This window comes from Dyella ginsengisoli LA-4 (assembly GCF_000334915.1).
In the GTDB taxonomy this organism is placed as follows: Bacteria; Pseudomonadota; Gammaproteobacteria; order Xanthomonadales; family Rhodanobacteraceae; genus Dyella_A; species Dyella_A ginsengisoli_A.
The window spans coordinates 169,118-226,788 of sequence record NZ_AMSF01000025.1; the positions used below are offsets into that span (position 1 = coordinate 169,118).

The window sequence follows — 57,671 nt, forward strand, 5'->3', positions numbered from 1 at the left end:
CAGCTTGGCGATACCCGACTGGATCAGATAGATGCTGGTGGACTCCAGTGGTTCCATGAAGCCGCTGGACAGGCCAAGCGCGACCACGTTGCGATTCCAGAACTTTCGCCGCATGCCGGTGGTGAAGCGCAGCGGCCGGGGATCGCCCAACGCCTTGCCGTCGAGGTTCGCCAGCAGCGTGGCGGCGGCTTCATCGTCGCTGACGTGGGCGCTGGAGTACACGTAACCGTTGCCGGTGCGATGCTGCAGCGGAATCCGCCACTGCCAGCCGGCCGGGCGTGCGGTGGAGCGGGTATACGGCGTGGGCGGACCGACCTTCTCGCAGCCCACCGCCAGCGCGCGGTCGCAGGGCAGCCAGTGCGTCCAGTCCTCATAACCGGCGTGCAGGGCCTGCTCGATCAGCAGGCCGCGAAAGCCGGAGCAGTCGACGAACAGGTCACCGGCGATCGCCTCGCCGCTCTCCATCACCACCGCCTCGACGAACCCGTTGTCCGGTCGCAAGCGGGTCTGTGCGACCTTGCCTTCCGTCCGCCGCACGCCACGCGCCTCGGCGTATCGGCGCAGGAAGCGCGCGTACAGACCGGAATCGAAATGGTAGGCGTAGGCGATGTTCGCCAATGGCGAGTTGCGCGGCACGTCGCTGGCAGATGCCATGAAGCGGCCGCGAGGCGCTGCCAGCGTGTTGATCGAGTAGTCGCCCAGGTCGCCGCCGAAGCCGAGTTGCCGCGCGCGGACCCAGCACTGGTGGAACGGCACCAGGCCGAGATCGTGGCCCAGCTCGCCGAAGCCGTGGATGTAGGAGTCGCCGACCTGCCCCCAGTCGTTGAACTGGATACCCAGCTTGAAGGTGCCCTGGGTCTGCCGGACGAACTCGGTCTCGTCGATCTCCAGCAGGTTGTTGAACAGCTTCAGGTGGGGAACGGTGGCCTCGCCCACGCCGACGGTGCCGATTTCCTCCGACTCCACCAGCCGGATCGTGCAGGCAGGGCCAAGCACCCGGGCAAAGGCCGCGGCGGCCATCCAGCCGGCGGTGCCGCCGCCGACGATCACGATGTTGCGGATGGCCTGCTCGTTCATGCCAAGTCTCGAAAAAACGACGCGGCTTGCGCCGCGTCCGGGGAAATCGTGCGACGCCGGACCGTCCGGCCCGGCGTCGCGGATGGATCAGAACCGCATGCCGACCGACAGCTTGAACGTCCGCGGGACGAACGTGATGTTGCCGGTGGTGTTGTACCTCACGACCAGGTCGCTGGGTGTTGCGCCGAAGTAGTACAGCTGGTCCGAGAAGTTCCGGAAGTTGAACGCGTTCAGCAGGTCGAAGCGGCCGTAGATCGAGATGCCGTGGCCCAGGTCGAAGTCCTTGGTGGCCTGGAAGTCCACGTCACGATAGCCGAACACCTTGCCGCCGATCAGGAACCGTCCGTTGCCGCCCGGGATGCCCGCCTGCGGCGTGCAGCTGCTGCCGGTTGGGAAGGTGAAGTTGTAGCAGCCGATGGTGTTGCCCGGGATCGGCGTGGCCAGGGTCAACTTGGCCGACAACGTGATGCCCCACGGCACGTCGATCACGCCGGTGGCGACGAAGCGGTGCTTCGAAGCCGCGTTGGACGTGATGAACGGGTACTGCCCGATCGTCGCCTCGTCGAACGAGTAGTGCTCGTTGATGTCGCGGTTCTGGGTCGCCTTGGTATAGGTGTAGGCGAAGGTGGCACCCCAGCCCGACTCCTTGTCGTACGGCTTGTCCACCGACAGCAGCAGCTGGGTGGTGCGGGTCTCGATGCCGTTGTTGCCGACGATGAGCGCACCGAAGCCCGGCACGCCGTTGCCCCAGGGCTGGCTGTTGCTCTGGAAGAAAGCGCCGTCCGGATAACGGTTGCCCAGGGTGAACGCGAAACCGTCGTGGCTCAGGATGCGCGCGATGGTGGCGCTGGTATTCCAGTCGCCGAGCTTGTTGCGCATGCCGATGCTGAACTGGTCCGAATACGGCGCCTTCAGCTTGTTGTTGATCATGTCCACTTCGTTGCCGGCGTTGGTGGTCGACACCAGCGACTGCAGCGTGCCGACGCCGCCGAGGTAGGCCGGGTCCCAGGCGAAGCAGGGCGTGCCGCCGTTCTTGCACAGGCCGGTCGCCGGATCGGTGAAGTAGACGGTGGACTCCGGCAGCGCCGACTTGGTCAGCTCCAGCTGCAGGTAGTCGTACAGGTCGCGGTCGTAGGCGCGGCCGGCACCACCGAAGATCACGTGCTCCTCGTCGCCGTTGATGTCGTAGGAGAAGCCCAGGCGCGGCTGGAACTCGTTCTTCTGCGCCTTACGGTTGTGACCGTTGCTGATGTAGTCGTTGATGTTGATGCCGCCCAGCGCCAGCGCCTGCGCGTAGGTCTGGCCGGCCGGCGCCGCCGGATCCGGATTCGGGCCGTTCAGCGCGGCGATCACGTTCGCCGGCGTCACGTAGTTCAGATACGACGGGTTGCGCTCGTAATCCCAGCGGACGCCCAGGTTCAGGGTCAGCTTCTCGTTCACCGCCCAGTCGTCCTGGATGTACATGCCCAGCTGCTTGTCCTTGGACTTGGCTACCGGGTTGAGGCCGGCCACCGGATTCGGGAAGAACGCCTTGTACGGCGTGCTGCTGGTCCCGCTGCCGGTGACGTTGTAGAAGAACTGCGGATTGGAGAGGCCCGCGTCCTGCGCGTTGAGGGTGACCTCCTTGTACTTCACGCCCATCTTCACGACGTGGTCGCCGTGCCACTCCAGGTCGTTGAAGGTCAGGTCGTCCTGGATCGCCGGACCCTTCTGGCCCTTCTTCTGGGTCGCCAGCGCGTTGGCCGAGCCGGTGATCAGGATGGTGGCGTCCTGCAGCGGCTCGAAGGTGTAGACCGAGCCGTTGCCGCTCCCGAGCGAAGTCGGGTTGTTGTAAGCCTTCTCGTGGGTCAGCAGCACCTCGTTGAAGTAGTTTTCGCCACTGTGCTGCCAGCGCAGCGCGAGGCGGGTGTCGTCGTTCTTGGTGTCGATGCCCGCGCTGGCCGCGGTCGCGCCGCCGATGTTGTCGTACTGGTCTTCCTTGCGGACCTGGCCGCTGAACTCGAAGCGGTCGCGGTCGGTCGGCTCCCAGTCGATCTTGCCGAAGTACAGGTCTTCCTTGAACGGGAGGTTCGATGGTCCTTCCTGCGCCGCGACGCTCGCCGGCAGCAGGTTGCTCACCCCGGTCACACCCGGCACCACCGTGGTCGGCGTGTCGAACCGTTTCGGCTCGTAGGCGAAGAAGAAGTGCATCTTGTCCTTGATGATCGGACCGCCGATCGCGAAGCCGTACTGCTTCTCGTGCGACTTGGTCTTGGTGCCGTCCGCTGCCTCGGCAGGCGTGCGCGCGCGCAGGCCATCGTTGGTGTAGGTGTAGTAGGCCTCACCGTGGAATTCGTTGGTGCCCGACTTGGTTTCGGCGGTCACCGCGGCGGACGAGATCTGGTCGTACTCGGCCTTGTAGTTCGAGGTGATGACCTTGTACTCGCCGATCGCCAGCTGCGGGAACGGGTTGCCCTGGCTGGAGAACTGGCCGCTGACGCCGCCCTCCTTCACGTAGCTCTTCTGGCCGACGCCGTCGATATAGACGTTGACCGAGCTGTTGTTCTGCGCACCGCCGCGCAGCGAGGTATGGCCGCTGGAGTCCACGCTGAACACCATGCCAGGCACGGTGTCGGCGAACTCGAGGAAGTTGCGCGAGATCTGCGGGATGGTGTCGATCTGGTGCTGCGAGATCGTGGTGGCGATCTCGGAGGTCTTCACTTCCTGCAGCGTGGTGGCCGATACCGTGACGCCGCCGAGGTTGGTGGCGTTGGCCGTCGAGGGAGCCGGACCGCTGGCTGCGCCGAAGTTCAGCGTGGCGGTGGAGGCCACGGTGAGCTTGATGTTCTGCTGCGTGCCGGGGCCGGCGTCGACCTGGTAGGTGCCCGGTGGCAGGCCGGTCAGCGTGTAGCTGCCGTCCCCACTGGCGGTGGTACGACGGGTGGTGCCGGTGGCCGGGTTGAACGCGGTGACCGTCGCGCCGGGCGAGGCCTTGCCGCGCAGCGTCGCATAGGCCGACTGGCTCCAGGCGGTGGTGGGTGCCGCGCCGATCGCCACCACGGTGGTGGCGATGGCGCTCGCAAGCAGCTTTCTCTTCAGATGCAGTGGCGCCTTCATGACTTCCCTCCCAAAGGGATGTTTTCTGTTGTGCCCTCAGCGGGCTTTCTTGGTCGATGTCTTGCCGGGCGAACGGGCGCCGCAGCTGTCACGCACCACGACGTGACAACCGAGCGTGTCGGCTTCCGGCGGGGTGGCCTGGTCGGGTGCATCCAGCAGCGCGGCCAGTCGCTCGAGGGCACTCCGTCCCAGATCCACGATGCGTACCTGCACCGTGGTCAATGCAGGTGTGACGTAACGCGCGATCGGGATGTCGTCGAAGCCGGTCACGGCGACTTCTTCGGGCACGCGCACGCCCGCCTCGCGCAGTGCCAGCAGGCAGCCGATCGCCATCATGTCGTTGGCGGCGAACACCGCTCGCGGGAGCTTCCCCGAGGCCATCATTTCGCAGCCCGCGCGGTACCCCGATTCCTCCGTGAACTCGCCGCGGACGATCCGCGACGCGGCGTCCGGTACGAATGCCGCCATCGCCGCGCGATAGCCCTCTTCGCGCTGCTGTGCGTCGTAGTTGTCGTGCGGACCGGCGACGAGGGCGATGTCGCGATAGCCGCATTCGACCGCCAGGTGTCGAACCATGGCGTAAGCGCCGCCGTGATTGTCGATGTTCAGCACCGGGTAGCGCGGGCCCCGCAACGGGCTGTTGAGCAGCACCGTGGGCAGCGACTCGGGCAGGTTTGTGTGCAGGAACGAAGCGTCGGCGCGCGGCGACAGGATGATCATGCCGTCGACCCGTCCGCGCATGGTGCGCAACGCGGCAGCGGCATCTTCCACGCCGTCGTGCGCGCTGGACACCAGCAGGTGCAGGCCGCGGGCGCGCGCAGCCAGGTCGATGCCGCGGATCAGCTCGGAGAAGAACTCGCCGTACATGTCCGGCAGTAGCGCCCCGATGGTGTGCGTGCGGCGGGTGATCAGGCTGCGTGCCGCGCCGTGGGGGATGTAGCGCAGTCGCGTGGCGACATCGCGGATCCGTTTCTCGGTCTCGGCCGTGACGCCGCCGGTGCCATTGAGCGCACGCGACACCGAGGCCACGGACACGCCGGCCTCCCGCGCCACGTCTTTGATGGTCACTGTCGTCACGATTCCGCCTTTTTGCCGCGCCGGTCCCCTGCGCCGGGGTGGAACGTAAACGTTTTCATCGAAGCTTGTAAAGCTTTTGCAAAACAAAGATTTGCTGCGCTGCGGTGAGGAAAAATCCCCGAAACGGCGAGCACGTCGCTGGAAACGCCCGCCGGGATTCGTTTTTGAACGGGGTCACATGTGCGAAGCGATATCCCGCGGCGCAGCAAGAAATCCTTCCGATCCGGGGGCGACGGTGGAGCGGGATGACTCAAGCACCCGCCCAGTCCGCCGATACATCTGGACAAGCGCCCCTCTGCCATCCGCAGCGTGCTGCCGGTCACAGTCCCGGCGCTGGACTTGTAGCGTCGTTAAATTTAAATTAATCAAAGCGCATACATGCACCTGTATGCTTGTCATGAAAGTTTTGAGTAAAAAAACCACATAACTCACTGACTCTTATGAACTTGACCTTGGCCATCGCCATCATCGCAGTCGCCGTCGGCGTGATCGCCGCCGCGATGCGTCGGGTGCCGATCGGCCAGGTCCACAGCCTTTACCGCCGGGGCCAGCCTTTGCGCCTGCTCGAGCCGGGTACGCACTGGGTGGTGCCGGGTCTGGATCGCATCGGCCACCGCATCGATCTGGGCGGCCAGGTGCTGCGCTTCGAGCAACCGCAGGCCGACAGCCACGAGTTGCGCGGCACCGTGTACTGGCAGGTGCTCGAGCCCGAGCGTGCCGAAGCCACCATCGACGAGGCACCCCAGCTGATCCGTTGCGGCGCGCTGGCCGCGCTCGGCGAGTCGCCGCTTGCCATTGCCGATCGTCGCGACCTCGGCAGCCGCATGAAGCAGGCCCTCAACGGTGCCCTGCGCGAGCGTGGTCTGATGATCACGCGGGTGGAACTGGAAATCGCCTGAATCCGAAGCGCGCCGAGCCGCCCCAGAGCGGCGACGCGAAGGGGACTTGCGTACTCGCGAACCCGCTGCGGCGGGTTTTCTTTTGCCTGGAGCGCGGCCGATACTCGTCGGCCAAATTGCCTGCCTGGACCCACCATGACCGATCGCGCCGCCTTGCAACACCGCCTGGAACAGGGCATCGCCACGCTCGGTCTGCAGCTCCCGGCCGGCGCCGTGCCGCGGCTGCTCGATTACCTCGACCTGCTGGTGCGCTGGAATGCGGCCTACAACCTCACCGCAGTGCGCGATCCGGCCGAGATGGTGACCCGCCACCTGCTCGACTCGCTGGCGATCCTGCCCTACGTGACCGGGTCGACGCTGGCCGACCTGGGAACCGGGCCCGGGTTACCCGGTATCGTGCTGGCGATTGCCGCGCCGGGCCGGGCGATGACCCTGGTCGATTCCAACGGCAAGAAGGTCCGCTTCCTGCGCGAGGCGATCCGCAGCCTGAAGCTGGAAGGCGTGCAGGCCGTGCAGTCGCGGGTGGAGGATGTGCAGGGCCAGTTCGACTGCATCACCGCCCGCGCCTTCGCCACGCTGGTCGACATGCTGGGCTGGGGCGGTCACCTGCTCGCCCCCGGTGGATGCTGGCTGGCGATGAAGGGGCGCCGGCCCGACGACGAGCTCGAGGCGCTGCCGTCGGGTTTCGCGCTGGCCTCGATGCACTCGCTGGCCGTGCCCGGGCTGGAGGGCGAACGCCACCTCGCGGTGATCCGCCATGCCGGAGCCGCTGCGGCCCCGGCAGCCTGTTAATCTACCTGCCCTTTTCGTCCGCGCACGGTAACGACGACCCATGGCACGCATCATCGCTGTCGCCAACCAGAAGGGCGGCGTCGGCAAGACCACCACCGCCGTCAATCTCGCCGCGTCGCTGGCTGCCGCCAAGCGCAAGGTGCTGCTGGTCGACCTTGATCCGCAGGGCAACGCGACGATGGCCTCGGGCGTGGACAAGAACCAGGCCAAGCCGAATGGCTGCGAGGTGCTGCTGGACGAGGCGCCGATCGAGCGCGCCATCGTCACCACCGAGGCGCACTACGACCTGCTGCCGGGCAACGGCGACCTCACCGCCGCCGAGCTCAAGCTGATGGACGCGCTGGCGCGCGAGAGCCGGCTCAAGGAACAGCTGGCCAAGATCGCGTCCCGGTACGACACCATCCTGATCGACTGCCCGCCGTCGCTGCACCTGCTCACGCTCAACGCGCTGACCGCGGCCGACGGGCTGCTGATCCCCGTGCAGTGCGAGTACTTCGCGCTGGAGGGACTGTCCAGCCTGCTCGACACGGTCAAGGCCGTCCGGGCAAGGCTGAACCCGGGGCTGGAGATCGAGGGCTTGCTGCGCACCATGTACGACGTGCGCAACAACCTCGGCAACGAGGTCTCGGCGCAGCTCACCCAGCACTTCGGCGACAAGGTGCTGCGCTCGATCATCCCGCGCAACGTGCGCCTGGCCGAGGCGCCCAGCCACGGCCAGCCGATCCACCTGTACGACCGCAGCTCGCGCGGCGCGATCGCCTATATCGGCCTCGCCGGCGAGATCATCCGCCGCGAGCGCGGTGCCCAGGCGGCCTTGGCCGCGCTGGGTGAAATGCATGACGACCCGGACGCCGCGCACGACGCGACGATCGATCTTCACCAGGAGTAAGCATGGCCGCGAAGAAGCGTGGACTGGGACGCGGGCTCGACGCCCTGCTGGGCGGCGACGGAGCCGGCACCCCGTCGGTGATCGAGCAGGAGGGCGAACTGCGCACCCTGCCGATCCAGCAGATCCAGCCCGGCAAGTACCAGCCGCGGCGCCACTGGAACGAGGATGCGCTGGACGAGCTGGCCGCCTCGATCAAGGCGCAGGGCCTGATCCAGCCGGTGGTGGTCCGCGCGCTCGGCAAGAACAGCTACGAGCTGATTGCCGGCGAGCGCCGCTGGCGCGCCGCGCAGCGCGCGCAGATGAGCGAGATCCCGGCGCTGGTGAAGGATGTGCCCGAGGTCGCCGTGCCGGCGATGGCGCTGATCGAGAACATCCAGCGCCAGGACCTCACCCCGCTGGAGGAAGCCGACGCGCTCAAGCGGCTGATCGAGGATTTCGAGCTCACCCACCAGCAGGCGGCCGACGCGGTCGGCCGCTCGCGCGCCGCGGTGTCCAACCTGTTGCGCCTGACCGACCTGCCGGCAGCCATCAAGAAGCTGCTCGACGAGGGCAAGCTGGAGATGGGGCACGCCCGTTGCCTGCTGACCCTCGACGAGGCGGTGGCGCTGCCGCTGGCTCGCCAGGCCTCGACCCTGGGCTGGAGCGTGCGCGAGCTGGAAGACGCCGCGCGCAAGGCGCAGAGTGCGCCGAAGGGCAAGGCCAAGACCGGTGGTGCACGCGACCCGAACATCGACGCGCTGGAGCGCGAGCTGGGCGAGCGCTTCGCCACCCGCGTGGAGCTGGCGCAGAGCCGCGGCGGCCGCGGCAAACTGGTGATCCACTACCACAGCAACGACGAGCTCGAAGGCATCCTCGGCAAGATCCGCTGACCGTCCCGCGGACGCCGCCCCTTCTTGCCGCGCCGGGCACTTGAAACCGGCAGGCGTTAGACTTCTGCGCCGCTGCGTACCGCGGCGTGTTTCCCAAGGCCCGACCCATGCCCCAGCTTTCCGTCGTCGTCCCCGTCTTCAACGAGCGCGACAACATCCCGCCCCTGCTCGCCGAGATCGCTGCCGCCCTGCGTGGCCAGGTCGACTACGAAGTGATCTACGTCGACGACGATTCCACCGACGACAGCCGCCAGGTGCTCGCCGCGCAGAAGGCGCAGCACCCGGAGTTGCGTGTGCTGCACCACGTCACCCGCTCCGGCCAGAGCACGGCGGTGTGGAACGGCGTGCGCGCGGCGCAGTCGCCGTGGATCGCCACGCTGGACGGCGACGGCCAGAACGACCCGGCCGACATTCCCAAGCTGCTCGCCGCGCGCGCCGGCGCCGAGCCGGCGGTCCGCCTGTTCGCTGGCTGGCGCACCACCCGCCGCGACAGCTTCAACAAGCGGATCTCCTCGAAGATCGCCAACGCGGTGCGCTCGCGCATGCTCAAGGACGCCACGCCGGACACCGGCTGCGGCCTGAAGCTGTTCGAGCGGGAGGTGTTCCTGCGGCTGCCCTATTTCGACCACATGCACCGCTACCTGCCGGCGCTGGTCAAGCGCGCCGGTTTCCAGAGCACCAGCGTGCCGGTCGGCCACCGACCGCGCACCGCGGGCACGTCGAAGTACGGCATGCTCGATCGCCTGTGGGTGGGCCTGGCCGACCTGCGCGGCGTGGCCTGGCTGATGCGCCGGGGCAAGGTCACCGCGGTCGAGGAGCTGTAACCGGCTTCACGCCGGCTTAGCCCGCCATCGTCCGCTTCAGGCGTAAGCTCGGGCTTTCCCTGGGACGCGGGGCGGCGCATGCGCATCCGGGTCAAACGCATCTATCTTCCGCCCGACCCGGCTGACGGTCGGCGGGTGCTGGTCGACCGGCTGTGGCCCCGTGGCGTGCGCAAGGATGCCGCCGGGCTCGATGGCTGGATCCGCGAGGTGGCGCCGTCGGCGGCGTTGCGACGCTGGTTCGGTCATGAGCCTTCGCGCTGGGAGGCCTTCCGCCATCGTTATGCCGCGGAGCTGGATGATCTGGCCGAGTACTGGCGACCGCTGGCCGATCAGGCCGCGCACCGGCCCCTGACCCTGCTCTACGCCGCGCGTGACGAGGAGCACAACCATGCGCTGGTGCTCAAGGACTACCTGGAATGCTGGCTGCACGGCCATGGGCCGCGCTGAGATGACCTAGCGCGGCATACCCGCGGGGACCGCTCCCTCGCGCTCGTGCCAGCCGTTCAGCGCCTCCCGCGCTCGGTCGCGTCCGAGCTCGATCAGCTCCTTCGCGCGGTAGAACTCGAAGGCGGTGGATACGTCGCGCGGCATCTGGATCAGCAGGTCCGGCGCATAGGCCGCCAGCCGCAGCCGCGACAGATTGGCCTGCATCAGGTCCATCGACTGGTTGAGCAGCTCCAGTGCCCCGGGCATCGCCTCGCGGGGCGTGCCGTTGCCGGCCGGCAGCAGCTTGCCGAGCCACTCACCGAGCCGGCCGCGGTGGTTCTCGTCGTCGACGGCCACCGCGGGGTCCGGCCGGGCGCCTTCGGCCGGACCGTCCACGCTGACCGCGAACAGATAGTCCGCGCGCTCGCGGATCAGCGGGGTCACCGGCACCGGGTTCAGCAGCGCGCCGTCGAGCAGCAGCCGGCCGGCCACGCGATGCGGCCGGAAGATGGTGGGAATGGCGATCGACGCCCGGATCGCCTCGAACAGCGAGCCGCGGGTAAGCCACACTTCGCGCTCGCGCTCCAGGTCGGTAGCTACCGCCGTGTAGGCCAGCGGCAGGTCCTCGATGTGCACGTCACCGATCAGCTCGCGCAGTGTGCCGATGATCTTCTCGCCCTTGATCAGGCCGCCGCCGGTGAAGGTCCAGTCCAGCAGGCGCAGCACGTCGAGCTTGGCCAGGGTGGACACCCAGTCGCGGTAGACGTCCAGCTTGCCCATCGCGTAGATGCCCCCGATCAGCGCGCCCATCGAGCTGCCGGCGATCGCCGAGATCTCGTAGCCGGCCGCCTCGATCTCCTCGATCACGCCGATGTGCGCGAGTCCCTTGGCCCCGCCGGCGCCGAGCGCGAGCGCCACCGTGGGCCGGCTCGACGCGCCGCCGGCGCGCGCGGTGGTCTGGATGTCGTGCCCGGGAGGATCGTTGTCGGCCATGGCGTCGCAGCGGGAGGGCGTTCCATAACGTTGTGCAAACGCCCGGTTTCCGTACGATGCCAGAAAGGCGCCGCAGCGGCGACCGCGCGGAAGGCCGATCGAGGGCCCGCCGCGGTCGGTTCGCACCAGGCGCCGGCCTGTCTCCCTGGGAAGTTCTGTCTTGATGCGATACCTCTTGCGACGACCGCTCCGCGCGGCTGCCCGGCGATCCGCTGTCTCCGGGGGCGACGCATGAGCTGGCAGGCCTGGGCCACGGTGGCGGTGATCGTCGCCGCGATGGGGCTGTTCGCCAGCGAGAAGGTGCGCATCGACCTGGTGGCGCTGATGGCGCTGGCGGCCCTGGTGATCCTGGGCGTGGTCAGCCCGGCGGAGGCGCTGAGCGGTTTCAGCAACGAGGCCACGGTGACCGTGGCGGCGATGTTCGCGCTCAGCATGGGCATCGAGCGCTCCGGTGCGCTGGAGCCGCTGAGCCGGCTGCTGATGAAGATCCGCCGGCCCTGGCTGCTCACCCTGGCGCTGATGCTGGCGATCGCTCCGCTGGGCGCCTTCATCAAGAACATCGCCCTGGTCGCCACCTTCCTGCCGCTGGCGCTGAAAGTGTGTCAGCGCACCGGTACCTCGCCCGGCCGGGTGCTGATGCCGATGGCGTTCGCGGCGCAGATGGGCGGGGTATGCACGCTGATCGGCACCTCGTCCAACCTGCTGGCCGACACGCTGGCGCAGAAGCACGGCATGCCGCCGTTCGGGGTGTTCGAGTTCACCGAGCTCGGCGCCATCCTGGCGGTGGTCGGCATCGTCTACCTGATGCTGGTCGGCCGCTGGCTGCTGCCTCGCCACATCCACACCGACATGCCGGTGCAGGCGGAGATCGGCAAGTACGTCACCGAGCTGGAGGTCACCGAGAACTCCTCCCTGCTCGGCAAGAGCATCGCCGATGCCGGGCTGGGCGAGCGCTACGGCGTCTATCCGCTGGAACTGCTGCGCGGCGACCGCCGCACCTGGTCGCCGCGTTCGCAGAAGATCACCCGCGGCGACGTGCTGCTGGTCCGCGGCGATTGGGAAAAGATCGAGGATTTCCGGCGCCAGGCCGGCCTGCGCAACGCGCCGGAAGGCCATTACGCGCACACCGACGATCGCCAGCGCGTGCTCGCCGAGATCATGGTCGCGCCGGCCAGTCCGCTGGAAGGTCGCCGGTTCGGCGAGACCGGCATCGGCTGGCGCTACGACGCGGTGGCGCTGGCGATCCACCGCCGCGGCCAGGTGCTGCGCGAGAAGCTCAGCGACGTGGCGCTGGCGGTCGGCGACGTGCTGCTGGTGCTGGTGCCGGAAGAGGCGATGACCAACCTGCGCAACGACGAGTCGCTGATCGTGCTGAGCGAGCGCGAGAATGCGCACAGCACGCCGCGCAAGGCGCTCTATGCAGTGGCGATCATGGCCGGGGTGATCGTCGCCTCGGGGCTGCGCTGGCTGCCGATTCCGATCGCCGCGATCTGCGGCGCCACAGCGATGGCGCTGGCCGGCTGCTTCGGCCGCAAGGACGTCTACGAGGGCATGGACTGGAAGATCGTGATCCTGCTCGGCGCGATCCTGCCGCTGGGCGTGGCGATCGAGAAGAGCGGCCTGTCCACCGCGGTGGTGCATGCCGGCATGGCGGTGGTCGGCAGCCACGGGCCGCTGGCGGCGCTGTTCATGGTGTACCTGCTCACGGCGCTGCTCACCGAGCTGATGGGACACAACCCGTCGGTGGTCCTGATGGTCGGCATCGCCGCCTCGGTGGCGCACGCGATACACGTGGATCCGCGCCCGTTCGTGGTGGCGGTGGCGTTTGCCGCTGCGACCTCGTTCGCCACGCCGGTGGGCTACCCGACCAACACCATGGTGTATTACGCCGGCGGCTACCGCTTCACCGATTTCATGAAGGTCGGTATTCCGCTGATCCTGCTGTTCTGTGTGCTGTCGATGTGGCTGATCCCGCACTTCTGGCCGTTCCAGCCGCTCACCCGCTGAGCGGTCGGAATGACGGCAGGTGGGTTCAGCGCGTGTAGCCGGTCAGCGCCAGCTGCAGCATGATCTTCATCTCCTCGCGCAGCGGCAGCGGCGCCACGATCTCCGCATCCGGCCCGTACTTGAGCACGTCCATCAGCAGCTCGCGCGAGTTCGAGTAGGGCACCTGCAGCTCGTAGCGGCCGTCCGGCAGCCATTCGCCCTTCTGCTGCGAATGCCAGTGCTCGTCGGCGACCCAGCGCGCCGCATGCGCGGAGAAGCGGATCGTCGCCCAGGCCTTGGGCTTGCCGGCGAAGATGCCGTAGCTGGAGGAGAGCATCTCGTTGAGGTCGCTGTCGGCGACGTCGATCGCCGCCTCGTCCAGCGCGTGCGGCTCCAGGATGCGGTCCACCGCAAAGCTGCGCAGCGCCTCGCGGTCATGGTCCCAGGCGTCGAGATACCAGTTGTCGCGATAGTGCGTGAGTCGCTGCGGCGAAACGGTGCGGCGGCTGTCCGAATTGGTGGTGCGCGCGCGATAGCGGAAGCGCAGCTGGCGGCGTTCGAGCACGGCGCCGGCGGTGATGCGGAACGCCTGCTGGTCGAGCCTGCGCTCGCCCCAGGCGATCACCCGGATGCGCTCGATCGGCAGCGCCTTGCCGCTGCCCTGGTCGGACAGCAGTCCCTCGATGCGCGCCTTGAACGGTGCCAGCGCCCCGGCCAGCACGCCCGGTCCGCTGCGCCCGATCAGCTCGTTGAGCGCCAGCAGTGCGGCCAGTTCGTCGGAGGTCAGCCACAGGCCCGGCAATTCGAACCGCTCGCCCTCGCCCGCCTCGTAACGGAACGCCGCCTGCTCGCCGCCTCCGCTCTCGATCGGCGCGCCCAGTGCGTCGCGCAGGAAGGCGATGTCCCGATAGAGCGTGGCGCGCGAGCACTCCAGCTCGTCCATCAGGCGCGGCAGCGGCACCGGGTAATGTGCGGATTTGAGCAGTCGGTGCAGGGTGAGAATGCGCTCGTAGCGGTCCATGGCATATCGTCGAGAGGAGGCGTTGTGTAGCATGGGCACGCCCCGTGACGGCCGCAAGCCCGAGTTCCCCGGTGTGCCTTCGGCGCTCCCACTCCGCTTCCCCGCCCGAGAAACCCACGATGCCCGTACCTCCCGACGTTCCCGAAACCGGGTCGCCCGCCCGCCCGTCTCCCGCCCTTCGCGCGCCGGGTGCGCTCGCCGTCGCATTGCAGGTGGCTGCGGACACGGGCTACGGCATCTGGGCGCTGCAGGGCATCGGGCTTGCCCTCGGCATCTACCGCAGCGGGCGTGGCGAGTCGCTGGTGCCGTTGCTGATCGGCCTGGTGCTGGTCAGCGCTGGGCTGGTGGTGGCCGGTCTGGGCCGGGCGGGATCACCGGACTGGTACGGCTGGAGGCCGGGCCGCAACGCCCGGCCCACGCGTGAGGCATTGACCGCATTGGCCACCTACCTTCCGATGCTGGCCGTGGCGGGCCTGACCCGCGGCGACAACGATTTCTGGGCCACCCGGCTGGCCGGTGCCGTGCTGATGATGGCCTGCCTGGGGCACCTGCTCTACAGCACCCATCGCCTGCCGGGCCGCGTGCCGGGTCCGGCGCCGGTCGCAGCCCTGCCGGCGGGCCGGGTGATGGCCGCGCTGTTCGGTGGCGGCTTGTGGCTATGGCTGTGCGTGGCGGCCGACAGCAATGTGCCGGTCGGTCCGGCATTGCCCGAACACCAGTCATGGCTGCTGGTGCTGATGATCATGGCCTTGCTGCTGGGGCTGATCGAGGGCATGCGCTGGCATACGCTGCGCGCGGCGGCTGCAGACGATGCGCGAATACCGGCCCGCCTGCCGAAAGGGCGGTTCATCGCGGCAGTGCTCAGCCACGCCTTGCCGTGCGTGGCCCTGCTGCTTGCCGATCGCTGGCAGGCCAGCGGCCTGCTGGCGGTCATCGCGGCGGTCAGCAACCTCGTCGGGCGCGGCTGGGAACAGTGGCTCTATCGGCGCGAGTGCGCACGCAACGCCGAGGCCTGCTCGGGATGACGGGTACGCCGCCGGTTCACAACGGATTCAACGCGATCCGTTAAGGTAATCGATTACGTTTGTTTAACAATCGGATAGTCCCCTCGATGAACAAGACCCCGCTTGCTCTCCTGCTGGCCGCCACGCTGATGGCCGGCCATGTGCATGCCCAGACCACTGCCGGCGGCGCTGCCGCCGGGTCCGATGCCAGTGCCACCGACAATGGTGGCTGGAGCGGTTCGGGCGAATTCGGCTTCGCCTCCGCCCGCGGCAACTCGCGCTCGGAGAACCTCAACGCCAAGCTCGGCCTCAGCCAGGAAAACGAGTTGTGGCGCAACAACTTCTTCCTCAACGGCCTGCGTTCGAAGGGCGAGGTGAGTGTCAAGGACGCCGCCGGCAACACCGTGAACCGCTTCAGCACCACGGCCAACCGCTATGACAGCGGCGCTTCGGTCGGCTACAAGCTGGATCCGCGCAGCTACATCGTCGGCGCCCTCCGCTACGAGCACGACGATTTCGGCGCCAACCTGTGGCAGGGCACGGTGTCGCTCGGCTACGGGTACATCGCCCTGAAGAGCCAGCGCACCGAGCTCTCGTTCGAAATCGGTCCCGGTTACAAGCGGTACCGGCCGGCCGACGAGCAGCAGGATGTGAACGGCACGACCCTGAAGGTGCGCCAGCCGACCCAGGGCGAGGCGGTGGCGCGTGGCCTGGCGAACTTCAAGTACCGCCTGACCGACAACACCGCGTTCGAAGACACCCTGCTGACCGAAGCGGGCTCGAAGAACAAGTACTACCAGAACGACGCCGGGCTCTCGGTCAGCATGACCAAGAAGATGGCGCTCAAGCTCGGTTTCCAGGTGCGCTACAACAGCGACACCCAGCCAGGCTCCAAGAGCACCGATACGCTGACCACCACGAACCTCGTCTACAACTTCTGACGCGGTCGCCCTCTTGGCGAAGGAAAACCGGCGGCCTGCGGCCGCCGGTTTTCTGTTTGCAGGTACTCAGTGCCGACCCAGGAACGCCGCCGCGCCCTGTGCCAGCAGCGAATCGGCCACGGCGCGGCCGAGCGCTTCCGGCGACTGCTCGGGGCCGTCCGCCTGGGCATGCAGCAGGCTGCCACCCTGCGGATCGCCGACCAGTCCGCGCAGGTGCAGGCCGCGCTCGGTGCGCATGCACCACGCACCGACCGGGACCGAGCAGCTGCCGCCCAGCGCATGGTTCATCGCACGCTCGGCGGTCACCGTCAGCCGGGTATCGACATCGTCCAGCGCACGCAGCAGCTCGAGCACATCGGGACGGTCGTCGCGCGCCTCGATCGCGATGGCGGCCTGGCCGGGTGCGGGCAGCCAGTCCGGAGCGACCAGCAGGCTGCGGATGCGGCCCGACAGGCCGAGGCGGTCGAGCCCCGCGCAGGCCAGCAGGATCGCGTCGTAGCCGCCTGCATCGAGCTTGGCCAGGCGCGTGCCGACGTTGCCACGCAGGTCGAGCAGTTCGAGGTCCGGCCGTGCCGCGCGCAGCTGCGCCTGCCGGCGCAACGAGGAGGTGCCGACCCGCGCGCCTTGCGGCAGCGCCGCCAGATCCTGGTAATGGTTGCTGACGAAGGCGTCGGCGCAATCCGCACGCGCCAGGATCGCAGGCAGCGCGAAGCCGGGTTCCAGTTCGGCCGGGACGTCCTTGAGCGAATGCACGGCGAGGTCGGCGCGATCCTCGAGCATCGCCACTTCCAGTTCCTTGAGGAACAGCCCCTTGCCACCGATCGTCGCCAGCGGCCGGTCGAGGATCTCGTCGCCGCGCGTGCTCATCGGCACCAGCTCCACCTCCAGCCCGGGATGCGCTGCGCGCAGTTGCGCGGCGACGTGCTCGGCCTGCCACAGGGCGAGTGCGCTCTTGCGGGTGGCGATACGCAGCGTGGTCGGGGTCATTCGGGCCTCGGCGGTGGTGGGAACGGCGCGGTGGAAGCGTGCATTGTCCCGCATTCGAGCCGGCGGGGCAGTGCGGCGCAAGGTCTCCCCGCGCGGGCGGCTCAGCCCATGCGCAACAGCCGGCGGACCGCAGGCAGGTTGCGCCGGCTGACCTCCGGCTGCAGCTCGCTCCCCGCCAGCCGGGCCAGCGTGCGACCGTCGCCCAGCGTCTTCAGCCCGACCAGCCGTGACTGCGGCACCAGGCAGCTGCGGTGCAGGCGGATCAGCTGGTCGGGGTAGGCCTCCTCGAGCTGGCGCAGGGATTCCTCGATCAGCAGTTCGCCGCCGCCGTGCAGGACCGCCACGTACTTGTCCTCGGCCTGCAGTGCGATCACCTCGTCCAGCGCAATGCGCACTTCCTCGCCACGCTGGCGAGCATGCAGGTAGCCCGCAGCCTGCTTCGGCGCCGCCTCCCTCCGCCGCCCGGCGCGCGCCAGCGCCTCGCGCAGCCGATCCAGCCGCACCGGCTTGAGCAGGTAGTCGACCGCGCCCAGCTCGAAGGCGGTGACCGCGTGATTCTCGTAAGCGGTGCAGAACACCACCTGGGGCCGGGCCCGGTTGCCCAGACGGCGGGCCAGGGCCGTGCCGTCGAGCCCGGGCATGTTGATGTCCAGCAGCAGTACGTCCGGCGAAAGCTCGCCGATCGCCGTCAGCGCCGCTTCGCCGTCGCCGGCCTGTCCGACCACTTCGGCTCCTTCGCACTGCCCGACCAGCGCCGCCAGCCGCATCCGCGCCAGCGGTTCGTCGTCGACGATCAGCACCCGCATCGGGTCGCGCTCAGCCATCGCGTCCACCGGACACCGGCAGGCGCAGTTGCACCACGAAGCGGTCGCCGACCGGTCCGGCCTCGACCCGCGCGCGTGCGCCGTAGCGATAGGCGACCCGCTGGCGCACGTTGTCGAGGCCCTGCCCGTTGCCCCTTGGCGTGGGGGCCGGAGGCAGCGGGTTGCTGATCTCGATCACCAGCATGTCCTGGTCGACGCGCCCTTCCAGCCGGATCTCGCCTCCCTCGCGCAGCGGCTGGATGCCGTGCCGCACGGCGTTTTCCACCAGGGGCTGCAGCAGCAGGCGCGGCAGCGGGAAGTCCGGCGGAAGCGTGCCCAGTTCGCGATGCACGTGCAGGCGCTCGCCCAGCCGCAGCTGCTCGATCGCCAGGTAGCGATCCACCAGCGCCCATTCCTCGGCCAGCGTGTCGTCGCCGCCACCCTGCTCGCCCAGCGCCGCGCGGAACAGTTCGGACAGATCCTCGATGGTGCGTTCGGCCGCATCCGGGTCCACCCGCACCAGGGCGGCGACGGTGTTCATGCTGTTGAACAGGAAGTGCGGGCGGATGCGTGCCTGCAGCGCGGCGACCTGTGCCCGGGCGGCCGCCGCCAGCCGCAGCTGCCACTGCCCGAGTACATAGAAATAGCGGAGCATCGCCGCGGCCAGCAGGGCGGCCACCAGCACGTTGGCGCGGGCGAAGCTCACATAGCCACCGTCGACCAGGGCCAGGCCCAGCACCCGGTCCAGCCAGCGGCCGGCCAGGCTGGCCGCGATCACCACCAGCACGATCACCAGCCAGACGCCGGCATACGGCATCCAGCCCGAAAGGCGTGCCAGCCAGGGTCTGGCCTTGCACAGCGCCAGCGTCTCGAGCATCGCCAGCCAGGCGACGAACGCCATGGCGACGCTGTAGCCCCGCCAGCTGAAGCGCGTATCCGGTGCCAGCCACATCACGGTGACCGCCAGCGCGCCGACCAGCAGGATCGCGAACAGCGCCGGCAGGGCGCAGAAATCCGGCAGCGGGCTGGCGGGGCGGGGTGCGGTCGCGGGCGGCATCGGCAGCAGTATGCCGTACGGTCGGGGTGGCGATCAGCCGGCCAGTCGCGCGTCGAACCAGCGGCGCAGGTCGGCGATTTCCTCGGCGCAGACCGAGTGCGGCATCGGATAGGTGTGCCAGTCGACCGCGTAACCCAGCGCCTCCAGCGCTGCGCGCGAATCGAGGCCGCGCTGCAGGGCGACGACCGGATCCATCGTGCCGTGGCCCCAGAAGATCGGCGCCTGCGCATTCGCCGGGCTGCGCTCGGTGGCCAGCGTGTCGGCCAGCGGCAGATAGGTGGAAAGCGCGACGATGCCGGCCAGCCGCTGCGCGTGGCGCAGGCCCGCCGCCAGTGCGATCGCGCCGCCCTGCGAAAAGCCGGCCAGCACGATCCGTTCGCCGGGCACGCCACGCTCGTGCTCGCGGGCGATCAGCGCCTCCACCGCTTCGACCGACGCACGCATCCCGGTCGCATCCTGCCGGCTCAGCAGATCGAAGCCGAGGATGTCGTACCAGGCACGCATCGGCATGCCGCCGTTGATCGTCACCGGACGTACCGGCGCGTGGGGAAAGACGAAGCGCAGCGCTGGCCACTGCGGCGACACCAGCTCCGGCACGATCGGCGCGAAGTCGTTGCCGTCCGCGCCCAGGCCATGCAGCCAGATCACGCTGTGGGTGGGATCGGTACCGGTTTCGCGCTCGACGGTGGGCAGCAGGCTCATGCGGGGGACTCGACAGCGGAAAAGGGGGCCCAGTCTCCACGATGGCCGGGGACGCTGCCAGCCGCACCGGCGACAGGGCCGCCGCCGTGCGCCACCGGAACTGGCGCAATTCCTTGCGCGCCCCACCCATGACCTTGGGCGGTAGGCACGGCAGGCCGGGGCTGGTTACGCTCAGAAGATTGTCACCGTGGAGCCACCCATGCACCGAACCGTGCTCGCCGGCCTCGCCGCCCTGCTCGCGCTGCCCGCCCATGCCGCCACCCCCGCCGCTTCGCCTGCGCCGCTGGACATGGAAACCATCATGGCCAACCCGGACTGGATCGGGCATCCGGTCGAGTCGCCGTACTGGAGCGTGGACGGCCGCTCGCTGTACTACCAGGTGCAGCGCGACGGCAGCCCGGTGCGCGACCTGTACCGTGTCGATCCGGCCACCGGTCGCGGCGAGAAGCTGGATCCGGCCGCGGTGGCGCAGGCCGACGGCCCGGCGGTGTACGACCGCCGCCACGCGCACGCGGCCTTCATCCGCCACGGCGACGTGTTCGTGGTCGACCTGGCCAGCGGTCGGCGCACCCAGGTCACCCGCACGCCGGAAGACGAGTCCGCGCCGCAGTTCTCCGCCGATGGCCGCGCGCTGCAGTACCGCCAGGGCAACGACTGGTACAGCTACGACCTGGCCAGCGGCGTCAGCGGTCCGGCCGCGGTGCTGAAGTTCGCCGACGATCCGCACGCGGAGAAGCCCGACACGCTGCGCGAGCACCAGCTCGACCTGTTCAGCACGCTGCGCCAGATCAAGGCCGACAAGGACGCCGTGCGCGCGCGGCAGAAGACGCTCGACGCGGTCGATCCCAGCCGCGCGCCGCAGCCGTTCTGGCTGGGCGACAAGATCACCGCGGTGGACACCGAGCTGTCGCCCGACGGCCGCTGGATGCTGGTGGTGACCGAGCCGAAGGACGCGCCCAAGGGCGAGGCGCCGAAGGTGATCCACTACGTCACCGACTCCGGCTATACCGAGACCCAGGACGCGCGCACCTATGTCGGTCGCAACGATCCGATCGCGCAGTCGCTGCTGCTGCTCGACCTGGCCAAGCACGCCACCTACAACCTCGACACCGCGGTGCTGCCCGGCATCAAGGACGACCCGCTCAAGGCGCTGCGCGCCCAGGCGATCGCCGCCCGCGAAAAGGCCGGCGACAGCGCCGGCGCCGATGCGCTGAAGGCGCCGAAGGTGCGTCCGGTGCACATCGTGTCCGGCGACGACGACGGCTCCGGCGGCGGCATCGTGTGGAGCGACGACGGTTCGCAGCTCGCGATCCAGCTGCGCGCGGTCGACAACAAGGACCGCTGGATCGCCAGCGTGGACTTCACCAAACATGCACTGGTGAACCAGCAGCGCCTGCACGACGACGCCTGGATCAACTGGAACTTCAACGATTTCGGCTGGCTGAAGGACAACCGCACGCTGTGGTACCTGAGCGAGCAGACCGGCTGGTCGCAGCTCTACGTCAAGCCGCTGGACGGCAAGGCGAAGCCGCTCACCGCGGGCAGGTTCGAGATCAGCCATCCGCAGCTGAGCGAGGACGGCCGCTGGTTCTACGTGCGCTCCAACCGCGTGGCGCCCTACAGCTACGACGTCTACCGCGTGCCTTCGGACGGCGGTGAACTCACTCGCCTCACGCAATACCAGGGCATGGACCAGTTCGCGCTTTCGCCGGACGGCAGCCAGCTGGCGGTGCTGCATTCCGCGCCCTACGTGTTCGACCAGCTGGCGGTGCTGCCGGCCGCCGGTGGCACGCCGCGCGAGCTGACCGACACCATGAAGCCGGCCTACATGGCGCACGACTGGATCGCGCCGAAGATCGTCCAGGTGCCCTCCTCGCACGGTGCCGGGGTGATCTACGCCAAGTACTACGGCCCGGCGCACGAGACCGACGCGCCGGCCTCGCGCCCGGCGGTGATCTTCGTGCACGGCGCCGGCTACACCCAGGACGTGACGCTCGGCTCCACCTACTACTTCCGCGAGCAGATGTTCCACAACCTGCTGGTGCACGAGGGCTACGTGGTGCTGGACATGGACTACCGCGCCTCGGAGGGCTACGGCCGCGCCTGGCGCACAGCGATCTACCGGCACATGGGGCATCCGGAGCTGGAGGACATCCTCGACGGCAAGGCCTGGCTGGTGAAGCAGCACGGCGTCGATCCGAAGCGCGTGGGCATCTACGGCGGCAGCTACGGCGGCTTCATGACCGAGATGGCGCTGCTGCGCGCGCCGGGCGAGTTCGCCGCGGGCGCGGCGCTGCGTCCGCCGTCGGACTGGGTCACCTACAACGCCGAGTACACCTCGAACATCCTCAACGACCCGCAGATCGATCCCGAGGCGTACAAGGTCAGCTCGCCGATCGAGTACGCGGCGAACCTGAAGGATCCGCTGCTGATCGAGCACGGCCTGATCGACGACAACGTGATGACCGCCGACTCGATCCGCCTGTACCAGCGCCTGATCGAGCTGCACAAGAAGAACTTCTGGATCTCGCTCTACCCGCTGGAGCGGCACGGCTTCGTGCATCCGGACTCGTGGTACGACGAGTACCGCCGTATCCACGAGCTGTTCACCACCTACGTGAAGAACCGCCCGGCGACGCCGTGACGGCCCGGCGCGGCAGGCCAGGGACGGCCTAGCCGCGCAGCGAGCGCACTAGCATGTAGATGGCGACGGCGATGATCACCCCGGCGAACACGATGTTGAGCGCGCCGCGGGTCTTCGCCAGCTTCTTCGCACCGAGTGCACCGAGCCAGCCGCCGACCACGCCACCGCCGATGAAGGCGCCGGCGACCGGCCAGTCGATCAGGCCGGAGCGGGCGTAGTTCACCGCCGCGGTGAGGCCGAACGCGCCCACCGCGAACAGCGAGGTGCCGATGGCGTGGATGATCTCCATGCCGCTGGCCAGCATCAGCCCCGGCACGATCAGGAAGCCACCGCCGATGCCGAAGAAGCCGGACAGCGCGCCGGCACCCAGGCCGACTCCGGCCAGCCGCGGCCCGGCGTGCGGCAGCGGATAGCGATCCGGGCCGCCGCTGCGGCGGCCACGCAGCATCAGCGCGGCGACCACGATCATCAGCAGGGCGAACAACACCAGCAGGCGCTGGCCGTTCACCGCCTTGCCGATGGTCGAGCCGATGAAGGCGCCGACCACGCCGGTGGCGGCGAAGATGAAGGCGGCCCTCCAGCGCACGTGGCCCGCCCGCGCGTGGGGAACGAGGTTGGCGAACGCATTCACCGACACCGCCAGGGCGCTGGTGCCGATCGCCAGATGCGGATCGCGCACACCGACCACATAGAGCAGCAGTGGCACCGCGAGGATCGAGCCACCCCCGCCGATCAGCGCCAGCGAGAAGCCCACGGCCGAACCGCAGGCGATCGCCACGAGGGTCTGGATCAGGTCAGGCTGGAGCATCGGCGCGGCCTCGCTGTCGGTTCCCGGGGTGTCCTGCCGATCGGTGTCGCCTCACGCGCCACGCATGGCGGCCAGCCGCGGCGCCAGCGCGGACAGGTCGTAGCCGGCGCCGCGCGCGCGCGCCAGCACGGCGTCGGCCGGCTGCTGGCGGGCGGCCTGCAGCGCCCACAGGGTGGTCGAACGGGTGCCGGTGCGGCAGTACGCCAGGGTCGGTCCGGGCAGATCGGTCAGCGCGTCGGCGAAGCCATCGATCTGCGCGTCCGGCAACTGGCCCGGTACCACCGGGATGTACCGGTAGGCCAGGCCGGCGGCGGCCGCCGCCTCGGCCATCGCCGCCGATGGCGGCTGGCCGGGTTCCTCACCGTCGGGACGGTTGTTGATCACCGTGCGGAAGCCCTGGGCGGCCAGCGCCGCCAGGTCGGACGGAGTGATCTGCGGAGACACGCTCAGCGTGTCGGTCAGCGGGCGGATATCCATGGTGTCGTCACTCCGGCGCCTTACAGCGCATCGAGGGGAATCTTGAGGTAGCTCACGCCGTTGGCTTCCGGCGGCGGCTTGTGCCCGGCACGCATGTTGATCTGTACCGACGGCAGGATCAGCTTCGGCATGGCCAGCGTGGCGTCGCGCGCGGTACGCATGGCGACGAACTCCGCTTCGCTGATGCCTTCGTGCACGTGCAGGTTGTGCCGCTTTTCCGCACCCACGGTGGTTTCGTACGCATAGCTATCGCGGCCCGGGGCCTTGTAGTCGTGGCATAGGAAGATGCGCGTGGCATCCGGCAGCGCGAAGATCCTGCGGATCGAGCGGTACAGCGTCGCGGCATCGCCGCCCGGGAAATCGCAGCGCGCGGTACCGTAGTCGGGCATGAACAGCGTGTCGCCGACGAAGGCCGCGTCGCCGATCAGGTGGGTCATGCAGGCGGGCGTGTGGCCCGGCGTATGGATCGCCATCGCGTCGATGTCGCCGACCTTGTACGTCTCGCCGTCGACGAACAGGTGGTCGAACTGGCTGCCATCGCGGGCGAACTCGGTACCCGCGTTGAACAGCTTGCCGAAGGTCTCCTGCACCGTGCGGATGTGCGCGCCGATACCGAGCCGCCCGCCCAGCTGCCCCTGGATGTAGGGCGCGGCGGATAGATGGTCGGCGTGCACGTGGGTGTCGATCACCCAGTCGACGGTGAGGTCGTGGGTGCGGACCCAGGCGACGATGGCGTCGGCCGAATCGTGTCGCGTGCGCCCGGAAGCTGCGTCGTAGTCGAGCACGCTGTCGATCACCGCGGCGCGGCGGGTGGCCGGGTCCCAGACCACATAGCTGAAGGTGTTGGACGGTTCGTCGAAGAACGCTTTCACATCGGGGCGCTGCGAAGCCATTTCCTGCTCCTGGACCGGCGAGGGGTCACGCGGGGTGGGCGATCAGTCTGAGGCGGACGATGCCATCAGCGGGATCGTATATTAGCACATTCGAATATTGAGGGCGTGGCGCTGGCTGGCCCGCCGCCGCGTTCGAGGATTGCACCCCGCCAAACCGGATCCCTGAAATTTTGCCCAGCCAAAGACTGCGATATAGATATTTGCCTTGACAAATAAACTCAGGGCAATAGAATGCGCGGCCATGAACGCCGCAACCCCCTCTTGCCCGATCGTCAAAGGCCCCGCTGAGAGCCTGGGCGTGTTGCTGGGCCTGGTCCGCACCGAGATCGTCCGCGCGATGGAATCGGAGCTGGCTTCGCAGCAGATCGGCCTGCGCTTCACCCAGTTCCTGATCCTCAAGAAGCTGGCCAAGCTCGGTCCGATGAGCGCGAGCGAACTGGCCCGTGCCGTCGAGCTGGATGGTGGCGCGATGACCCGCCAGCTCGACCAGCTCGAGGCCAAGGGTCTGCTGCGCCGTACGCCGCACGAGCAGGACCGCCGCGCGCTGCGCATCGAGCTGACCAAGGCCGGCGATGCGCTGTGGCAACAGATGACTCCGTGCAACGACCGCGTGCTCGAAGCGGCGCAGCGTTCGCTGAGCACCACCGAGCGCGAGCAGCTCCACGACTACCTGGAGCGCGTGCTGCACGCGCTCCGCGACCGATCCTGACCCCCACACCCTCTCCCCAGAGATCACGATCATGCGCCTGCACCACCTCGCGGCCGGCATCGGATTTTCGCTGTTGCTGGCCGCCTGTGCGACCAGCGGCGGCCTGCATCCGAACGGCACGCTGACCGACCCGTCCTCGCTGGCTACCGACCAGAGTCTGGCGCGCGTACACGCTGCCGAGGCGACCTGGCCGAGCCAGGACTGGTGGACCGCGCTGGGCGATCCGCAGCTCGACACGCTGATCGCCGAAGCCCTGCGCGACAACCCGGGCCTGGCCGTGGCCGACGCCCGTGCACGCGAGGCGCAGACGGCCGTGGTCGATGCCAACGCCGCGCGCGGTCCGAGCGTGAACGCTGGCGCGGCCGTGTCCGGCGCACGCCTGCCGGCGTCGGTCCCCATCGGCGGCCATTTCCTCAAGGCCGAGTACGGCTACGCCAGTTTCAACTGGGGGCTGGACCTGTGGGGCGGCAAGAAAGCCGCCTGGGAAGCAGCCGTCGGTGCAGCCAAGGCGGCCGACATCGAGTCGCGCGCGGCGCGTATCGAGTTGTCTGCGAATGTTGCCCGCGCCTACGCGCGGCTCGGCTACGCCTTCGCCCAGAAGGACGTCGCCGACGCCGAGTACCGGCGCGCCAGCGAGGCCCGCAAGCTGACCGCACAGCGGGTCGCCGCCGGCATCGACAGCCAGCTCCAGCTCAAGCAGGGTGACGCCGAGGTCGCGCAGGCCCAGCGCCAGCAGGCAGTGGCCGATCGCGCGGTGGATGCGGCCCGTTCGGCGCTGTCGGTGCTGCTGGGCAAGGGGCCGGACCGCGGCCTCTCGATCGGTCGTCCGGCCGTGCTGCAGCCGTCCGCCGTGGCGGTGCCGGCGAACCTGCCGGCGGACCTGATCGGCCACCGTCCCGACCTGGTGGCGGCGCGCTGGCGGGTCGAGGCGGCAGGCAAGCAGATCAAGGCGGCCAAGACCGAGTTCCTGCCCAATGTCAGCATCGGCGCGATGGCTGGCCTGCTCGCCACCGGTGGCCACAACCTGTTCGAGTTGCCGGCGCGCTTCTACCAGTTCGGGCCGTCGCTGAGCCTGCCGATCTTCGATGGCGGCCGCCTGCGCGCCAATCTCGATCGCCAGGACGCCGCCTACGACATGGCGGTAGCGCAGTACAACCAGACCCTGGTGGGTGCGGTGAACGAGGTGGCAGACGATCTGTCCGCGCTCGATTCGCTGCGCACCCAGATCGATGCCCAGCAGCACGCCCTCGATGCCGCCGGCGATGCCTGGCAGCTGGCCGAGCAGCGCTACAAGGCCGGCGTCGGCAGTTATCTGGAGGCGCTGACGGTACGCCAGCAGCTGCTGCAGGCCGAGCAGGGCATGGCCGCGCTGAAGGCACAGCAGGTCGATACCTCGGTGCAATTGCTTGCCGCGCTCGGCGGTGGCTACCGCCCCCGCGACGCCAGCGCCGTGCCGCCCTCCGTTTCTCCCTCCCCCGTTTCCCCCTCCGATCATTCCTGAGGCCGACCATGTCCAGCCCCAATACCCCGACGGCCGACAACCCGGCCAGTGCGCCGGCCAAGCCGGCCAACAATCGCCGTGGCCTGTTCCTGCGGCTGCTGCTCGTCGTCATCGTCCTGGCCGCCATCGGCTGGACCGTGTGGTACTTCCTCGATGGCCGCTGGTACGAATCCACCGATGACGCCTACGTCAACGGCAACATCGTGCAGATCACGCCGCAGATTCCCGGCACGGTGGTCACCATCGGCGCCGACGACGGCGACCTGGTGCACGCCGGCGACGTGCTGGTGAAGCTCGACAAGAGCAACGCCGAGGTCGCGCTGGCCGAGGCGAAGGCCAACCTCGCCAACACCGTGCGCAAGGTGCGCGGCCTGTACAACAACGTCGCCGGTGCCCAGGCCGACGTGGCCGCGCGCAAGGTGGCGGTCGACAAGGCCCGGGCCGACTTCGCGCGCCGCAAGGATCTCGTCAAGTCCGGCGCGATCTCGGCCGAGGAGCTGGCGCACGCCCGCGACGCGCTGGCGGCCGCCGAGAGCGCGCTGACCAATGCCGAGCAGCTGTACCAGACCAACAAGGTGCTGGTCGACGACACCGTGGTCGCCTCCCATCCGGACGTGCAGGCCGCCGCGGCGAAGCTGCGTGCCGCCTACCTCGACGACCTGCGCACCACCATCGTGGCCCCGGTCGACGGCTACGTCGCCAAGCGGTCGGTGCAGCTGGGCCAGCGGGTGGCGCCGGGTGCGCCGATGATGGCGGTGGTGCCGCTGCACCAGGTGTGGATCGACGCCAACTTCAAGGAAACCCAGCTCACCCACATGCGCATCGGCCAGCCGGTGGACATCACCACCGACCTGTACGGCGACGACGTGGTCTACAAGGGCAAGGTGCAGAGCCTGGGCGTGGGCACCGGCAGCGCGTTCTCGCTGTTGCCGGCGCAGAACGCCACCGGCAACTGGATCAAGATCGTGCAGCGCGTCCCCGTGCGCGTGGTGTTCACCGAGCCGAAGCAGCTCGACGCGCATCCGCTGCGCATCGGCCTGTCCAGCGACGCGGAAGTGAGCCTGCATGACCAGAAGGGTCCGATGCTGGCCCAGCAGACGCCGGCCGCGCCGATCCTCAACACCGACGTGTACGAGAAGCAGCTGGCCCAGGCGGACGACCTGATCGCCCGGATCATCCACGCCAACCTGGCCGGCGGTAAGGGCCGCTAATCCGCCCGCCGCCCCGGTGCCGCCGTTCCCCGGCGGCGGCACCGGTCCCTCCCCCGCCCACTCCGAGCCGTCATGAGCACTGCCTTCCGTCCACCCAACCTGGCGCTGACCACGATCGGCCTGTCGCTGGCGACCTTCATGCAGGTGCTGGACACGACCATCGCCAACGTGTCGCTGCCGACCATCGCCGGCAACCTCGGCGTGAGCTCGAACCAGAGCACCTGGGTGATCACCTCGTTCGCGGTGAGCATGGCGATCTCGCTGCCGCTCACCGGCTTCCTCACCCGCCGCTTCGGCGAGGTGAAGCTTTTCGTGTGGTCGACCCTGCTGTTCGCGCTGACCTCGTTCCTGTGCGGCGTCTCGCAGAGCATGGGCATGCTGATCCTGTTCCGCGCGATCCAGGGCGCGGTGGCCGGCCCGATGTACCCGATCACCCAGAGCCTGCTGATCTCGATCTATCCACCGGCCAAACGCGGCATGGCGCTGGCGCTGCTGGCGATGGTCACCGTGGTGGCGCCGATCGCCGGCCCGATCCTCGGCGGCGTGATCACCGACAATTACTCTTGGCCGTGGATCTTCTTCATCAACGTGCCGATCGGCATCTTCGCCAGTTCGGTGGTCGCCGCGCAGATGCGCGAGCGGGTGGAGAAGACCGAGCGGCCGAAGATCGACTACGTCGGCCTGATCACCCTGATCATCGGCGTCGGCGCGCTGCAGGTGGTGCTGGACAAGGGCAATGACGAGGACTGGTTCAACTCCACCTTCATCGTCGTCACCAGCATCATTTCGGCTATCGCGCTGGCGGTGTTCCTGATCTGGGAGCTGACCGACAAGGACCCGATCGTCGACCTCAAGCTGTTCCGTCACCGCAACTTCAGCGCCGGCACGCTGGCGCTGGTGCTGGCCTACGCCGCGTTCTTTTCGATCGGCCTGCTGGTGCCGCTGTGGCTGCAGCGCAACCTCGGCTACACCTCCACCTGGGCCGGCTTCGCCACCGCCCCGCTGGGCGTGATCCCGGTGCTGCTGACCTTCATCGTCGGCAAGTACGCGCATCGCATGGACCTGCGCCTGCTGGCCTCGGCCGCATTCGTGGTGATGGGCGTGACCTGCTTCATGCGTTCGGATTTCTACCTCGGCATCGACTTCACCCACGTGGCCCTTGTGCAGCTGATCCAGGGCCTGGGCGTGGCGCTGTTCTTCATGCCGGTACTGTCGATCCTGCTGTCGGACCTGCAGCAGAACGAGATCGCCGCGGGTTCCGGCCTCGCGACCTTCCTGCGCACGCTGGGCGGCAGCTTCGCCGCCTCGATCACCACCTTCCTGTGGGAGCACCGTGCCGTGGTGCACCACGCGCAGCTGGCCGAGCGGATCAACCCGTACAACCCGGTGGCCACCGGAGCGATCGAGCAGCTCGGCGGCGGCAACGACCAGCTGGCCGCCGGCATGATCAACGGCATGATCACCCAGCAGGGCTACCAGATCGCCTTCAACGAGGTATTCCACATGCTGGGGTGGATCTTCATCGCGCTGGTGGCGGTGATCTGGCTGGCCAAACCGCCGTTCGCTGCCAAGGCCGGCCCCTCGTCGGGCGGGCACTGAGCGCTGCGCGCGCCGTCTTCAGCTGAACTGAACACGGCGCGCGCTATCGTGGCGCGGTTTCGTCCCGATCCCCAAGCTCGAGGAGAACGCCATGATCCGCACCGTCACGATCGCCGCTTCCATGGTTGCCCTGGCCCTGGCCGCGGGAACCGCCTGCGCGCAGACCACGCCCATGCCCGCCGCTGCCGGCTCCGCCCCGATGGGCTCGATGCGCATGCAGCGCATGCACGGCACGCAGTACGTGAAAGGCATGCACCGCATGCCGGCCACCGTCACTTCGGCCGACCCGGCCACCGGCCTGGTCAAGGTCGACTCCCTCGGCATGGCGCTGGTGGTGCATTTTCCGCCGTCGTCGATGAAGGACCTGAAGCCGGGCGACAAGATCACCCTGCACCTGGGGTACACCCAGCCCTGAGCCGGCATGGAGCCAGCTCCAGCGTTGAGCGGACGGGCGGCTCCCCGTAGTCTTTCCCGCATGTTGCTGGCACCGCACCTGCTCCGTCGATCGTCTCGCCTGTGGGTGCTGGGCCTGCTGGGCTGGCTCGCCCTGGCGTTGCAGGGGGCGGTTGCGCTTCCTGCCGTCCACCCCGCCATCCATGGCGGGATGGATGCGATGGCGGCGGCGGTCGTGCCGCATTCGGCGGAGATGGGCGTCCTTCCCGACACGTCCGACTGCTGCGCCGCCGCCGGGGCAGCCGCGCATTGCGCCTGCCCGGCCACCTGCACCGCCGTCATGCCGATCCTGCCGGAGGGTTGGATCCTGGCAGCCCTGCCGCCGCCGGTCGGCCCGGCCGGTAGTCCGGCGGGCGCGGCGCCACACCGCTTCGGCAGCCCGCCGTTGCGACCCCCCATGGTCTGAGTCCTCCCCACGAACCGCTCCCGTCCGGCCAGGTGCCCGGCGGGCTACCTGGTTTGCGCGTCGCTTGGCGTCGCGCGAGGAGTGACCGATGAACCGCTTTTCCATCTTCCCGCCGGCCGTGCAACGGCCGGATCCCTCCCGTCGCCTTTTCGTGCAGGGGTGCGCCCTGGGCGCTGCCGCAGTGGCGCTTGGCTGCGTGCCGAAGGCTTCGGGCCGGAGCCGCCCCTCGGGAACGGCCGCCGGCACGCCACCGGAGCTGTCCGGTGCCGACTTCGCGCTGACCATCGGCGAGCAGCCGGTCGACTTCACCGGCCGCCGCCGGCTGGCCACCGCGATCAACGGCAGCGTACCGGGACCGGTACTGCGCTGGCGCCAGGGCACCGAGGTCACCCTGCGCGTGACCAACCGGCTGGCCGTACCGACTTCCATCCACTGGCACGGCATCCTGGTGCCGGCCGCGATGGATGGCGTGCCGGGGCTGAGCTTTCCCGGCATCGCCCCGGGCGAGACCTTCACCTACCGCTTCCCGGTCAGGCAGTCCGGCACCTACTGGTATCACTCGCACAGCCGCTTCCAGGAACAGACCGGGCTGTACGGGCCGCTGGTGATCGAGCCCGCCGATGGCGAGCGCTATCCGGCGGACCGCGAGCACGTGGTGCTGCTGTCGGACTGGACCGACGTCGACCCCGAGCACATCTACGCCACGCTCAAGCGCCACAGCGATTACTTCAACTACGCCGAGCCGACCGCGCCGGAGTTTTTCCGCGACGTGCGCGCGCACGGCCTGCAGCAGGCACTCGCCAGCCGCCGGATGTGGAACGCGATGCGGATGAGCCCGGCCGACCTCAGCGATGTCACCGGCGCCACCTATACCTATCTGGTCAACGGCTCCGCGCCGGCGGGCAACTGGACCGGGCTGTTCCGTCCCGGCGAGCGGGTGCGGCTGCGCTTCATCAACGGCTCGTCGATGACCTTCTTCGACGTGCGCATTCCCGGCCTGCGGATGACGGTGGTCGCCGCCGACGGCCAGGACGTCGAGCCGGTGGACGTGGACGAGTTCCGCATCGGCGTGGCCGAGACCTACGACGTGATCGTGGAGCCGGTCGACGACCGCGCCTACACCGTGTTCGCCCAGGCCATCGACCGCAGCGGCTATGCCCGCGGCACGCTGGCGCCGCGGCCCGGCATGGTCGCCGCCGTGCCCCCGCTGGATCCGCGCCCGCGGCTGGCGATGGTCGACATGATGGGCGCGATGGCGATGGGCCACGTCGGGCATGCCGGCCATGCGATGCCCGGCATGGCGATGCCCGACCGGCCATCGGACGCGCGCCCGGCGATGGCCCGCCATGCGCGCACCGAATACGGTCCTGGCGTGGACATGCGCGTGGACATGCCGCGCGACAACCTCGACGACCCCGGCATCGGCCTGCGCGACAACGGCCGCCGCGTGCTGACCTACGCCGACCTGCACACGGTCGGCGGTCCGCTCGATCCGCGACCGCCCGGTCGCGAGATCGAGCTGCACCTCACCGGCAACATGGAGCGCTACACCTGGTCGTTCGACGGCGTGCCGTACGGCGAGGCGACGCCGGTGCACTTCCGCGCGGGCGAACGCCTGCGCATCGTGCTGGTGAACGACACCATGATGAACCACCCGATCCACCTGCACGGCATGTGGAGCGAGCTGGAGAATCCGCACGGCACGTTCCAGGTGCGCAAGCACACCATCAACGTGCAGCCGGCGCAGCGCGTGAGCTACGCGGTGACTGCCGATGCCCCGGGGCACTGGGCGTACCACTGCCACATGCTCTACCACATGGAGGCGGGCATGTTCCGCGAGGTGGTGGTGTCGTGAGCGACCGTCCGAAGTTGCCGATGATCCGTGCCGCCGCCCTGGCGCTCGTCCTCGCCATGCTGGCCTTTCGGGCGACCGCCCAGCACCAGCATGTCGGGATGGAGGGCATGCCTGGCATGGACCTGCCCGCGCCGGCCGCCAGCGTGCCCGCACCGACCGCGTCCACGATGGGCGGCATGGCGATGCCCGCCCGTGCGACCAGCAGTGCGCCGCCGCCGAAGCCCATGCCGATGCACGGCGGCGCAGCGCCGGCCACCCACCTGATGCCTCAGGAGATGCAGCACGGCATGCACCATGACGTGCCGCAGGGCATGCACCCGACCAGCATGACGGGGATGTCTGCCCAGGGCGACGCGACCCGGCCGTCGGGACGCCCCATGGCCATGGGCCGCATGCAGGGCGGTCCGCCGCCGGCCGATGCCCGCAGTCCGGACTACTCCGACGGTGTCGCCCCCAGCCACCTGCCGGGCATGGACATGGGCCAGGGCGCCCGCTTCGCGCTGCTGCAGTTCGACCAGCTCGAGGCGTTCGCCGGGCGCGACGAGCACGGCCAGCGCTGGGAACTGCACGGCTGGGTCGGCAACGACGACGACAAGCTGCTGCTGCGCAGCGAGGGCGAACGCCTCCGCTCCCGCGTGTCGGAAGGCGACGTCGAGGCCCTGTGGAGCCATGCCGTCGCGGCCTACTGGGACACCACGCTCGGTGCGCGCCACGACCTCGGCGACGGTCCGCGGCGCGACTGGCTCGCGGTCGGTGTCCGTGGCCTGGCGCCGTACTGGTTCGAGGTGGAGGCCACCGCCTACGTCGGTCCTTCCGGCCGCACCGCGGCGCGACTGCGGGCGGAGTACGAGGTGCTGTTCACCCAGCGGCTGATCCTGCAGCCGGAGCTGGAGGCCAACCTGTACGGTCGCGACGACCCGCGGCGCGGCATCGGTCGCGGCTTGTCCGACCTGCAGTTCGGGCTGCGCCTGCGCTACGAGATCCGGCGGGAGTTCGCGCCGTATGTCGGCGTGCAGTTCGTGCATCGCATGGGGCGCACGGCCGACCTCGTTCGTGCCGGCGGCAGCCCGGTGACCGATCGCCAGCTCGTTGCCGGCGTACGCCTCTGGTTCTGACGTTCAGTGCGTGTGGGAGAACGCGCAGGGCGAGTCCGACCGGTCGCTGGACTCGCCCTCGTTGGCGTGGTCGGTCTGCAGCGTCGCATGCCGGATCGCGAAGCGCTCGACCAGCATTGCCTGCACCTGGCGGCGGGTGGCGTGGCAGTCCAGCGTGCGGCTGACGAACAGGTGGGCGGAGAGTGCCGGAAAACCCGAGGTGACTTCCCACACGTGCAGATCCTCCACCGCCGTCACGCCCTCGACCGCGCGCATCGCGTCGGCGATCGTTGCCGGCTCCATCCCGCGTGGCGCGGCCTCCAGGAATACCCGACCCGAATCGCGCACCAGCGCGTAGCCGGCCTTGAACATCAGTCCAGCCACGACCAGGGCGGCGACGGAGTCGATCCGGTTCCAGCCGGTCCACCAGACCAGCGCGCCGGCCACGGCCGTCGCGATGAAGGCGTACAGGTCGGTGAGGATGTGCTGGAAGCTGCCCTCGACGTTGAGGCTCTGCCGGTTGGCCTTGCTCATCACCCACACCGCGGCGAGGTTGACGAAGATGCCGGCGGTCGCGACCACGGTGACCAGTTCGCCATCGACCCGGGGTGGCGTGACCAGCCGGATCACCGCCTCGACGATGAACCACACCGAGAGCAGCAGCAGGCTCAGCCCGTTGACCTGGGCGCTGAGGATTTCCGCGCGCTTGAGGCCGAAGGTGTAGCTGCCGGTGGCGGGCCGATCGGCCAGGTGCATCGCCCACAACGCCAGCGCGATGGCGGCGGCGTCGGTGAGCAGGTGACCGGCATCGGAGATCAGCGCGAGCGATCCGGCGACCAGGCCGACCACCACCTCCACGGCAGTGAAACCCAGCAGCAGCGCCAGTGCCGCGGCGAGATAGCGGCGGTCGGCGTCCTTGGCCAGTGCGTGGCTGTGGCCGTGGTCATGTCCCTGGTCGCGATGATCGTGATCGTGATCGTGATCGTGATCGTCAGCGTGGGCGTGATCGTGCGGGTGGTGCGGGGAGTGGGCCACGGAGGATCGCAGTTGCGGCGGGAACGGAGCGAGACGATACGATGCCGGTCCGTCGTTATGCCATCACACGTCACCAATCGCGAGCCGCGCCATGCCCTGGATCATCACCAAGTACCTGATCACCGCCGCCGTGGTGGTGATCGTTTCCGAAGCGGCCAAACGCAGCGACCGCGCCGGTGCGTTGATCGCCTCGCTGCCGCTGGTCACGCTGCTGGCGCTGATCTGGCTGCACGTCGAGAAGCAACCGGTGGAGAAGGTCGCCAACCATGCCTGGTACACGTTCTGGTACGTGGTGCCGACCCTGCCGATGTTCCTCGCTTTCCCGCGCCTGCTGTCGCGCTTCGGCTTCTGGCCCGCACTGGGCATCAGCGCGGTGATCACCGTGGTGTGCTTCGCGCTGTTCGCCTGGGCGGTGAAGCCGTTCGGCATCCGCCTGCTTTGACGTGGCATCCGGCGCCGGGGCGCCGGATACGCGGCGCCCGGCTCAGATGTCGAAGCCGAGGCCAACCACGGCCATCGTCTCGCCGCGGTTCGGCTTGTGCGTGCTGCCATTGGAGATGTGGCGGATGCCGACGGTGACGTGGTCGAACTGCAGGCCCAGCGTGCTGACGAACTGGTAGTGCGTAGAGAGCGCCTGCGTGGTGTGGTTGGTGCCAGCGACCTGGAAGCTGAAGAACACCGGGTGGTACCACGCGCTCTCGTCGGTGGTGCGCAGGCGCGCGCCGGCGGCGATCAGCGCAACCGACGGGCTCGTGTCGTAGCGCATGCCGCGGAACTGCGACAGGTTGCGGCCGTCGATCCAGCCGGCCGAGACATCCGGTGACCAGGTGAAGCGCGTGGTGCCGATCGCGTGGGGAGCGAAAACCGCCTCGACGAAGCCGGTATTGGCGCCATGGGAGTCCATGTAACTGCGGCCGGCCTGCACTTCGATCCGGGTCGCGGCCTGCGAGAGCACGGGGAGTGCGAGCAGGGCGGCGGCGAGGGCAAGGCGGCGGAGGGGAGATGTCGCGCGCACGGTGGGGAGTCCTTGCGTTTGGAGGGTTGGGAGGGTTACTGCACTGTCTAGTTTAATAAAAGATGTGTCGAAATGCAGTGCATTTCCACGGGGCGAACCGGTGGACAGAGCGTTCACGCGCGGCAACGAAAAGGCCCGGGCGATCGCTCGCCCGGGCCCGGGAGGCTGCTGCTGGGGCGGGATCTAGTGCGAACCGTGCCCCGATGCTTCCAGATTCGCGCTGTCCAGATCGAGCATTTTCTTGCTGATCTGCCGGCTTTGCGGATAGGCCCGGTGCATCGCCGCGGCGAACACCGAAGCATCTCCGACCACCACGACATGGCGTCCGGCTGGACCCAGGTACGCGCGGGCATAGCCTTCGATCTGCGCGGGCGTGACCGCCTCCACCGCATCGACGTACCGCCCGACCTCGTCGAGATCCACCCCGTACACCGCCAGTTCGCCGACGCGGCGGGCCAGTCCGGCGGTGGTCTCCAGGCTGCGACCGTAGGCTCCCACCAGGGTGGCCTTGCGCGCGGCCAGCTCGGCAGCCGCCACCGGGGTCTTGCCGAGCCGGTCGAACTCACCCTGCATCAGCTGCACGACCTGCACCGCGGAGGGATTCTTGGTCTGTGCCGAGGCCAGCCACAGGCCCCCATCGCGCCGCGGATCGAAGCTGCTGTTGGCGCCATACGAGAGGCCGCGTTTGATGCGGATCTCTTCGTTGAGTCGGGCCGAGTAGGAGCCTCCGAGTACCGCGTTGGCTACCGTGCCCACGTAGAACCGCGCATCGTCGCGGCGCGGTGCGGCGTGAGCGGCCACCACGCCGGCCTGGCCACCGCCTGGCTGGTCGATCACCAGCAGTGCCGGCAGCGTCGGGTGGCCGTTGGCCGCCGCTGGGGATGGCAGCGCGGTGGCGGGCTTCGCCCAGTCGCCGAAGCGTCGCTGCGCAAGCGACAAGGCCTGTCCGGGCGTGATGTCGCCGGTCATCACCAGGATCGCGTTGTCCGGCCGATATAGCTCATCGTGCAGCTTGAGCACGTCGGCGCGGGTGACCCGCTTGAGCGACGCGGGCGTGCCGCCACGTGGATGCCCGTAGGCGCCCTCGCCGAATACCGCGCGGGACGAGGCCAGCGAGGCCAACGCGGTGGGCTGGCTGAGCAGCAGTTCCAGATCGTCGGCGGCCTGCTTGCGCGCGCGCGCGAGTTCGTCCGGCGCGAAGGTCGGCTGGCGCACCACATCCGCCAGCAGGGCCAGCGCGGCGTCCAGCTTGGGGGTGGTGACGGTGATGCCCACGCTGCTCTGGTCCCAGCCGGCATAGGCGTCGAGCGAACCGCCGAGTGCCTCGGCATCGGCGGCGATCTGCGGCGCGGTCCGGCCCGCCGCGCCCTTGGTCAGCAGATTCGCGGTCAGACTGGCCAGGCCGGCGAGTTTCGGGGGATCCATCTCCCCGCCGCGGCGGATCAGCAGGCGCGCGGTGACCAGCGGCAGGTCGGCGCGGCGCACGCTGATGACCTCGAGGCCGTTCGGCAGGACCTGACGTACCGGCGAGGGAATGTTCAGTGCTGGCGCGGGCCCTGGCGCCGGTGGCGTGGTGGGAAAGTCGGCTGCCGCGGCGCTGCAGGCAAAACTGCCGGTGATCAGCGCGGCGAGGGCAAGGCAGTGGATGACTCGGCTCATTTCGTCGCTCCCTGGCGGTTGGCCGGCGCAGTTTTCGGCTGCGGCAGATAATCGATGGTCACGCTGTGCGCGCCGGTCACGTACTGGTGCAGCACCCGCTGCACGTCGGCGGCCGACACCTTCTGCAGAGCAGCCAGATCCGTGTTGACCCGCGCCGGGTCGCCTTCGGTCAGGGTCGCCTGGCCCAGCGCGAAGGCCAGACCCATTGGCGTCTGGCGCCGCTCCAGCTCTTCGGTGAGCAACTGGGTCTTCACCTTGGCCAGCTCGGCCTCCGGGATCGGCTGGTCGGCGAGCCGGGCGATCTCGTCGCGCAGCACTTTTTCCGCCTCGGCTGGCTGATGTCCGCTGGCAAGGATGGCGTAGGCGGTGAACAGGCCGGGACCGACCCGGCCGTCGACGTCTGCGCCAGCCTGCTGGGCGATCTGAGTGCGGTACACCAAGGCCTGGTACAGCCGCGAGGAATCGCCCTGCGACAGCAGCGCCGCGGCGACCTGCAACGGGATGGTGTCGGGCGAGCGCGCCGGCGGGATCAGCCAGGTCATCGCGATCGCCGGCAGCGGCGCGGTGGGGCTGGTCTCGGTGTAGCGCCTGTCGGCAGTGCGTTGCGGTTCCTGCGTGGTGACCTGCGGTACCGGCGTGGCGGGTTTCGGGATCCGGCCGAAGTACTCGTCGACCCAGGCATCGAGCTGCTTCGGGTCGAAGTCGCCGGCGACGATAAGGGTGGCGTTGTCGGGCCGGTAGAAGGTCTTGTGGAAGGCGATCACGTCGGCCAGCGAGGCCGATTCGAGGTCTTCGATGCTGCCGATGGTCGGCCGCCGATAGGGGTGCACCGTGTACGAGTGCGGATCGATCGAGTTGAACAGCTTGCCGTAGGGGTTGGCCAGCACGCTCTGCCGGTACTCCTCTTCCACCACCGCGCGCTCGGAGGTGAAGTTCTTCTCGTCCACGTTGAGGTTGGAAAGCCGCTCGGCTTCCGCCCAGAGCAGCGTGCGCAGGTAGTTCGCCGGGATCACCTCGTAGTAATTGGTGATGTCGTCGCCGGTGGAGGCGTTGTTGGCGCCGCCGACGTCCTCGGTGAGCCGGTCCATCTGCTCGGCGTGCATGTGCGCCGTGCTCTTGAACATCAGGTGTTCGAACAGGTGGGCGAAGCCGGACCGGCCGGCCGGATCGTCCTTCGAGCCGACGTGATACCAGACCTGCACGGTGACGGTGGGGCTGGCGTGGTCCTCCACGCTGATCACCTGCAGGCCGTTGGCCAGGGTGTGCTCGCGGTACTGGATCGGTGGCACGGCGAGCTCTGCCGCGTTCAGGGGCGGCGCGATGCCGGCGGTCAGCAGCATGAGGGGCACGAGCCGGACGACGGCCCGCAGACGATGGCGCATGGGCGGATCTCCTTTCCTGGATGGTCCATCCACGTTAGCAAGCCCGGGCCGCGGGCAGGCACGTGACCTTTGGGAGGCGGCTTCCATCCATCTCGTGTCGCATGCCTGCTGAGACGCCACCGCCCATCACCGCGACACGCGGGCGAGTGTGACTGCGTTGGCTCGGAAATTGCCGAAACCCGCACCTTTTGGGAGTTGCTAAGAAATTGTTGACACTGCTAGGAGGCCGTCGTAGGTTCGAGCAGTGGTCGGGCTCGGGGGGTCCCAGGGGAACATCTCAAGAACGGATGTCCGCGCGGTTCCACGCGAGCGCCCGGTACGCATCGGATGCCTAATACCGCAAGGGGTTCAAAGCCGGTCGCCAATGACGCGCGTCCGAATTTTTCTCAGCCCGTTTGGGCAGATCTGGGGAGATCAGCAAAACATGGCACTTCACAAGCGTAATTCCCTGCAGGGGCTCACCCCGCGGCACAACGCGCTGGCGCTCGCGCTCGCGTTGGGTATGGGCCTCACCTCGACGGGCGCGATCGCGCAGTCGACCACCGGCACCATCTTCGGCACTGCCCCGGTCGCTTCCGGCGAATCGGTCAAGGTGGTCAATGTCTCCAATGGCTCCACCCGCACGGTGCCGGTTGACTCCTCGGGCCGTTACTCGGCGAGCAACCTGCCCGTGGGCAAGTACACCGTCTCGCTGCTCAAGGACGGCCAGGTCATCTCGACCAGCGACAACGTCAACGTGACGGTAGGCGGGGGTACCGAAGTACCGTTCGCCAGCAGCCAGGATGCGCAGAACCTGAGCGCGGTGCAGGTGGTGGCCAGTGCGCTGCCGACCATCGACGTGTCGAGCGTGACCTCGAGCACCATCATCACCTCGAAGGACCTGCAGCAGCTGCCGGTCGGCCGCAGTGCCGAGTCGATCGCACTGCTCGCCCCGGGCACCGTCCAGGGCAGTGGTTACTTCGGTAACGCCGTGTCGTTCGGCGGCTCGAGCGTGTCCGAGAACGCTTACTACATCAACGGTTACAACACCGGCGAGCCGTACCGCAACATCGGCGGCTTCTCGCTGCCTTACGGCTCGATCGACCAGCAGCAGACCCTGACCGGTGGCTACAGCGCCAAGTACGGCCGTTCCGACGGTGGCGTGATCAACCAGATCGGCAAGCGCGGCACCAACGAGTGGCACTTCGGCGGCCAGATCGCCTGGGCGCCGAAGTATCTTTCGTCCGGCGGCAAGGATGTCTATTACGGCCACCCGACCATTCCGGGGCCGACCCCGGACGGCGTGCCGTTCACGCTGGCCGATCCGACTCTGCCGGGCACCATGTACTGGGATCGCAGCAAGAACAAGAGCTGGCAGACGATCTATTCCGGCTACGTGGGCGGTCCGCTGATCAAGGACAAGCTGTACATGTTCCTGTCGGCCGAGCAGACCAAGGAGAAGGGCACCAGCGTCGGCAACATCGACAACGGCCGCGAGTCCTTCTACACGAACAAGGAAAACAAGATCTACGGCAAGCTGGACTGGAACATCAACGAGAACAACGTTCTCGAACTGACCACCTTGCAGGATCGCCAGGACAACGGCGGCGGCTCGCTTTACAACTACGACTACACCACGTTGTCTACGGGTAGCTTCGTCCAGCCGAGCAACCGCAACAAAGACACCGCCACGTTCTACATCGGCAAGTACACCAGCTACATCGGCGACAACGGCACTCTGAGTATCGAGTACGGCAAGGGCAAGTTCACCAACCCGACCATCTACGGTGCGCTGAGCGACCTGCCGTTCATTTCCCGCGCCTTCGCGCAGAATCCGGCCTACACCGGCGGCCAGCAGATCATCAACAACCAGACCGTCACCCAGCTGAGCGCGGTCGACGCCACGTCGAAGACCCGCGGCCTCCGTGTCGACTTCGACTACCGCCTCGGTGATCACGATCTGAGCGTCGGTATCGACAACCAGTATTACCGCGCCCACGACCAGGGCACCTACGCAAGCGGCCCGAACGCCAGCATCAGCGACCCGTTCAACGCGGCCAACGGCTACTACTGGCGTTACCTGTCCAAGACCAACACCGACGGCAGCAAGACCTACACCGTCGTGCAGCGCCATTTCGCGAAGCTCGCCAGCATGTCGCTGTCGCAGAAGGCGTACTACTTCCAGGACGTCTGGCAGGTCGCGCAGAACGTGCAGTTGAACCTCGGCCTGCGCAACGACCGGTTCACCAACTACAACGACCTGGGCAAGGCGTTCGTGGATGAGAAGAACCAGTGGGAGCCGCGCCTGGGCGTGAGCTGGGACGTGAACGGAGATTCCTCGTTCAAGATCTACGGCAATGCCGGTCGTTACTACCTGGCCCTGCCGAACAACGCGGCCGAGCGTGCGGCTACGCGTTCGACCTTCCTGGACACGCCCTACAGCTACACGGGCATCGATGCCAACGGCATTCCGACGGGTCTGGTACAGATCGGACCGACGGCTTCGCCTGACGGTGAAACCGGTGGTGCCAAGGATCCGAAGCAGGTCACCGCGCGCAACCTGAAGGCACAGTACCTCGATGAGTACATCGTCGGCTTCGACAAGCAGCTCAACGACAAGTGGACCTACGGTGCCAAGCTCACCTACCGCGACCTGAAGACGGCCATCGACGACGAGTGCTCGCCGGGCCAGATCGCGGCCAAGATGACCACGATGGGCCTGGATCCGAACCAGTACTACGACTCGCTGTACGGTGCCGCTTACTGCCGCCTGATCAACCCGGGTGAAACCAACAACATGCTGGTGGTGCGCGACGACGGCACCGGTTCGGTCATCGTGCCGATGTCCCAGAAGGACTGGGGCTTCCTCAAGGGCGTGAAGCGCACGATCACCTCGCTGGACCTCTACCTGGAGCATCCGTTCGACGGCAAGTGGATGGGCCGCGTCGACTACACCTACTCCCACGGCGTCGGCAACACCGAGGGCCAGGTGCGCTCGGACTTCGGCCAGGCCGACGTGTCGAAGACGGAAGACTGGGACTCCTGGCAGCTGATGCAGGGCCAGGACGGTGAGCTGATCAACAACCGCAAGCACTCGCTGCGTTTCCGCGGTGCTTACATGTTCACCCCCGAGTGGCTGGTGTCGGCGACGGCTCTGGTCCAGTCCGGTACGCCCAAGGAGTGCCTGGGCTATTTCGGCCCCAACGCCGACGGCGATCCGACCGGCTACAACGGCGGCGGCAGCGGTAACTATCACTGGTGCTACGGCAAGATCGTCCATCCGGGCGACCCGGGCCACACCCCGTGGACCAAGACCATCAACCTGGGTGTCCGCTACGCTCCGGACTTCGCTGGCCAGAAGCTCGCCTTCAAGTTCGACATCTACAACGTGTTGAACGAGCAGAAGGCGGTCCAGACCGATCCGGTCGGTGCGTCCGGCCCGCACGTGGTCAACAACACCTACGGCATGGGTATCTACTTCCAGCAGCCGCGCTACATGCGTCTGTCGGTGTCCTACGACTACTGATAGCGCAAGGCTGTTCAGCCCAAGCGAGCCACCGACCTTCGGGTCGGCGGCTTTTTTTTGCCGATGATTCTCCGGGCACTTGCCGGTGCGCGGGCGCCGTCGATCCGCAGCGGTGCGCTATGCTCGGGATCCTGTCGGTCCGTCTTTGAATTCATGTCGATCTCGCCGTCATCGCGCTCGCTGGCAGAGCTGCAGCGGACCATCCAGACCCTGCAGGACCATCAGCGCTTCAACGATGCCGCGGACCTGCAACGCCAGATCGTGCAGACCCATCCGCAGCTGATCACTCCCCGATTGCAGCAAGCGCACCTGCGGTTGCAGGCCGGCGATTTCGATGCCTCGGCGCGGGTTCTGGTCGAGGCCGCCGGAGTGCCGGACGATGATCCTTCGGCGCTGATTGCGTTGGCTCGTCGATTGAACTTCCACGGGGAGATCGAGCCTGCCCGCCGATGCATCGGACGCCTGGAGCGTCTGCGGGGGACCGCGCATCTGCACATGGCCATAGCCCAACTGCGCTGGATGACCGGGGAGGTCGATCTCGCGTTCGAATGGGTCGACCGCGCCTACCGGGCGGGATTGCGCGGACCCGATGAGTTGCATCTCCATGCCATGCTCTGTCACTTCCGCGGAGACACGGCGACTGCCGGACGGCTACTGGACGAATGCCTCGGACTCGCACCGGAGCACGGGATGGCTGCACAGGCCCGGGCAAACCTGTATCGCCAGCGCATGGACAGCGCCCATGTGACCGCGCTGCAGCTGCGCCTGAAAGGGTTGCGCGCACGGGCGGAGAAATCCCCGGCCCATGCGCTGAACATCGCCCAGTTCGAGGCCGCGCTGGCCAAGGAACTTGATGATCTGGGCAACATTCCCGACGCATGGGAGGCTCTTTCGCGCAGCAAGAGCATTCTGCGCAACCTGAACCCCTACGATGCGGAGGCCGAGTCGGCCATCACCGCACACATCATCGCCTCGCTGGGGCAGCACGTGCGACCCACCGCGTTCCGGCCCGGCCACGAGCCCGGTCAGCCCACGCCGATCTTCATCGTGGGTATGCCGCGATCCGGAAGCACCCTGCTGGACCGGATGATCTCCGCGCATCCGGAGGTGGCGCCGGCTGGCGAGATCAACGATTTCCTGCGCCAGCTGCATCGACTGGCCAATGTGCCTCCGTCCGGTCATGCCGGCATGCATCGGGTGCTCGAGCGACTCGATCGCGTCGATCCGGCGGAACTCGGGCAGCGCTATCTGGAGCAGACCGCGTGGCGTGCGCGCGGGCGGAAATACTTCGTCGACAAACTACCCATCAACGTGCAGCTGGTGCCACTGATCCGCCGGGCACTGCCCCACGCGCCCATCCTTCACCTGGTTCGCGACCCGATGGACGTGTGCTTCTCGAACTATCGTGCGATGTTCGGCGACGTCTCGCCCTGGTGCAACGACCTGACCTGGGTCGCCCATTTTCATGCCTGCTACGAACGCATCGTCGAGGCATGGCGCAGGGACTATCCCGCCGCCATGATCGAGGTTTCCTACGCGGACCTGGTGGCCGATCCCGAGTCGGTGCTGCGCAGACTGATGCACGACTGCGGCCTTTCGTTCGACGACGCCTGCCTGCGCCCGGAGCGGAACCCGTTTCCGGTGACGACCCCGAGCACCGCCCAGGTGCGTGAACCGCTCAATCGCCGCGGTGTTGCCGGATGGAGACGCTACGCCGATTATCTCGAGCCGCTCCGACGGGCGCTCGAAACCACCCCGAACCGTGATGCGGCCTCGTAAGCGGATGATCGAGACACGGCCGGACCGCGGTTCACCTTTGCCCGGGACACATTGATGGAATCTGACTCCATCCAGCCGGAAATATCGCTGCTGCGGCATCGTCGCCGCGCGGCCCAGCACGTCGAGCTGGGGCAGTGGGACGCGGCGCAGTCCAGCCTCGAGGCGGTGCTTCGCGAGGGTGGGGAGGATGCCGCCGTGCGGGCGGACCTGGCCGCCGTGCTGATGGCGGGAGGACGGCTGCGGGGTGCGATTGGTCAGTGGCTGCGTGCGGCGGAGCTCGCCTCTGCCGAGCCGGGTGTGCTGCTCGCACTGGCGCGGCATCTCTACTTCGCTGGCGAGCTGCAGGCTGCCCGCGGATGTCTCGCGCGCGTCTCGTGGGAGGAGGTCGGCGCTCCGGCACCCCTTGCCGAAGCGGGCCGCATGCGCTGGCTGCTGGGCGAGTTCGGTGAGGCGCTGGCGCTGATCGAACGATCGGTCCAGCGGGGCATCGAGACGCCGGATGCGCATTACCTCTACGCCATGCTGCTGCAGTTCCACGGGCGCGTCGGTCAGGCGGAGGAGGTGCTGCTGCGATGTCTGCGTACATGGCCGCGCTTCGGAGATGCCGCGGTGGCGCTGGTGCATCTGCGCCCCCAGACCGCCGCGGACCACGCCGGTCCGATCAGCAACCTGATCAGGCGTCTGCCGACGGAGCCGGCGCAGCCGGTCGACCGTTTGGCGCTGGCAAACCTCGAATCGGCGCTGTTCAAGATCCACGACGACCTGGGTGAATACGCCGAGGCCTGGCGTCATCTGGAGCGGAGCAACGCGCTGATGCGCCGGCATGCACCCTATGACCGTGCCGGCGAGGGTGCGATCGTCGACGCGCTGATCGGCACGGCGTCCAGGATCGTCGCGTCGGCAGGAGTGTCCGACCCGCCCGCCGACGACGGTCCGAGGCCGGTCTTCATCGTCGGCTTGCCGCGCTCCGGTACGACGCTGCTCGACCGCATGCTGTCCCGTCACCCGCAGATCGCCTCGGCCGGGGAGATCAACGATTTCCGTCGCCAGATGCGCTGGGCCACCGATGTGCCCGCCGACGGTGTCACCGGCATGCTCGCCGTGCTGGAGCGGCTGCCGGGCGCCGACTTCCGGCTACTCGGCGAACGTTACCGCCAGCAGACTCGATGGCGCGCGCCGGACGCGCGCTGCCTGATCGACAAAATGCCGATCAACTTCCGCATGGTTCCCTTCATCCGCCGCGCCCTGCCCGAGGCGGTCATCGTGCATATCCACCGTGAACCGATGGATGTCTGCTACTCGAACCTGAAGGCGATGCTTGGACCTGCCTCAGCCTACAGTTACGACATTCACGCGCTGGCGCACTACCACGGCCTGTATCGCCGCTGCGTCGAGCAGTGGTCCGGGAGCGATCCCGAGGCCATCGTCGATGTCCGCTACGAGGATCTCGTGCGCGATCCGGAGCCGCTGCTGCGTCACATCGTCTCCCGCTGCGGCCTGGGTTTCGTGCCGGAATGCCTGCAGCCCGAGCGCAACGAGACGCCGGTCGCCACGCCCAGCAGCAGCCAGGTGCGCGAGCCCGTGCATGCGCGGAGCATTGGCGAGTGGCAGCGCTACGCAACGCAGCTCGAACCGTTGCAGCGGGCACTCGTCCCGTGATCGACGGATTTCCACCGCCGCGCGGTCCGCGCCTGTCGTGCCGCCAGGAGGCTTGACGCTTGAACACCCCCGAACCGGCGCTGCGCCGGCAGGCCATCGAAGCGATCGAGAGCGGCCAGCACGCACTCGCCGAAACGCTGCTGCGACGCTTGCTCGAGAGTGGTCCGGATGACGTTCCGGTGAGGATGGAGCTTGCCGCCGCGATCATCCGACAGGGGCGCATACGCGAGGCCACGTGGCACCTGCTCGAGGCCGTGCCGAGCCTGCCGAACAACGCCGAGCTGATCGCGCGGCTCGCCTGGCAGCTCGCACTGCAGGGCGAAGTACCGGGTGCGCGTGCCTGCCTCGCCCATCTGGCACGGGCGCCGAACCCGCCGTCGCACGTGCTGGTCGAACAGGCGCACCTGCACTGGATGCTGGGCGACATCGAGGCCGCGGCCGGCTTCATCGAACGGGCGAATGCGTTGGGGCTGGATGGTCCGGCCGAACATTACCTGCGCGGCATGCTGCTGCAGTTCACCGGGCGCCTGGGCGAGGCCGAGACCGTCCTCACCGATCTGCTCGAGCATTGGCCTGGCCACGCCGACGCGGTGGTGATCCTCGCCAACCTGCGCCGGCAGACGGCGCAGGACAATCTGTTGCAGCGGCTCGACCGTTGGCAAGCCCGGCTCGGCTCGCCGACCGATCCGCGCGGACGCTTCGCGGTCGCCGAATACGACTCGGCACGGTTCAAGGTTCTTGACGACCTGGGTCAGTACGAAGCCGCCTGGGCGGCATTGCAGCGCTGCAATGCGATCATGCACCAGCTCCATCCCTACGATGGTGCCGACGAGCTGGCCACCGTGGAGTCGATCGAACAGGCGGCCGCGCGGCTCGACCCGGCACCACCACGGCAGTCGGCGCCGGCTGGCCAGCCGGCGCCGCTGTTCATCGTCGGTTTGCCGCGTTCGGGAAGCACACTGCTCGACCACATGCTCTCCGCGCATCCGGAGATCGTCTCCGCGGGCGAGATCAGCGATTTCCAGCGCCAGCTGCACTGGGTTGCCGATGTTGCGCAGGCCGGCCACCGCAGCCTGCGGGAGGTAATGCAGCGCATGCCGTCGCTCGACCTGCCGCTGGTCGGCAAGCGTTATCTGGAGCGGACGGCATGGCGCGCCGCCGGTGCGCGCTACTTCATCGACAAGCTGCCGATCAACGTGCGGCTGGTCCCCTTCATCCGCCGGGCGCTGCCGCAGGCGCGGATCATCCACATCGTGCGGCCGCCGATGGACGTCTGCTATTCCAACCTCAAGGTCATGTTCGGCAGCGCATCGCCCTACTGCTACGACATGCAGGCGATGGCGCATTACCACGGCCTGTACCGGCAGATCGTCGAGCGGTGGCGCCAGCTCGATGCCGACGCCATGCTGGAGGTCGCCTACGAGGACCTGGTGACCGATCCGGAGGCGGCGTTGTCGCGGATTCTTGCGCACTGCGGATTGCCGATGGACAGCCGCTGCCTGCACCCCGAAGCCAATCCTGGCGCGGTGGCGACGCCGAGCAGTGCGCAGGTGCGCGAACCGCTGCATCGTCGCGCCCTGGAGCAGTGGCGACGCTACGAATCGCAGCTCGAACCGCTGCGGCGGGCGCTGGGGTCCGCCGGCGGCTGATCGCCGCCGGGCATGCTCAACCGTGCTGGCGGGCGGGCTTCAGGCGCGCGAACCGGCGCGCCAGGAAGCCCTGTGGCGGCTCGCCGAAGTAGGCCTTGGTGCGCGCGCTGAAGGTCGCCCAGCCGAACACGCCGAGCAGGCCCAGCATCAGCACGATGCCGGTCGCACTGCCGCCGGGCGCTCCCGGTGGGGCGGCGAGCAGCGCGCCGATCTGGGCGAGTGCAGGTAGCCCGAGCGCCACGGCGAACACACCGAAAAGGACGAAGCGCGCGCGTCGCTTGTGCTTGAGCAGGCGGATCGCGAAGGTCAGCAGCACGGCGCCCAGCACCACCATCGCGATACCGACCACCGGGCCCTTGCCGGCGAACTTTTCGCCCAGCTTCGGCACCAGCGCCACGGCCACGCCGCCGAGCATCTGCACTGCGCCAAGCACGATGCAGCCGATCGCCCACCACTTAAGCCGGTTCGGCATCAGGCCCTTCGCGTGGCGGGCCAGGCGGTCGTAGTCGAACAGGTAGATCGCCGGGGTGCTGAGCAGGGTCAGCAGCTGCGACACCAGCAGACCGCCGACGATGGCGATGCCCAGCGGCTGACGCATCTCCGAGCCGATGCCGAAGCCGATCGCCAGTGGCAGGGCGGCGCCGAGCGCGACCAGCGTGGTCATGGTGATCGGGCGGAAGCGCACCAGCGCCGCCTCGCGGATCGCCTCCGGCGGGGTGAGCCCGTGCTCGCGCTCGCCGACCAGGGCGAAGTCGACCATCAGGATCGCGTTTTTCTTCACGATGCCGATCAGCATCAGGATCGCGATGATCGCCATCAGCGACAGCTGCGTCTGCGTCACCAGCATCGCCAGGAAGGCGCCCATGCCGGCGGCGGGCAGGGTCGACAGGATGGTGAGCGGATGGCCGAGGCTCTCGTAGAGGATGCCCAGCACGATGTACATCGCCACGATCGAGGCGAGCAGCAGGATCATGCCGTTGTTCTGTGCCTGCTGCAGGCGTTGGTTGTTGCCGGTGAACTCGACCCGGATGCCGTCCGGCAGGTGCGCGGCGAACGCTGCCTGGTTGACCAGCGCGATGCCGCGGTCCTGGGTCACGCCCTTGGCCAGGTTGTAGCTGATCGTCGCCGCCTGCAGCTGGTTGTGGTGGCGGATGCGCATCGGGCTGACCGTGGGCTGGATCGTCGCCAGCGCCGACAGCGGAATCATCTGGCCCAGCGTGCTGCGCACGTGGATGTTCAGCAGCGCCTGCGGGCTGAGGTCTTCGGCCGAATCCGAGGTGAGGATCACCCGGTACTGGTTGATGTCCGAGTAGATCACCGAGACCTGGTTCTGGCCGAACGCGTTGTACAGCGCCGAGTCGATCGTGCCGACACCCACGTGCAGGCGACCGGCCGCTTCGCGGTCGATCTTGATCAGCTGCTGCTTGCCGGTCTGGTCGAACTCGCTGCTGACGTCCTGGAAGTCCTTCACCGTACGCATGTAGCGCACCATCCTCAGCGCCCACGGCTGCAGGTCGGCGCCACTGTCGCTGATCAGCTGGAACTCGTACTGGCCGCCGTTGCCGCCGCTGCCGCCGCCGCCCAGGAACTGCGCGGCGCTGAGCGACACCTGCACGTTGGGCAGCGCGTTGTACTGCTTGGAGAGGCGCTCGATCACCGTCTTGATGCCTTCCTTGCGCATCCCCGGGCCGTCGCCGAGCGGTTTGAGGTCGACGAACATCTGTGCCGAGTTGCCCACCGCGCCGCCGAAGCCGTTGCCGCCGAGCATGGTCAGCTGGTCCAGCACCGCCGGGTCCTTGCGCATGATCTCGCTGACCTCGCGCGCACGCTGGGTCAGCAGCGCCGGCGAGATGTTGGTGTCGGCGCTGATGAACACCTGCAGCTGGCCGGTGTCCTCGTCCGGCATGAAGGTGCCGCCGGCGGTCTTCACGACGGCGAAGCCGAGCGCGAAAGTGAGGAAGATCAGCAGCAGCGGCTGCCAGCGCATCAGGTGGCGGTGATGCATGGCCCAGTCCAGCGCGCGCTCGTACACGCGCAGCAGGGCGCGGTCGAAGCGGGCGACGGCCTGTTCGAGCCGGCCGGGCGAGCGCTCGTTCTCGTTCTCGTGCTTGAGCAGGCGGCCGCACAGCGCCGGTGTCAGGGTGAGCGACACCACCGCCGAGATCACCACCGCCGCGGTCAACGTCACCGAGAATTCGCGCAGCAGCACCACCAGCATGTTGTTGCCGAACAGCAGCGGCGCGAACACCGCCACCAGCGACAGGGTGATCGAGATGACCGTGAAGCCGATCTCGCGCACGCCCTTGAGCGACGCCTCCAGCGGGGCGTCGCCCTTTTCCATGTGGCGCACGATGTTCTCGATCACCACGATGGCGTCGTCGACCACGAAGCCGATGCACAGCACCAGCGCGACCAGCGACAGCGTGTTGAGCGTGTAATCCAGTGCCCACATCGCGACGAACGCGCCGGCCAGCGACAGCGGCACGCTGAGCATGGCGATCAGGGTCGGGCGCAGCCGGCGCAGGAACACCAGCATCACCATCGCCACCATCGCGATCGAGATCAGCAGCGCGGTCTCCACCTCGTGCAGCGCGGATTTGGTGGTCTGGGTCAGGTCGAACACGGGCGTCACGGTGATGTTCGCCGGCAGCGAGGCCTCCAGCTGCGGCAGCTTGGCGCGGATCGCCTCCACCGTCGCCACGGCGTTGGCTTCGGGCCGCTTGGTGATCTGCAGACCGACCGTGTCGCGGCCGTTGAACCAGGCGCCCTGGTACTTGTCCTGCTGGCCGCCGTAGACCCTGGCCACGTCGGACAGCCGCACAGCGGTGCCGTTCTTGCTGGCAATCAGCAGGCGGGCGAACTCTTCCGGCTCGTGCAGGGCGTCGTTGGCGACTACCGTCATCTGGGTCACGCCGTTGCTCAGCGTGCCCTGCGGCGAGGTCACGTTGGCCGCGCGCAGCGCGTTGCTGACGTCGGTCGGGGTGAGCCCTTTGGCGGCCAGGGCCGCGTTGTCCAGTTCCACCCGCACCGCGTGCGGCGTGCCGCCGAACACCTGCACCTGGGCGACGCCGGGGATCTGCGCGATCGCCGGGTTGAGCAGGGTGTCGGCCAGGTCGAACAGCTTGTCCTGCGGCAGGCCGGTCGAGGTCAGCGTGATGAACAGGATCGGGATCTGCGAGGTATCGAACTTGAAGTACTGCGGCGGCGAGGGCATGCCGGACGGCAGGTCCGGGGCGGCCGCGTTGATCGCCGCCTGTACGTCGCGGGCAGCCTTGTCGGCGCTGCGGTCGAAGGTGAAGCGCACCATCACCGAAGCGGAACCCTCGCTGGCGTTGCCGTACATCTCGTCCACGCCGGGAATCCGGCCGAGGTGGCGTTCCAGTGGCGCCAGCACGGTATTGGCCATGGTCTGCGCGCTGGCGCCGGGTTGCTGCGCCACCACGTACACGCCGGGGAACTCCAGCGACGGCAGTGCGGCCACGCCCAGCAGCAGGTAGGCGCAGATGCCCGCCAGCACCAGGCCGGCGGCCAGCAGGGAGGTGCCGACGGGACGGCGGATCAGTGGTGCAAAAATATTCATGGCGCTTCCGTGGCCCGCGGAGTGTGCGACCGACCGGCGCGCCAGCGAGGCGCCACGGGCACGGTGAAGGCCGCAGGGTTCAGGGTGACAGGCATGCGCGCTTTATGCCCGCGATGACCCGCATAGTGTATGTGCCTGAAGTCCCCACCGTGCCGGAAGGCACGGGGACGAAGTGCCCCGTGCCGGCGCGGTTCAGCTGCCGGGACGGTAGCGCAGGGTCAGGTACCAGCTGCGGCCCGGCTGGTTGAAGTAGTAGATCGTCTCGTAACGCCGGTCGAAGGCATTGGCCAGCCGCCCTTCCAGCTCCCAGTGCGACGCGAACGCCACGCTGGCGCGCAGGTCGGTGGTGGCATAGCCACCGAGGCGGTGTGCGTTGGCCAGGTCGTCGTAGCGTGCACCGGCGGCATTGAAGGTGGCGCCGATCCCGAACCTGCCGAAGCGGCGGTCGACGTCGATCCGCGCGGTGCGCTCCGGGCGGCGCGGCAGCCAGTGGCCGTCGTTCGGGCCGCCATCGTCGTTGCGCGGCTGCTGCAGGGTCAGGTAACCCTGCCAGCGCCAGCCGGCCAGGGTCAGCCCGAGCTGGCCTTCCAGGCCGCGGATGCGGGCACGGCTGAGGTTGCGCGGGTAGTAGTTCGCATCCAGCGTGATCAGTTGGCTGATGCGGGTCTGGTAAGCGTTCAGCGCCCAGTTCCAGCCCTCGCCCTGCTGCGCCACACCCAGCTCCGCGCTGCGCGAGGTCTCCGGCTTCAGGTCCGGATTGCCGCTGCCGTACGGGTAGTACAGGTCGTTGAAGGTCGGCGCATGGAAGGCGCTGCCGACGCTGGCCGACAGTCGCAGGCCGTGGTCGAGCCGGTAGCCCCAGGCCAGCGCGCCGGTACCGTGGTTGCCGAACTGGCCGTTGTGGTCGTGCCGCGCCGAGGCCTGCAACTCGTTGCGGCCGAAGGTGCCCTGGTATTGCACGAACACGCCGGTGTCCTGGCGCCGGCTGGCCAGGTAGCCGGTGTCGCTGGACAGGTGCTCCAGCTGGTAGTCGGTGCCCAGGGTCAGCAACTGGTTGTCGGCCAGGGTCAGGTCGTTCTGCCACGAGGCCTGGTTGCGACGCGAGTCCGAATAGCGCACGTAGGTGCCGTCGTTGTAGGTGGTGGCCTTGTCCAGGTTCTGCCCGGCGCCCAGCGTGACCTGCCAGAACGACAGCGGCCGGAACGACAGCCGCGTTCCGGCGACCTGTTGCTGGTTCAGCGCCTGGTTGCCGTACGGCGCGCCGTCGAAATAGACGAAGTTGCGGCTGCGCAGGTACGTGGCCGCCAGCTCGGTGCCGCCGTCCCAGCGGTAGCCAGCGTTGGCCAGTGCGTTGTAGTTGCGGTAGCCGTCGCTGTCCGGTTCATTGGCGAAGCAGCCGGCGAACACGGTGCCCGCGCCCATGCGGCAGGCGTTGATACCGTGGGTGTACTCGCCGCCCAGGCTGAGGTTGTACCAGGCGTGCCGGCTGCCGCCGGACAGGCCGAACTGGCCGCCCATCGTATGTCGGCTGCCGCTGGTCACGCTGAGCGAGGGCACCAGCCCTTCGCCGGCATGACCATGGCGGGTGAAGATCTGGATCACGCCGCCGATCGCATCGGCGCCGTACAGGCTGGAGCGCGGGCCGCGCACGATCTCGATCCGCTCGATCTGCTCCACCGGGATCTGCTCGAACGCCGGCAACCCCGCGCTCACCGTGCCCACCCGCACGCCGTCGACCAGCAGCAGGGTGTGCGAGGAGTTGGTGCCGCGCAGGAACAGCGAGGTCTGCTCGCCCATGCCGCCGGCCTGGGTGAGGGTCACGCCGGGCAGGCCGGTCAGCAGGTCCACCAGCGACACCGGCTGCAGCCGCTCGATGTCGTCGCGGGTGATCACGGTCACCGAGGAAAGCGCGTCGTCCACGGTGATCGCCGTGCGCGTGGCGGTGACGATCACCGGATCGAGCGACTGCCCGGCATCGGCCGGTGCCGCGATGGCCCGGGTGGCCGGAAGGGCGGCGATCAGCGCCGCCGCGAGGAATGTGCGTTTCATGAAGTCAAAGCCCTTTGCCGTGCGCCCACGCGCGGCTCGAAGAGGAACGAGCTGGCGACAGGCGGGAACGGGGCAGCGACGCGGGCACGGGCGAGGGCCGCGCACGGAACCGCAGCCTCGCCCACCGCGAGCCGTCAGGACAGTGAATCGGGCCGGTCTCCGGGCTCGCGGGTGACATGCCTTGGAGGCATGTGCCGGACGACACCTTCCCATGCCGAAGCACAGTGGTCTTGTCGACGTCCGGCGGATCACCCGCCTACCGTTGCGGGGGCAGCGCCGGCCTGGTCGCGCTCAGAGGCGTGACGCACCGGCTTCCCGTTTCATCCCCCGGACAGGCCGTGGGGACACCCGAAACGCCGCCTACGATAGCGGTCGCCCGGTATCGCGGCAATCCGCGGCGGGGCCGACGGCTCAGTCGGTATGCAGTTCGGCGACGAAGTCGTAGATGTCGCCGCGGTACCAGGAACTGGTGAATTCGACCACGCGGCCGTCGTCGAGGAAGCTGCGGCGCTCGATCGCCAGGCCGGCGCTGTTGGTGGGCACGTGCAGCAGGCGCGCGTGCTGGGCGCTGAGCAGCACGGCACGCAGCCGCTGCAGCGCGCGGCGCGGACGGCAGCCGCGCTTTTCCAGCGCTTCGTAGAGCGAGTCGTCGACCAGCGTCGGATCTGGCAGCAGGTTCGCCGGCACCACGCTGCGCTCGATCGCCAGCGGTTCCTCGCCGGCGTAGCGCACGCGATGCAGCCGCACCACCGCGACGCCGGGCGAGAGGTTCATCGCCATCGATTCCTCCGGCGTCACCTCGCCGATGCCGCGCTCGAAGAACTCCGAGCGCGGGTTGAGGCCGCGGGCGCGCAGGTCCTCGGTGAAGCTGGTCAGCCGCGACATCGGCTTGATGATGCGTTCGGCCACGAACGTGCCGGCGCCGTGGCGCTGGGTCAGCAGGCCCTCCTCGACCAGTCCGGCGATCGCCTTGCGCACGGTCACCCGCGACAGCGCCAGCGCGCGGGCCAGGTCGCGCTCGCTGGGCAGCGCGTGGCCCGGCTCGATGTCGCGCTGCTCGATCACGTTGCGGATCGCACTGCGCAGGCGCAGGTACGCCAGCGGCTGGTGCGAGGCCGGATCGCGGCAGAGCCGACGGTATTCTTTGGCGAGAGTGGTCTCCATACCGCGACAATACCAATTTCAAACCAATGGCCGCAACATGGGCAAGTCCGGACATGCCAGTGCGGAGCGGGCACGTCACGTCTCCGCCAGATAGTTACAAATGCAAACGAATACATCCTGCCGATCGGCGGCGATCGCCGTCGAAAGCTGGTCGGCGCTGGTATGACACTGGTACGATCAGGGCCTTTCCCGGCGTGCCGCGCGACTGTCGCGGCCGCCCTGCCAAGCAACCGATGTGCGCGAGGTGTCCGCAGTGAGCTCCCCCAACCCGCAGGTGCAATCCTTCGACCTGGTGATCTTCGGCGGCACCGGCGACCTGGCGGCGCGCAAGCTGCTGCCGGCGATGTTCCATCGCTTCGTCGACGGCCAGATCCCGGAAAACAGCCGCATCATTGGCATCGCCCGCGAGGCCACCGACGACGCCGGCTACCGCGAGCAGATGCGCAAGGCGCTCAACGCCGAGGGCCCGAAGGCGGAGAAGGTCGACGCGTTCCTCAAGCAGGTGTTCTACCGCTCGCTCGACGCGCGCAAGGACGCCGGCTGGGACGACTTCGCCGCGCTGATGGCCGAGCGTCCGGACAACGTGCGGGTGTTCTACCTGTCCACCTCGCCGGACCTGTTCATCGACATCTGCACCCGGCTGGGCAGCCACCGCCTCAACGAGGGCGCCTCGCGCGTGGTGCTGGAGAAGCCGATCGGCCGCGACCTGCAGAGCGCCAACCAGATCAACGATGCCGTCGGCCAAGTGTTCAACGAGTCGCAGACCTACCGGATCGACCATTACCTCGGCAAGGAGACGGTGCAGAACCTGCTGGCACTGCGCTTCGGCAATGCGCTGTTCGAGCCGCTGTGGAACGCCGAGCATATCGACCACGTGCAGATCACCGTGGCCGAGACGCTGGGCGTGGGTAACCGTGCCGCCTACTACAACCGTGCCGGCGCACTGCGCGACATGGTGCAGAACCACATCCTGCAGCTGGTCTGCATGGTGGCGATGGAGCCGCCGGCCTCGCTGTCGCCCGACGCGGTGCGCGACGAGAAGCTCAAGGTGCTGCGCTCGCTCAAGCCGATCGACGCCTCCAACGCCGCCCACCTCACCGTGCGCGGTCAGTACCGCGCCGGCGCGGCCGAGGGCCAGGGCGTGCCCGGCTATCTGGAGGAACTCGGCGACAAGAGCGATACCGAGACCTTCGTCGCGCTGAAGACCGAGATCGCCAACTGGCGCTGGGCCGGCGTGCCGTTCTACCTGCGTACCGGCAAGCGGCTGCCCGAGCGGGTGTCGGAGATCGTGGTGGCGTTCAAGTCGGTGCCGCACTCGATCTTCGACGCGTCCGCCGGCGCGATCGCCAACAACCGGCTGGTGCTGCGCCTGCAGCCGGACGAGGGCGTGAAACTGTGGCTGACCATCAAGCACCCGGGCCCGGGTGGCCTGCGCCTGCGCCACGTGCCGCTGGACATGAGCTTCGCCGAGGCCTTCGGCGTATCGCAGCCGGACGCCTACGAGCGCCTGCTGCTCGACGTGGTGCGCGGCAACCCCACGCTGTTCATGCGCCGCGACGAGGTCGAGGCGGCCTGGCTGTGGGCCGATCCGATCCTCGATGCCTGGGCCTGCAGCGGCGAGTCGCCCAAGCCCTACACCGCCGGCACCTGGGGCCCGAGCGCCTCGGTCGCGCTGATCGAGCGCGACGGCCGCACCTGGAACGACGGCGGCGAGTGACCCTCGCCGCATTGCCTCCGCTGTCCCCCGGAACGTCATGCTGAACATTGCCACCCACAGCTTCACCGATTGCCAGGCGCTCGCCGCCTCCCTCGCTGAACGCGTCGCCGGCCTGCTGCGCGAAGCCATCGCCGCGCGCGGTCGCGCCGTGCTCGCGGTCTCCGGGGGAAGCACCCCGAAGCATTTCTTCGAGCAGCTCTCGCACGCCGAGCTGGACTGGGCGAAGGTGCAGGTCACCCTGGTCGACGAACGCTGGGTGCCGGAGAGCAGCGACCGTTCCAACGCGCGCCTGGTCAAGGCGATGCTGCTGACCGATCGCGCCGCCGCGGCCACCTTCGTGCCGCTGCACCAGGACACACCGACGCCCGAGGAAGGCCTCGCCGCACTGGAGGCGCAGGTCGACGCGCTGGCGCTGCCGTTCGACGTCGTCGTCCTCGGCATGGGGCCGGACGGCCACACCGCGTCGTTCTTCCCCGGTGGCGACCGCCTCGCCGAGGCGCTGGATCCGGCCAGCTCCGCGCGGGTGATCCCGATGCGCGCCGACGGCGCCGGCGAGCCGCGCATCACCTTCACGCTGCCGGCCCTGCTCGACACCCGCGCGCTGTTCCTGCACATCGAGGGCGACGCCAAGCGCCGCGTGCTGGCGGACGCGCAGCTGGGTCTGGCCGAAGGTCGCGATTACCCGGTGCGCGCGGTGCTCGAACAGACCCGCGTGCCCGTCACGGTCTACTGGTGCCCGTGAGGCACTGCGCGACGCCCCGCCGTGGCTGGGTGTCGCCTTTCGTTCCAGGAGTGAATCCATGAGTTCCCTGCACCCCGTCCTCCGTGAAATCACCGAACGCCTGCGCGAACGCAGCCGTGCCTCGCGTGCGGCGTACCTGGCCAAGATCGAGGCCGCCCGCGGCGACGGTACCCACCGTCAGCACCTGTCCTGCGGCAACCTCGCGCACGGCTTCGCCGCCTGCGGTGCCGACGACAAGGCCGCGCTGCGTGCCGGTCGCGCGCCGAACATCGGCATCGTCACCGCCTACAACGACATGCTCTCGGCGCACCAGCCGTACGAGCGCTATCCGGAACTGATCCGCGCCATCGCGCGCGAGGCCGGCGCCACCGCGCAGGTGGCCGGCGGCGTGCCGGCGATGTGCGACGGCGTCACCCAGGGCCGCGCCGGCATGGAGCTCAGCCTGTTCTCGCGCGACCTGATCGCCATGGCCACCGCGGTCGCGTTGTCGCACGACATGTTCGACGCCGGCCTGTACCTGGGGATCTGCGACAAGATCGTGCCGGGCCTGCTGATCGGTGCGCTGGCCTTCGGCCACCTGCCCGGCGTGTTCGTGCCTTCCGGCCCGATGCCCAGCGGCATCACCAACGAGGCCAAGTCGAAGGTGCGCCAGGCCTATGCCGAGGGCAAGGCGACCCGCGAGGAACTGCTGGAAGCCGAGGCGGCCGCCTACCATGCGCCCGGCACCTGCACCTTCTACGGCACCGCCAACTCCAACCAGATGCTGATGGAGATCATGGGCATGCATCTGCCGGGCGCCAGCTTCGTCGCGCCGGACACGCCGCTGCGCGATGCGCTCACCGCCGAGGCGGTGCGTCGCGCCGCCGCGATGAGCGCGCTGGGCGAGCACTACCTGCCGGTCGGCCACATCATCGACGAGAAGGCGGTGATCAACGGCGTGATCGGCCTGCACGCCACCGGCGGCTCCACCAACCACCTGCTGCACCTGGTGGCGATGGCGCGCGCGGCCGGCGTTGAACTGCGCTGGGAAGATTTCGACGCGCTGTCCTCGGTGGTGCCGCTGCTGGCGCGCGTGTACCCCAACGGCTACGCCGACGTGAACCAGTTCCACGAGGCCGGCGGCATGGCTTTCCTGATCGACCAGCTGCTGTCGCAGGGCCTGCTCCACGCAGACGTGAAGACGGTCAACGGCACCGGCCTGGACGGCTATGCCCAGGTGCCGGTGCTCGACGCGGCCGGCAAGCTGGCCTGGCAGAAGGTGTCCGGCGAGAGCGGCAACCGCGGCGTGCTGCGCGCGATCAGCGAACCGTTCCGCGCCGACGGCGGCCTGCGCCTGCTCGACGGCAACCTCGGCCGCGGCGTGATCAAGGTCTCTTCGGTGCCCGACGACCGCATGGTGATCGAAGCGCCGGCGATCGTGTTCAACGACCAGGACGAGGTGCGCGGCGCCTTCGAGCGCGGCGAGCTCAACCGCGACTTCGTCGCCGTGGTGCGCTTCCAGGGGCCGCGCGCCAACGGCATGCCGGAGCTGCACAAGCTCACTCCGACGCTGGCCCTGCTGCAGGACCGCGGCCATCGCATCGCGCTGCTCACCGACGGCCGCATGTCCGGTGCGTCGGGCCGCGTGCCGGCGGCGATCCACG

General features: G+C 68.5%; 45 protein-coding genes and 1 riboswitch (2 of these 46 running past the window's edge). Of the genes, 26 read left to right on the forward strand and 19 right to left on the reverse strand.

Translation table 11 applies throughout. The features are described 5' to 3' along the window. The 3 genes from C693_RS0107830 to C693_RS0107840 all read right to left on the reverse strand — a co-directional run. Window positions 1–1,077: the 5' portion of a tryptophan halogenase family protein gene (locus C693_RS0107830; protein ID WP_017461710.1), read on the reverse strand. The gene continues 456 nt to the left of window position 1, outside the view; 1,077 of the gene's 1,533 nt are visible here — the first part of the coding sequence; the start codon lies at window positions 1,075–1,077; its stop codon lies off the left edge, out of view. An 87-nt stretch (window positions 1,078–1,164) separates the two neighbouring features. Then, window positions 1,165–4,173 carry a TonB-dependent receptor gene (locus C693_RS0107835; RefSeq protein ID WP_017461711.1) on the reverse strand — a complete coding sequence of 1,003 codons (3,009 nt, stop codon included), beginning with the start codon at window positions 4,171–4,173 and terminating at the stop codon, window positions 1,165–1,167. 36 nt (window positions 4,174–4,209) lie between these two features. Then, window positions 4,210–5,250, reverse strand: a complete 1,041-nt coding sequence (locus C693_RS0107840; protein WP_043598536.1) for a LacI family DNA-binding transcriptional regulator — start codon at window positions 5,248–5,250, stop codon at window positions 4,210–4,212. Window positions 5,251–5,690: 440 nt separating this feature from the next. On the opposite strand from C693_RS0107840, the gene C693_RS0107845 reads away from it, so the two are divergent. The 6 genes from C693_RS0107845 to C693_RS0107870 all read left to right on the forward strand — a co-directional run bounded on the left by C693_RS0107845 (window position 5,691) and on the right by C693_RS0107870 (window position 9,970). Beyond that, window positions 5,691–6,149, forward strand: coding sequence for an SPFH domain-containing protein (locus C693_RS0107845; RefSeq protein WP_017461713.1), 459 nt, complete (start codon window positions 5,691–5,693; stop codon window positions 6,147–6,149). A gap of 135 nt (window positions 6,150–6,284) precedes the next feature. Then, entirely contained in the window at window positions 6,285–6,941 is a 657-nt protein-coding gene (gene rsmG / locus C693_RS0107850) for a 16S rRNA (guanine(527)-N(7))-methyltransferase RsmG (protein WP_017461714.1), read from the forward strand. Window positions 6,942–6,981: 40 nt separating this feature from the next. Then, window positions 6,982–7,830 (forward strand): ParA family protein, encoded by an 849-nt coding sequence (locus C693_RS0107855; RefSeq protein ID WP_017461715.1) that lies wholly within the window; start codon window positions 6,982–6,984, stop codon window positions 7,828–7,830. 2 nt (window positions 7,831–7,832) lie between these two features. Then, a complete protein-coding gene (locus C693_RS0107860) occupies window positions 7,833–8,699 on the forward strand; it encodes a ParB/RepB/Spo0J family partition protein (protein ID WP_017461716.1) in 867 nt (288 codons plus the stop codon). A gap of 107 nt (window positions 8,700–8,806) precedes the next feature. Then, the gene (locus tag C693_RS0107865) at window positions 8,807–9,523 is read left to right on the forward strand and encodes a glycosyltransferase family 2 protein (RefSeq protein WP_017461717.1); all 717 of its coding nucleotides are present in this window, start codon (window positions 8,807–8,809) and stop codon (window positions 9,521–9,523) included. 78 nt (window positions 9,524–9,601) lie between these two features. Beyond that, window positions 9,602–9,970: a DUF488 domain-containing protein gene (locus C693_RS0107870; RefSeq protein WP_017461718.1), complete on the forward strand. Its 369-nt coding sequence runs from the start codon at window positions 9,602–9,604 to the stop codon at window positions 9,968–9,970. Window positions 9,971–9,976: 6 nt separating this feature from the next. Here C693_RS0107870 and C693_RS0107875 read toward each other — a convergent pair whose 3' ends face one another. Next, on the reverse strand, window positions 9,977–10,942 hold the full coding sequence (locus C693_RS0107875; RefSeq protein WP_017461719.1) for a patatin-like phospholipase family protein: 966 nt from the start codon (window positions 10,940–10,942) through the stop codon (window positions 9,977–9,979). 231 nt (window positions 10,943–11,173) lie between these two features. Between C693_RS0107875 and C693_RS0107880 the strand changes: the two genes are divergently transcribed. Further along, window positions 11,174–12,949, forward strand: a complete 1,776-nt coding sequence (locus C693_RS0107880) for an SLC13 family permease (protein ID WP_017461720.1) — start codon at window positions 11,174–11,176, stop codon at window positions 12,947–12,949. Window positions 12,950–12,974: 25 nt separating this feature from the next. On the opposite strand, the gene C693_RS0107885 is transcribed toward C693_RS0107880, so the two are convergent. Then, window positions 12,975–13,949, reverse strand: coding sequence for a helix-turn-helix transcriptional regulator (locus C693_RS0107885; protein WP_017461721.1), 975 nt, complete (start codon window positions 13,947–13,949; stop codon window positions 12,975–12,977). A gap of 119 nt (window positions 13,950–14,068) precedes the next feature. Between C693_RS0107885 and C693_RS0107890 the strand changes: the two genes are divergently transcribed. Further along, a complete protein-coding gene (locus C693_RS0107890; RefSeq protein ID WP_157798572.1) occupies window positions 14,069–14,974 on the forward strand; it encodes a hypothetical protein in 906 nt (301 codons plus the stop codon). An 86-nt stretch (window positions 14,975–15,060) separates the two neighbouring features. After that, window positions 15,061–15,894: a DUF481 domain-containing protein gene (locus tag C693_RS0107895; protein WP_017461723.1), complete on the forward strand. Its 834-nt coding sequence runs from the start codon at window positions 15,061–15,063 to the stop codon at window positions 15,892–15,894. A gap of 66 nt (window positions 15,895–15,960) precedes the next feature. Here the strand turns inward: C693_RS0107895 and hemC are convergent, their stop codons facing one another. The 4 genes from hemC to C693_RS0107915 all read right to left on the reverse strand — a co-directional run bounded on the left by hemC (window position 15,961) and on the right by C693_RS0107915 (window position 19,443). After that, window positions 15,961–16,881: a hydroxymethylbilane synthase gene (gene hemC / locus C693_RS0107900; RefSeq protein ID WP_026107263.1), complete on the reverse strand. Its 921-nt coding sequence runs from the start codon at window positions 16,879–16,881 to the stop codon at window positions 15,961–15,963. Between the two features lie 101 nt (window positions 16,882–16,982). Further along, on the reverse strand, window positions 16,983–17,687 hold the full coding sequence (locus C693_RS0107905; protein ID WP_026107264.1) for a LytR/AlgR family response regulator transcription factor: 705 nt from the start codon (window positions 17,685–17,687) through the stop codon (window positions 16,983–16,985). A 10-nt stretch (window positions 17,688–17,697) separates the two neighbouring features. After that, window positions 17,698–18,741 carry a sensor histidine kinase gene (locus C693_RS0107910; protein ID WP_017461726.1) on the reverse strand — a complete coding sequence of 348 codons (1,044 nt, stop codon included), beginning with the start codon at window positions 18,739–18,741 and terminating at the stop codon, window positions 17,698–17,700. A gap of 33 nt (window positions 18,742–18,774) precedes the next feature. After that, complete coding sequence (locus tag C693_RS0107915; protein WP_017461727.1) at window positions 18,775–19,443, reverse strand: alpha/beta hydrolase; 669 nt, start codon at window positions 19,441–19,443, stop codon at window positions 18,775–18,777. 199 nt (window positions 19,444–19,642) lie between these two features. Here C693_RS0107915 and C693_RS0107920 point away from each other — a divergent pair, with 199 nt between their 5' ends. Beyond that, entirely contained in the window at window positions 19,643–22,087 is a 2,445-nt protein-coding gene (locus C693_RS0107920; RefSeq protein ID WP_017461728.1) for a S9 family peptidase, read from the forward strand. A gap of 28 nt (window positions 22,088–22,115) precedes the next feature. Here C693_RS0107920 and C693_RS0107925 read toward each other — a convergent pair whose 3' ends face one another. From C693_RS0107925 to C693_RS0107935, 3 genes are read right to left on the reverse strand one after another with little or no spacing between them, the layout of a single operon-like run. Then, the gene (locus C693_RS0107925; RefSeq protein WP_017461729.1) at window positions 22,116–22,895 is read right to left on the reverse strand and encodes a sulfite exporter TauE/SafE family protein; all 780 of its coding nucleotides are present in this window, start codon (window positions 22,893–22,895) and stop codon (window positions 22,116–22,118) included. A gap of 51 nt (window positions 22,896–22,946) precedes the next feature. Then, complete coding sequence (locus C693_RS0107930; RefSeq protein ID WP_017461730.1) at window positions 22,947–23,372, reverse strand: TIGR01244 family sulfur transferase; 426 nt, start codon at window positions 23,370–23,372, stop codon at window positions 22,947–22,949. Between the two features lie 20 nt (window positions 23,373–23,392). After that, window positions 23,393–24,265 carry an MBL fold metallo-hydrolase gene (locus C693_RS0107935; protein ID WP_017461731.1) on the reverse strand — a complete coding sequence of 291 codons (873 nt, stop codon included), beginning with the start codon at window positions 24,263–24,265 and terminating at the stop codon, window positions 23,393–23,395. Window positions 24,266–24,506: 241 nt separating this feature from the next. Between C693_RS0107935 and C693_RS0107940 the strand changes: the two genes are divergently transcribed. From C693_RS0107940 to C693_RS21365, 8 genes are all read left to right on the forward strand, one after another. After that, on the forward strand, window positions 24,507–24,974 hold the full coding sequence (locus C693_RS0107940) for a MarR family winged helix-turn-helix transcriptional regulator (protein ID WP_026107265.1): 468 nt from the start codon (window positions 24,507–24,509) through the stop codon (window positions 24,972–24,974). Window positions 24,975–25,005: 31 nt separating this feature from the next. Continuing rightward, complete coding sequence (locus C693_RS0107945) at window positions 25,006–26,475, forward strand: efflux transporter outer membrane subunit (protein ID WP_017461733.1); 1,470 nt, start codon at window positions 25,006–25,008, stop codon at window positions 26,473–26,475. An 8-nt stretch (window positions 26,476–26,483) separates the two neighbouring features. Further along, a complete protein-coding gene (locus tag C693_RS0107950; protein WP_017461734.1) occupies window positions 26,484–27,686 on the forward strand; it encodes an efflux RND transporter periplasmic adaptor subunit in 1,203 nt (400 codons plus the stop codon). A 72-nt stretch (window positions 27,687–27,758) separates the two neighbouring features. Beyond that, entirely contained in the window at window positions 27,759–29,285 is a 1,527-nt protein-coding gene (locus C693_RS0107955; protein WP_017461735.1) for a DHA2 family efflux MFS transporter permease subunit, read from the forward strand. A 91-nt stretch (window positions 29,286–29,376) separates the two neighbouring features. Then, a complete protein-coding gene (locus C693_RS0107960) occupies window positions 29,377–29,700 on the forward strand; it encodes a hypothetical protein (RefSeq protein ID WP_017461736.1) in 324 nt (107 codons plus the stop codon). Window positions 29,701–29,760: 60 nt separating this feature from the next. Further along, the gene (locus C693_RS21360; protein WP_017461737.1) at window positions 29,761–30,144 is read left to right on the forward strand and encodes a hypothetical protein; all 384 of its coding nucleotides are present in this window, start codon (window positions 29,761–29,763) and stop codon (window positions 30,142–30,144) included. Between the two features lie 88 nt (window positions 30,145–30,232). Further along, window positions 30,233–31,999, forward strand: a complete 1,767-nt coding sequence (locus tag C693_RS0107970; RefSeq protein ID WP_017461738.1) for a copper resistance system multicopper oxidase — start codon at window positions 30,233–30,235, stop codon at window positions 31,997–31,999. Next, window positions 31,996–33,114, forward strand: coding sequence for a copper resistance protein B (locus tag C693_RS21365; RefSeq protein ID WP_017461739.1), 1,119 nt, complete (start codon window positions 31,996–31,998; stop codon window positions 33,112–33,114). The genes C693_RS0107970 and C693_RS21365 overlap by 4 nt, the downstream gene beginning before the upstream one ends. Window positions 33,115–33,117: 3 nt before the next feature. On the opposite strand, the gene C693_RS0107980 is transcribed toward C693_RS21365, so the two are convergent. Next, on the reverse strand, window positions 33,118–34,128 hold the full coding sequence (locus C693_RS0107980; protein ID WP_017461740.1) for a cation diffusion facilitator family transporter: 1,011 nt from the start codon (window positions 34,126–34,128) through the stop codon (window positions 33,118–33,120). 91 nt (window positions 34,129–34,219) lie between these two features. On the opposite strand from C693_RS0107980, the gene C693_RS0107985 reads away from it, so the two are divergent. Then, complete coding sequence (locus C693_RS0107985) at window positions 34,220–34,570, forward strand: DUF3147 family protein (RefSeq protein WP_017461741.1); 351 nt, start codon at window positions 34,220–34,222, stop codon at window positions 34,568–34,570. A gap of 42 nt (window positions 34,571–34,612) precedes the next feature. Here the strand turns inward: C693_RS0107985 and C693_RS0107990 are convergent, their stop codons facing one another. From C693_RS0107990 to C693_RS0108000, 3 genes are all read right to left on the reverse strand, one after another. Continuing rightward, a complete protein-coding gene (locus C693_RS0107990) occupies window positions 34,613–35,143 on the reverse strand; it encodes an acyloxyacyl hydrolase (protein ID WP_043598539.1) in 531 nt (176 codons plus the stop codon). 183 nt (window positions 35,144–35,326) lie between these two features. Further along, on the reverse strand, window positions 35,327–36,802 hold the full coding sequence (locus tag C693_RS0107995; protein WP_026107266.1) for a M16 family metallopeptidase: 1,476 nt from the start codon (window positions 36,800–36,802) through the stop codon (window positions 35,327–35,329). After that, on the reverse strand, window positions 36,799–38,184 hold the full coding sequence (locus C693_RS0108000; RefSeq protein ID WP_026107267.1) for a M16 family metallopeptidase: 1,386 nt from the start codon (window positions 38,182–38,184) through the stop codon (window positions 36,799–36,801). The genes C693_RS0107995 and C693_RS0108000 overlap by 4 nt, the downstream gene beginning before the upstream one ends. Before the next feature lie 424 nt (window positions 38,185–38,608). On the opposite strand from C693_RS0108000, the gene C693_RS0108005 reads away from it, so the two are divergent. From C693_RS0108005 to C693_RS0108020, 4 genes are all read left to right on the forward strand, one after another. Beyond that, a complete protein-coding gene (locus tag C693_RS0108005; protein WP_017461743.1) occupies window positions 38,609–41,689 on the forward strand; it encodes a TonB-dependent receptor in 3,081 nt (1,026 codons plus the stop codon). Window positions 41,690–41,842: 153 nt separating this feature from the next. Further along, window positions 41,843–43,468 (forward strand): tetratricopeptide repeat-containing sulfotransferase family protein, encoded by a 1,626-nt coding sequence (locus tag C693_RS0108010; RefSeq protein ID WP_017461744.1) that lies wholly within the window; start codon window positions 41,843–41,845, stop codon window positions 43,466–43,468. 54 nt (window positions 43,469–43,522) lie between these two features. After that, window positions 43,523–45,127, forward strand: coding sequence for a tetratricopeptide repeat-containing sulfotransferase family protein (locus tag C693_RS0108015; protein ID WP_017461745.1), 1,605 nt, complete (start codon window positions 43,523–43,525; stop codon window positions 45,125–45,127). A gap of 59 nt (window positions 45,128–45,186) precedes the next feature. After that, window positions 45,187–46,776 (forward strand): tetratricopeptide repeat-containing sulfotransferase family protein, encoded by a 1,590-nt coding sequence (locus C693_RS0108020; protein WP_017461746.1) that lies wholly within the window; start codon window positions 45,187–45,189, stop codon window positions 46,774–46,776. A gap of 16 nt (window positions 46,777–46,792) precedes the next feature. On the opposite strand, the gene C693_RS0108025 is transcribed toward C693_RS0108020, so the two are convergent. The 3 genes from C693_RS0108025 to C693_RS0108035 all read right to left on the reverse strand — a co-directional run bounded on the left by C693_RS0108025 (window position 46,793) and on the right by C693_RS0108035 (window position 53,569). Beyond that, a complete protein-coding gene (locus tag C693_RS0108025) occupies window positions 46,793–50,356 on the reverse strand; it encodes an efflux RND transporter permease subunit (RefSeq protein WP_017461747.1) in 3,564 nt (1,187 codons plus the stop codon). Window positions 50,357–50,548: 192 nt separating this feature from the next. Then, a complete protein-coding gene (gene btuB, locus C693_RS0108030) occupies window positions 50,549–52,405 on the reverse strand; it encodes a TonB-dependent vitamin B12 receptor (RefSeq protein WP_017461748.1) in 1,857 nt (618 codons plus the stop codon). 133 nt (window positions 52,406–52,538) lie between these two features. Further along, a riboswitch (cobalamin riboswitch) is annotated at window positions 52,539–52,772 on the reverse strand. 44 nt (window positions 52,773–52,816) lie between these two features. After that, on the reverse strand, window positions 52,817–53,569 hold the full coding sequence (locus tag C693_RS0108035; protein ID WP_017461749.1) for a GntR family transcriptional regulator: 753 nt from the start codon (window positions 53,567–53,569) through the stop codon (window positions 52,817–52,819). A 253-nt stretch (window positions 53,570–53,822) separates the two neighbouring features. Between C693_RS0108035 and zwf the strand changes: the two genes are divergently transcribed. The 3 genes in view from zwf to edd are tightly spaced (at most 58 nt apart) and all read left to right on the forward strand, a layout consistent with a single transcriptional unit that may run on beyond the window. Next, window positions 53,823–55,286: a glucose-6-phosphate dehydrogenase gene (zwf, locus tag C693_RS0108040; RefSeq protein ID WP_026107269.1), complete on the forward strand. Its 1,464-nt coding sequence runs from the start codon at window positions 53,823–53,825 to the stop codon at window positions 55,284–55,286. A gap of 37 nt (window positions 55,287–55,323) precedes the next feature. Continuing rightward, complete coding sequence (gene pgl, locus C693_RS0108045; protein ID WP_017461751.1) at window positions 55,324–56,028, forward strand: 6-phosphogluconolactonase; 705 nt, start codon at window positions 55,324–55,326, stop codon at window positions 56,026–56,028. Window positions 56,029–56,086: 58 nt separating this feature from the next. Next, window positions 56,087–57,671, forward strand: the 5' portion of a protein-coding gene (gene edd, locus C693_RS0108050; RefSeq protein WP_017461752.1) for a phosphogluconate dehydratase. It continues 233 nt past the right edge of the window; the window shows 1,585 of its 1,818 coding nt (coding positions 1–1,585); the start codon lies at window positions 56,087–56,089; its stop codon lies off the right edge, out of view.

Bases quoted from the DNA above. Each gene is read 5' to 3' on its own strand.
- C693_RS0107985 (WP_017461741.1), top strand. From the start codon at position 34,220: ATGCCCTGGATCATCACCAAGTACCTGATCACCGCCGCCGTGGTGGTG.
- C693_RS0107940 (WP_026107265.1), top strand. From the start codon at position 24,507: ATGAACGCCGCAACCCCCTCTTGCCCGATCGTCAAAGGCCCCGCTGAG.
- C693_RS0108010 (WP_017461744.1), top strand. From the start codon at position 41,843: ATGTCGATCTCGCCGTCATCGCGCTCGCTGGCAGAGCTGCAGCGGACC.
- C693_RS0107910 (WP_017461726.1), bottom strand. From the start codon at position 18,741: ATGCCGCCCGCGACCGCACCCCGCCCCGCCAGCCCGCTGCCGGATTTC.
- C693_RS0107955 (WP_017461735.1), top strand. From the start codon at position 27,759: ATGAGCACTGCCTTCCGTCCACCCAACCTGGCGCTGACCACGATCGGC.
- C693_RS0107920 (WP_017461728.1), top strand. From the start codon at position 19,643: ATGCACCGAACCGTGCTCGCCGGCCTCGCCGCCCTGCTCGCGCTGCCC.
- C693_RS0107890 (WP_157798572.1), top strand. From the start codon at position 14,069: ATGCCCGTACCTCCCGACGTTCCCGAAACCGGGTCGCCCGCCCGCCCG.
- C693_RS0107915 (WP_017461727.1), bottom strand. From the start codon at position 19,443: ATGAGCCTGCTGCCCACCGTCGAGCGCGAAACCGGTACCGATCCCACC.
- C693_RS0107905 (WP_026107264.1), bottom strand. From the start codon at position 17,687: ATGCGGGTGCTGATCGTCGACGACGAACCGCTGGCGCGGATGCGGCTG.
- C693_RS0108005 (WP_017461743.1), top strand. From the start codon at position 38,609: ATGGCACTTCACAAGCGTAATTCCCTGCAGGGGCTCACCCCGCGGCAC.
- C693_RS0108025 (WP_017461747.1), bottom strand. From the start codon at position 50,356: ATGAATATTTTTGCACCACTGATCCGCCGTCCCGTCGGCACCTCCCTG.
- C693_RS0107845 (WP_017461713.1), top strand. From the start codon at position 5,691: ATGAACTTGACCTTGGCCATCGCCATCATCGCAGTCGCCGTCGGCGTG.
- pgl (WP_017461751.1), top strand. From the start codon at position 55,324: ATGCTGAACATTGCCACCCACAGCTTCACCGATTGCCAGGCGCTCGCC.
- C693_RS0107855 (WP_017461715.1), top strand. From the start codon at position 6,982: ATGGCACGCATCATCGCTGTCGCCAACCAGAAGGGCGGCGTCGGCAAG.
- C693_RS0108015 (WP_017461745.1), top strand. From the start codon at position 43,523: ATGGAATCTGACTCCATCCAGCCGGAAATATCGCTGCTGCGGCATCGT.
- C693_RS21360 (WP_017461737.1), top strand. From the start codon at position 29,761: ATGTTGCTGGCACCGCACCTGCTCCGTCGATCGTCTCGCCTGTGGGTG.
- C693_RS0107935 (WP_017461731.1), bottom strand. From the start codon at position 24,265: ATGGCTTCGCAGCGCCCCGATGTGAAAGCGTTCTTCGACGAACCGTCC.
- C693_RS0107875 (WP_017461719.1), bottom strand. From the start codon at position 10,942: ATGGCCGACAACGATCCTCCCGGGCACGACATCCAGACCACCGCGCGC.
- hemC (WP_026107263.1), bottom strand. From the start codon at position 16,881: ATGACCCCGACCACGCTGCGTATCGCCACCCGCAAGAGCGCACTCGCC.
- C693_RS0107835 (WP_017461711.1), bottom strand. From the start codon at position 4,173: ATGAAGGCGCCACTGCATCTGAAGAGAAAGCTGCTTGCGAGCGCCATC.
- C693_RS0107885 (WP_017461721.1), bottom strand. From the start codon at position 13,949: ATGGACCGCTACGAGCGCATTCTCACCCTGCACCGACTGCTCAAATCC.
- C693_RS0107995 (WP_026107266.1), bottom strand. From the start codon at position 36,802: ATGAGCCGAGTCATCCACTGCCTTGCCCTCGCCGCGCTGATCACCGGC.
- C693_RS0107930 (WP_017461730.1), bottom strand. From the start codon at position 23,372: ATGGATATCCGCCCGCTGACCGACACGCTGAGCGTGTCTCCGCAGATC.
- C693_RS0107925 (WP_017461729.1), bottom strand. From the start codon at position 22,895: ATGCTCCAGCCTGACCTGATCCAGACCCTCGTGGCGATCGCCTGCGGT.
- rsmG (WP_017461714.1), top strand. From the start codon at position 6,285: ATGACCGATCGCGCCGCCTTGCAACACCGCCTGGAACAGGGCATCGCC.
- C693_RS0107945 (WP_017461733.1), top strand. From the start codon at position 25,006: ATGCGCCTGCACCACCTCGCGGCCGGCATCGGATTTTCGCTGTTGCTG.
- C693_RS0107860 (WP_017461716.1), top strand. From the start codon at position 7,833: ATGGCCGCGAAGAAGCGTGGACTGGGACGCGGGCTCGACGCCCTGCTG.
- C693_RS0107895 (WP_017461723.1), top strand. From the start codon at position 15,061: ATGAACAAGACCCCGCTTGCTCTCCTGCTGGCCGCCACGCTGATGGCC.
- C693_RS0107870 (WP_017461718.1), top strand. From the start codon at position 9,602: ATGCGCATCCGGGTCAAACGCATCTATCTTCCGCCCGACCCGGCTGAC.
- C693_RS0108000 (WP_026107267.1), bottom strand. From the start codon at position 38,184: ATGCGCCATCGTCTGCGGGCCGTCGTCCGGCTCGTGCCCCTCATGCTG.
- C693_RS0107865 (WP_017461717.1), top strand. From the start codon at position 8,807: ATGCCCCAGCTTTCCGTCGTCGTCCCCGTCTTCAACGAGCGCGACAAC.
- C693_RS0108035 (WP_017461749.1), bottom strand. From the start codon at position 53,569: ATGGAGACCACTCTCGCCAAAGAATACCGTCGGCTCTGCCGCGATCCG.
- C693_RS0107970 (WP_017461738.1), top strand. From the start codon at position 30,233: ATGAACCGCTTTTCCATCTTCCCGCCGGCCGTGCAACGGCCGGATCCC.
- C693_RS0107880 (WP_017461720.1), top strand. From the start codon at position 11,174: ATGAGCTGGCAGGCCTGGGCCACGGTGGCGGTGATCGTCGCCGCGATG.
- btuB (WP_017461748.1), bottom strand. From the start codon at position 52,405: ATGAAACGCACATTCCTCGCGGCGGCGCTGATCGCCGCCCTTCCGGCC.
- C693_RS0107960 (WP_017461736.1), top strand. From the start codon at position 29,377: ATGATCCGCACCGTCACGATCGCCGCTTCCATGGTTGCCCTGGCCCTG.
- C693_RS0107950 (WP_017461734.1), top strand. From the start codon at position 26,484: ATGTCCAGCCCCAATACCCCGACGGCCGACAACCCGGCCAGTGCGCCG.